This window comes from Mesorhizobium sp. M0816 (genome assembly GCF_040320005.1).
Lineage (GTDB): Bacteria > Pseudomonadota > Alphaproteobacteria > Rhizobiales > Rhizobiaceae > Mesorhizobium.
The window spans coordinates 170,170-227,557 of record NZ_JAMYOT010000006.1 but is presented as its reverse complement, the minus strand read 5'-3'; the positions used below and the strand labels follow the sequence as shown (position 1 = coordinate 227,557).

Here is a 57,388-nt window from a genome sequence, read left to right as displayed (position 1 = left end):
CTCGGCAAATGACTTCAGCCGATCCGGACGATTGCGTAGGGTGTCATCACAAGATGGTCTCGGCCCGACGTGTCTTGCGGAATCTTGCGCGACATTCGCCCATCCCAGATCTTCAGAGGACCCCGATCGGAGCCGAGCCCGGAAACATCGACCGGAAAATCGTCCGGGGTAAGGTTCGCCAGCCAGACGATGATCTTGCCTGTCTGGGAGCGGCCGGCCAGTGCCAATACCCGCGTCTCATCGGTCGTTGTCGCCGCCACATGCGCATGGCCGGCCAGATCGCAAAGTCCTTTCACCGCGTGGAAAATCGGCCGGGGTGCACCTTCTTCGACAGGTTCGCCCGACGAGGCCAGTACGCCGAATGGTCCGGTGAAGCTGCAGAGCGTCAGCATTTCGAGCCCGGCCGGCGCAACGCGCGCGGCATAGCCGATCGTCCATGCGGCCCCGAACAGCCCGGCATGGCGAGGGTCGCGGTCAGCCATTGCAATGCGCTGATTGTCGGGATTGGCCTTGGTCGCGCCGCCATAAGGGTTCTGGCGCATGGCAATGGTCGAGGGCCCGATCCGATAAGGTATTGTTCCGAAGATCGTTCGTACTGACGCCGTGATGAAAGGCAGTGCCTCCAGCGATTGCATGACGCTGAGATCGTCGGCGGCGTGCACGATCGGGCAGGTGCAATGCGTGACGAAATCGAGCGGGTCAGCCGGCACACGCTTGCGATTGAGTTCGGTGAAATAACTGAACATACCGCCGCCGAGGCGGGTGTCGGGAAAGGCGCGCCGCGCCGCGGCATAGACGTCTTCGAGCGGTGGGCATTGCGGCCATGCACTGCCCGGCGGCGTCGACTGCCGGTCGACCGAGGGCGAAACGGCAATGGCCGAGAGCTTGAGCCCGGCCTTGCGCACCCTGTCGGCGACGTCTGAAAGCTCGACGTCGAGATCGCCGTCGCCGGCAATGACACATTCGAGCGTTGTCCGGACCGGATAGGCGGCGGCGAGCTGGGCGTAAGCCCGCAAGGCGTCGAGCCCATGGCCACGCGTCGGGTCGTAATGGAACATCAATTGCTGCGGACCAAGCTCGGACAGCACCGATAGCTTGTCCAGCGCCGCCTCGACCTCATCCGGGTAGATGATCACGCCGATATCCGGCAGCGCCGGTCCGGCTTTGCCGAGCGTGACGCGAATTGGTTCGACGGTTGCCGCAGCCGCCGGCACTTTCCCGCGACCCTCTATCCGCAAGCTGATGGTCTGGCGGAAGGTCTTGCCGGCGGGCAGCACATAGGGCCATGGCAGCGCCAGCGGCCGAACATAGGTCTTGTAGGAGGCATCCGACCAGTTGCGCTGGTCCTCCATCTCGAAAGTGTCGCCTTCCATCCGGCATTCGGCGGTGACGTCGGGCCGGACTTCATGAGTGATGGCGCGCAAATCCTTGAAAGGTTGCCAGGGATCGATCAGCTCTGGAAGCCGCGTCGCGACCACGCTGCCATCGGTATGCTCGACCGTGACCGGGCTGCCGGCTAGGCCGGCAATCGGATGCAGGATGCAGAAGCCGCAGCGATTGGTTTCGAAATCGTTGTCGGGAAGAGCGCTCACGTCGAAGATCAGCTGGCCGTCAGCCGAGCCCTTGATGGTCGCACGGAAGTCGAGCCGGCTTCCCTCTGGTCCGAAACAACCTGCCGAATAGCTGACGAAGAAAGCGTCATCGCCCTGGTCGATGATTAAATCGGTGAGCGCTGGCTCGTAGGTGCCCCAGTCGCGATCCCTGACGATGAAGGCGACGGCGCGCAGAACCTCGGTGCCGCCATGCCGGATGGTGCACAGATTGCCGTTGACGAAGTCCGCCGTCAGCGCGCCGGCGCGCAGCCTGACCGGTTCGGCTTCAACTGCACGTGTACCGTAGAGGAGGAAGGCGTCGGCTGTCATTTCAGCAAGGCGTCGAGCTGCACCGGCTCCCGGCCTGCGGCGCCGGCATAGGCTGCCTCGACCAGCGCTAATGTCTTGAGGTTGTCCGCGCCCGAGGTCGCGGGCTCGGTTCCCTTGGTCAGGCAATCGACCCAGTGCTTTTGAATGGCGACGACGCTTTCCTGGATGTTGTGCCACGGCCGCGATGCCCAGGCCAGCAGCGGTGGCGAGACATCGCTGACGACTGTCCCGCTTCTTCCGGTGACGGTGAGCCGGTAGCCCTGCGCCAGCCGGATCGTGCCGTCGCTGCCGTCGATCTCGATCAGCGTCTCGGGGAACGGCTCTGTCGCGAGCTTGCTCGCGTAGCTGCAGTCGACCATGGAAGTGGCGCCGCTCGTGTGGTCCATCAGCATCGTCGCAACATCTTCGCCGGCAATGCCGGGATTGATGCGCGCCGTTCGCGCAGTGACCGTCGAGACGTCGCCCAGCAGAAAGCGGGCGATGTCGAGGATATGGATGCCGAGATCCTCGATAATGAAGCGCTTTCCGGTCGCCAGATAGGGCTGGCCGGAAAACACGTCATAGGCAGAGCGGAACGAGATCCGTCCGAAAAAGGGGGTGCCGATTTCGCCGCTGTCGAGCATGGTACGCACCGCCTGGATCGGCGACTGCCAGCGAAAATTCTCATGCACCATCAGCGGCACGCCGGCGTCAGCACAGGCCTTTACCATCGCCTTGGCGTCGGCAAGCGTCGGCGCAAACGGTTTTTGGCAGATTGCCGGAACGCCGTGCTGCGCCGCCATCTCCACGAGCATTCTGTGGCTTGGTGCGGTGGTGGCGATGTCGACGAAATCCAGCCTTTCGCCGGCAAACAGCGCCGCCGCGTCGGTATAGCGCCGCGCGACCCCGAACTGGTCGCCGACGATCCGCAGCCGGTCCGGATCACGGTCGCAGATGGCGGCGATCGAGGCGCCCTCTATGTCGCGCCAGGCATGCAACTGGTTGACGGCAAAGAAGCCGCAGCCGATCAGCGCTCCACGCAGTTCCGCCATGTCAGCCGGCCTTTGCCATCTGCATCAGCGTGACACGGCTCTGCAGCCGGCGCTGTGCCTGGTCGACGACGACGGCGACGATGATGACGAAGCCCTTGATCACCATCTGCCAGAACGAGCTCACTCCCATCATCACCAGCCCGTCCGAAAGGATGCCGATTACGAAGGCGCCGACAATGGTACCGCCGATGGTACCGCGTCCGCCCGACATCGAGGTGCCGCCGAGCACTGCCGCGGCAATGGCGTTGAGCTCGAAGCTCTCTCCGGTCGCCGGATGCGAGGCCATCAGTTCGGACGAGATGATCAGCCCGACGATCGCCGCGCAGAAGCCGGAGAACATGTAGACGAACATCTTCACCATGTTGACGCGGACGCCTGAAATCCGCGCCGCCCGCTCATTGCCGCCGACGGCGAAGATGTGGCGGCCGAGCGGGGTGTATTTGGCGAGATAGGCCGCCCCTAGCGCAACGACGAGCAGAATCCAGAGCGCGACCGGCAGGCCGAGCAGCCGGCCGGCGCCGAGGTAGCCGAACCCTGTGGTGCCGAGCTCGGGCTTGCCGACGAGATTGGGGAAAGTACGGCCGTCCGACGACAGCAGCGCCAGGCCGCGCGCGACATAGAGCACGCCGAGCGTGGCAATGAAAGGCGCAACGTTAAGCCTGGTGATCAGCAAGCCGTTGACGGCGCCGATCAATATGCCGACGGCAAGCGTGATCAGCGCGATCTCGAAGACGTTGAAATAGATGGTGTAGCCGACCTGCAGGTCGATGCCGTTGAGCACGAGGTAGCCGGCCACCATGCCGCACAGGCCGACGATCGAGCCGACCGACAGGTCGATGCCGCCGGTGATGATGACGAAGGTCATGCCCATTGCGAGGAATGCGTTCAGCGCCACGTGCTTCGACATCAGGATAAGATTGGCGGCCGATAGGAAATTGGGGGCGGCTATCGAGAAGAATAACAGCACGGCGATTAGCGCGATGAACGTCCTCGCCTTCATCAGCGTCAGCAGGACCGAGCCGCCCGACATGGAGTTGACCGCCGCCTTGGCTGGGATGTCAGTCATGCGCCTTGCTCTCCGTGCGGGACCGGTCCGTGGCCGAAGGCCGAGGCAGCGACGAGTGCGGCCTCCGTCGCCTCTGCGCGATCGAACATGCCGGTCAATTTTCCATTGCTCATCACTGCGATACGGTCGGACAACGCCATCACTTCGTCGAGATCGGAGGTGGCAAACAGTATCCCCAGGCCGTCGCGCGACAGCTTGCGCATGGTGCGGAACACGTCGGCCTTGGCGCCGACGTCGATGCCGCGGCTGGGCTCGTCCATCAACAGCACCTTCGGGCCGGTGAGCAGCGCCTTGCCGATCACCACCTTCTGCTGGTTGCCGCCTGACAGCGACGAGACTTCCTGCGCCGGATCGGCGACCTTGATCGCCAGTTCGCGCACCGTCCGGGCCACCGCCTGTCTTTCGGCGGCACCGCGAATGTGGAACAGGCGCACGAACCGCGACAGGCTGGCCAGCGTCAGATTGCTGGCGACGGAGAGGATCGACACCAGCCCTTCGCGCTGGCGGTCTTCGGGGATCAGCGCCAGGCCGCGCCGGATGCGCCGCGTCGTGTCGCGCTCGTGCACTTTTTTGCCGGCAATGAATATCGTGCCCGTCGAATGGCCGTGGCGGCCCATGATGCAGTCGAACAGCTCGCTGCGTCCTGCGCCCATCAGGCCATAGATGCCGAGAATTTCGCCGGCGCGCAGCGATAGCGAGACGTGATCGACCGCAAGCCCGCCGGTGACGCGCGGCAGGCAGATGTCCTCGGCGCGGAATATTTCCTCGCCCGGCACATGGCCGTCGGCCTTGGCGAAGTCCTTGGCGTCCGAGCCGATCATCTGCCGCACGATCCACTGGGTGTCGACGTCTTTCATCTCCGCCTGGCCGGTGATGCGGCCGTCGCGCAGCACCGTGATGGTGTCGCCGATGCGGATCAGTTCCTCGAGCCGGTGCGAGATGTAGACGATTGCCACGCCGCGTGCCTTGAGGTCGGCAATCACCTTGAACAGGATCTCGACTTCCGCCGCGCTCAGCGCCGAGGTCGGTTCATCCATGATCAGGATGCGCGCATCGAGCGAAACCGCCTTGGCGATCTCGACCAGCTGCTGCTGGCCGATGCGCAGATCCTCGACCAGCATGTCGGGCCGGATGCCGGTTTCCAGGCGTTCAAGGAACTCCGCCGCGCGGCGCTCCTGCTCCTTGCGGTCGATCTTGCGGAAGCGGTTGGTGATCTCGCGGGTGGCGAAAATATTTTCGGCGACAGTCAGATTGCCGAACAGATTCAGCTCCTGGAAAACCATGCCGATGCCGCGGCTCACGGCATCACCGGAAGACGAGAATGAAACCTCCTCGCCGTCCAGCAAGATGCGCCCGAGCGTCGGTTGCTCGACGCCGGCGATGATCTTCATCAGCGTCGATTTGCCGGCTCCGTTTTCGCCGACCAGCACGTTGACCGCGCCTTTGCGCACCTCGAAATTCGCCCGTTTGACCGCGACGGTGCCGGAATAGACTTTCGAGACGTCCTCCAGCTTCAGGATGACATCTTGATAGCCGCTCATGGCTTCGGCCCGATCTTTGCCTCCGCCGGCGTCACCAGCGGCAGGTCCTGGCCACTGCCCGGCGTATAGGCGCCAAGTACCTCGACGCTGCGGCCCTCGAGTGCCTCGCGCGGCAGCTTGGAAAGCACGGTCTTGTCGGCATAGGCGTTGAAAGCCTTGCCGAACTGGGCGAAGTCGATCTGGTTGGTGAAATCGTTGAACTGGATGAAGTCGAGGCTGTCGCGCAGCGCGGTTCCGCGCATGGCGGGTCCGATCTGCACCCGCGCGTCCGCCTTGCCGTCGCCGTCGGCATCGACGTCCATCGTCGCCGCGCGTGACTGTGTATTGGCTGCAACGACCTTGCCCTCGAGCCGAACCGCGAAGGTCCATGGCGAATTCGCCTGCTTCTTCGGGTTGCCGTATTTGGCGCCGGCAGCGGCGGGATCGGTCTTGGCCAAGGTGTGAACCTCGGCAAACGGCCCGGCCTTCTGCTGCAGATAGGGTATGACTTTCGCCGCCCAGATGTCCTCGACCATCTTGTCGGGATTGAATGCGGAGCCAGTGCCGCCGTTTTCCGCCGACGGCGTCGGCAGGATCTTGCAGCCGGTCAGGCTGACTATAGCTGCAAGGAACGACGCGACAAGGATCGGCCGGGTCAGCGTGTTGAACATGTCGGCTCGTTCGGCATGGCAGTCAGGAGCACCCAAAGAAATGGAAGCAAGGGCGAAATGGAAGCAAGGGACGAACCGGAGGCTCGTCCCTTGCTGCTTGATGTTACGCCGGCTCAGTTGGTGAGCGCGAACGTCTCCAGCTTGGCGGCATTGTCGCCATTGACCAGGACGCAGTCCATCAGCTGCTTTTCCTCGGCCGGAGACTTCTTGTTCTTGATGAAGTCGTTGGCCTGCTCGACCGCCATCTGCGCCTGCGCGAAGGCCGGCTGCAGGACTGTCGCCTTGATGCCGCCGGAGGTGATCGAGTCGCGCACGTCGTTCGACCCGTCGAAGCCGACGACGATGACGTCCTTGCGGCCGGCAGCGGCAAGTGCCGCATAAGCGCCCATCGCCATCGTGTCGTTGCCGGAGATCACGCCCTTGATATCGGGATTGGCCTGGAGGATCGATTCCATCTTTGAATAGGCCTCGGTCTGGCTCCAATTGGCCGACTGCTGCGCCACCATCTTCAGGTCCGGATAGTCGTCGATGACGTCGTGGTAACCCTTGGAGCGGATGCCGGCATTGGTGTCGGATTCCTTGCCGACGAGCTCGACGAAATTACCCTTCTCGCCCATCAGCTTGACGAATTCCTGTGCGCCGAGCTGGGCGCCCTGATAATTGTTGGAGACGATCTGCGCGACGGCAACGCCGGTGGCATTGATCTCGCGATCGATCAGGAAGGAAGGAACGCCCGCGTCCTTGGCCTTCTGCACCGCGGCGACAGTCGCGTCGGCGCCGGCATTGTCGAGGATGATCGCCTTGGCGCCGCGGCCAATCGCCGTGTCGATCAATTCGGACTGCTTGTTGGCGTCGTCGTCATGGACGAGCACCAACGCCTCGTAACCGAGTTCCTTGGCCTTGGCCTCCGCGCCGACAGCTTCCGCCTTGAAGAACGGATTGTCATGCGAGGGCGTGATGATGGCGATCAAATCCGCCGCATAGGCGGGTGCGGCGGTGCCAAGCGCCAGCATGCCGGCAAAAGCCGCAAGCGTCATTCTGCGTGTCAGTTTCATGTATTCCTCCCGTTGAAAATCCGTGCCTTATCCCAAGGCTATATGCATTCGATTTCGTTAGCCGGCCGTAGGCGGCGGGTCGCGTCAGATTCACAAGCCCTTGGCCGGCTTCACCTCGACGGATCGCTCCCCCTATCCTCCACTCATCCAGCGCCTGATCCTGCTGCGAAGCTTGACGGTCCGATCCATCGAACAGCTAAGCCAACTGGTATAATGAGTCAATGACAATTTCAGGTGACATGTTCCGGAGAACGCGTCGCTGCCCTCAAGTGATGCGCTGAATGCTCGCGGCAATCTCCTCCGGCTCGAACACCCGCTTCCAGTCGTCGCGCATCAGCACCGGCTTGCCGAACTCTATCGCCTTGTTGCAGGCGTCGGAGAACACGCCTTTGGTCTCGCCGAAGATGACGGCGCCAAGCACGTTCATATGGCCAAGCAGGAAGTCGAGCGCCGCCTGCTTGTCGACCCCGCGCGCCACCACCTCGTCAACGGCCTCCTTCATGACGACGAGCAGCGAAGCGCATACCGTTTCCGAAAGGCCGGGCTCGAGCAGCGCCATCTGATCGACCGTGACGCGATGCGAGCGCATGACCGGCGCCCAGATGATTTTTGCGATCGCCTCACCCTTGGCGAAATCCTCCTCCGGTCCCTGCATCAAGGCGCTGACCATATGCTGCTTGGCCTTGACGCCGCCGAAATAGTCCTTCTTGGCCGCCATGTCGGTCTCGTCGTTGAAGATCGGCGGATGGCAGGGGTGGGTGACGAAATAGGTCAGGTCCGGCCGCTTCGGCAGGTGGCCGGCGAAAGGTGCTGCGGCGTCGAGCACGACGACCATGGTGCCTGACGCAAGCTTGCTCTCGATACTCGCCGCGACCTTGCCGATATGCGTGTCCGGAACCGCCAGGATCACCACATCGGCGCCATCAAGCGCCTCATCGGCGCTGACGGCATCGATGCCGAGGCCCGACTTAAGCCGCTCGCGGCCGGCGTCGCTGACCTCGACATGGCGTATCGTATAGGGAGATCCGCGAAAATTGGTCGACAGACGGTAACCCATTTTGCCGCCCGCACCAAACAGCGCAATCGTTGTCATGTGTCCGTTACTCCTGAATTCCAACGACGGCCCTGCCGATCGTCATCCCATTGACTAGTGTGCACATTGCCGCCGGTTGGCGGATTAGAGAACGCAGGGGAGCCGCCGCTCAAATGACGATGCCATGGACGATGTCTCGGGCGCCCGGATGTCCAGCACAGCGCAGCTACGCGGAGCATGCTACCTTAGGTACACATTATACCAGCATACCAAATTGGCAAGCGGCCATGGCACGGCTCTGACCGCTTGCTCGGCCGTCGTTTACCTCCTGTTCAACGGCAAGGAGCGATAATCGCGCTGAACCGCCGATCGGCGGGATGATTCGCAGCCGACAAAGGCCCATGCTCGAAACGTCACTCTACAACCCGGTCAAGGCCTTCCTCGAAGGCCTGGGATTTATAGTCAAGGGCGAGATCGGCGGCTGCGATCTGCTGGCGCTGAGTGCCGACTCTCCACCGATCGTCGTCATCTGCGAGCTGAAGCTGAAGTTCAATCTCGAGCTCATCCTCCAGGGCATCGACCGTATGGCGGCGAGCGACGAGGTCTGGCTAGCGGCATGCATGTCGGCCCGTGGCAAGGGCCGTGAGAGCGATGTGAGATACCGCAATCTCTGCCGTCGGCTCGGCTTTGGCCTGCTTGGCGTGCGACCGAACGGCGAGGTTCAGGTGCTGCTCAGCCCGACGGCATTGGCTCCGCGTCGCGATCCCCGGCGCCGCTCGAAGCTAATTGACGAACACCGGCGTCGGCAGGGCGATCCTGTCGCCGGCGGCGGCTCGCGTGCGCCGATCATGACCGCCTATCGCCAGCAGGCGCTGGCATGCGCCGCAGCCCTCGCCGACGGCCCAAAGCGGCCGCGTGACTTGAAGCCCAACCTGCCGAACGCGCCTAAGATCCTGCTGCACAATGTGTATCGCTGGTTCGCGCGCACCGATCGCGGGATCTACGAACTGACCGCTCAGGGCCGTGAGGCGTTGCAGCGCTGGCCGCAGCCCGATCGCAGCCACACCGCTGCCTGAGACAGGCAACGCCGGATTTCGCGCCCTGCTTTCCGCGACAATCACGGCTTTCGGCAAGACATCACCTCGGTCACGGAACCATATTTCGACACGATAGTTTTGTCGTCACCGAATTGATCGTCCGCTGAGCAAACGGAAGGAACGGCCATGCGCCTATCGACGACAATTGCCACACTTTCGGCACTGGCCCTTGCCTCGCCGGTCTATGCGCAATCCGTGGGACCAGAGCTTGCTCCTGTCCCGCCGACGGCCCCGCAAACCCTGCCGGAGCAAGCCACGCCCGAAGGGACCACTCCCGACCAGACTACACCTGACCAAGCCTTCTCCGCCCAGAATTTCACTGCAGTGACAATCGTGGCGATGGAGGATCTGCCTCCTGACATCAAGGCACAGGCGGAGGCCGTCGTCACCCAGACCAGCGCCGAGGATTTGCGCATCCTGCAAAGTTCGATCGACGCATCGCCGCAGGCGGCATCGGCGCTGGCGGCGAACGGGCTTAATTCCACGCAGGTCGTCGCAGCCAATATCGACGGCGACGGCACGCTGACGCTGATCATCCAGACGACGACGTGAGCGGCTGAAAGCGGACAAGCCGGCTCCGGCACGGAAACGAAGGCCGCCCGATCGCGGAGGACTGTCATGGCCGAGGCTGCAGTTCGCAACTTCACCATCAATTTCGGGCCACAACATCCCTCCGCTCACGGTGTCCTGCGGCTGGTGCTCGAACTCGACGGCGAGATCGTGGAACGCGCCGATCCCCACATCGGCCTGCTGCATCGCGGCACCGAAAAGCTCATCGAGTACAAGAACTACCTGCAGGCCTTGCCCTATTTCGACCGGCTCGACTACGTCGCGCCGATGAACCAGGAGCATGCATTCTGTCTCGCCGCCGAGAAGCTCCTCGAAATATCGGTTCCGAAACGCGGACAGCTCATCCGCGTGCTTTTCTGCGAAGTAGGCCGGCTGTTATCGCACCTCCTCAACGTCACCACGCAAGCCATGGACATCGGCGCGCTGACGCCGCCGCTCTGGGGTTTCGCCGAGCGCGAGAAGCTGATGGTCTTTTATGAGCGCGCGTCCGGCGCCCGCATGCACGCGAATTATTTCAGGGTCGGCGGCGTGCATCAGGATCTGCCGCCGGAACTCCTCGACGACATCTGGAAGTTCTGCGATCCGTTCCTCAAGGTCTGCGACAATCTCGAAGAGCTGTTGACCGAGAACCGCATTTTCAAGCAGCGCAATGTCGATGTCGGCGTGATCGGCCTCGACGATGCCTGGGCCTGGGGCTTTTCCGGCGTGATGGTGCGCGGATCGGGCGCGTCCTGGGACCTGCGCAAGGCGCAGCCATACGAATGCTATTCGGAGATGGATTTCGATATCCCGGTCGGCAAGCATGGCGACTGCTACGACCGCTATCTCGTCCGCATGGAGGAAATGCGCCAGTCGGTCCGGATCATGCGGCAATGTCTGGAAAAGTTGCGCTCACCCGAAGGCCAGGGACCGGTCGCGATCCCGAACCGCAAGATCACGCCGCCGCCGCGTGCCACGATGAAGCGCTCGATGGAAGCGACGATCCACCACTTCAAACTTTATACCGAAGGCATTCGCGTGCCGAGCGGCGAAGTCTATGCCGCCGTCGAGGCGCCGAAGGGTGAATTCGGCGTCTACCTCGTGTCGGACGGGGGCAACGTTCCCTACCGATGCAAGATCCGCGCACCTTCCTTCGCCCACCTGCAAGCGATGGATTTCCTGTCCCGAGGCCATATGATCGCCGATGTTGCCGCGATCATCGGCTCGCTCGACATCGTGTTCGGAGAAATCGATCGCTAGTTTAGCCAGGTCGCAGGATCTTCCCCGATCGCAGGATCATTCGTCGTTAGTAGCCGCGCAGGCAGGCCTGGACGGCGCTCGACCGCCGGTCAGACGAAGGCCCTCACCTGCGGCGGGCCAGCTCAAATTCTCACATCAAAGACGGACGCATGGCCGCGACAAGGCGCAGCCAAGCGTCGAGGAGTTTCACAATCTGCGCGGCCCGACGGGGCACGAGCCCTTCCAAGTTCGGAAGCGCTCTCCACGGCGCGGAAAGAACGCGTGTTCCGCCGTTCCTCGTACCGCCTCAATGCACGATCAAGCCCTTCATCCAGGCAACAAATCTGTTGCCGCGAACTATCCCGCGCACCCTGGCAGCGGCCCATCTCGCTTGCATCGTAGCGCCGACATGGCAATGGCAGACGATTTGGTGCAACTGCCGGTCGCTCAGTTCGAAGAAGCGCTTTGCCTCACCATAGGTATCATCGCTGAGACCCATGGCACGCAGAACCGGATCCTCGAAGGCGACAGTGAGCGGCGTCCCAGCGCCACGCGATCTGTCACGCGCTTCCCTGTTCATATATTCGGTGCCTGGAAGCGCCCCAAGGCATCGCGTCGGGTTTTGTTCGAGAAGTTCCGCCCAACGTTCAATCCGCTGGGTTCGAGTCATCGCCGGATACGCCGCGAAGGACTCAACTTCCGCGACGGCCTGCAGTTGGTCGAGTGTTTGATGTTTCATGGTCGGCTCCTGTCGACAGGTGAATTCGCCCACGCCTACATGAGCAATTATCGCGCCATGGAGCGCTGACAAGGCCGGACCGTCGCAACATGAGGCGTACGGATCACCTGCCCGGTGAAGCGGCGCTCGAATTCCGACGCGCCCCCGCCTGTGTTCGATGTCGACCCGTTAACCGAACCCGTTTCCGGACAGGAACTTTTGCGGAAGCTTGCCGTTTGGCTTTGCGTCCGCTTCGGCGGCTGCAATATCAGTCTTGAAAGCAATTCCGTTGGACACGAAGCCTCAACGCGTCGAACAAGACGTCGAGCCTGTAAATGAAACCCGGGAGCAACCGGCCCCGGTTCGAGAATCTCGTGAGCGATCGGCAGAGCCCCGGCAGGAAAAACCCGACGGGAATGCCTCGCAACGAAAGGCCGGTCTGCTCGGCTTTCCCAGGCGCCATCCCTATGCGGCCGCAGCCATCGCGCTTGCGCTGTTGCTCGTCGCGGCAGGTATCGCGATCTGGTGGCTGAACGCTCGCCAGTACGAATCGACCGACGACGCCTTCATAGATGCGCGCACAGTGACGATCGGTGCGCAAATAGCCGGCCGCATTACCGAGCTGGCGGTTACCGACAATCAGCATGTACAGGCGGGCGATGTCCTCCTGCGTATCGACGACAGCGACTATCAGGCAAACCTGAAGCAGGCCGACGCCGGCGTCGCCGCGGCCGAGGCCGAAATCGTCAATGTCGCCGCCCAGATCGAGGCTCAAAACGCAAAGGTAAACGCTGCCCAGAGGCAGGTTGCACAGGCCAAGGCAGCGCTGGATTTCGCCAAGGCCGAGGATCAACGCAATCGCGAACTCCTGGCCAGGGGCACAGCAACGCAGCAGCAGGCGCAGCAGGCGGCATCGATGTTGCGTCAGGACCAGGCCGCGCTGGACAGCGCCGAGGCCAATGTCGCCTCCGCAAAAAGCCAGGTTTCGGTCTTGCAGGCACAGGCCAGGAGCGCCGAGGCGCAGCTCGAGCAGGCAAAGGCCAGCCAGGAGCAAGCCCGCACGACGCTGTCGCGCACGACTATCACAGCACCCGCAGCCGGGCGCGCAACGAGCATTTCCGCCGCTAAGGGCACCTACGCCCAACCCGGCCAGGTATTGATGATGTTCGTTCCCGACGAGGTCTGGGTGAAGGCCAATTTCAAGGAGACGCAGCTCGATCTGATGCGGCAGGGACAGCCGGTCGACATCGACATCGACGCCTACCCGGACAAGTCCTTCCATGGCCGCGTCGACAGCATTCAGGCCGGCAGCGGCACCGCCTTCAGCCTCCTGCCGGCCGAAAATGCCACCGGCAATTACGTCAAGGTGGTGCAGCGCGTGCCGGTCAAGATCGTCTTCGACAAGCCGCCGGATGTGCTTCTCGGGCCAGGCCTGTCGGTGGTGCCGACGGTCAAGGTGCGATGAACGGCGAAACCGCCAGAAATCAGGGCGAAAGCCGATCCGCCGCCGGGACACACAATCCGTGGCTCATCGCCGTCGTCGTCTCCATCGCCACTTTCATGCTGGTGCTGGACACCTCGATCGCCAATGTCGCCCTGCGCGACATCGCCGGCAGCCTGGCGGCCGGAATGGATGAAAGCACCTGGGTGATTACCACCTATCTCGTTGCCAACTCGGTGATCATTCCGGTCAGCGGCTGGCTGGCAAGCGTCATCGGCCGAAAGCGCTACTACATGCTCTGCGTCGCGACCTTCACCGTCGCGTCGCTGCTGTGCGGACTGGCGCCCAACCTGGAACTGCTCATCCTGTTCAGGGTCCTTCAGGGCCTCGGCGGCGGCGGCATGGCGCCAAGCGAGCAATCGATCCTTGCCGACACCTTTCCGCCTGAAAAGCGCTCGCAGGCCTTCGCGCTTTACGGCATTGCCGTCATCGTCGCACCGACGGTCGGGCCGACGATCGGCGGCTGGCTGACGGACCATTTCTCCTGGCACTGGATCTTCTTCATCAACGTGCCGTTCGGCATCCTGTCGCTGGCCTTGGTGCAATGGCTGTTGGTCGAACCGGACGTACTCGAACGCGAACGCAAGGAACGGCTGGAAGGCGGCCTGAAGATCGACGGGGTCGGGTTCGTCCTGGTGGCGATTGCCTTGGGGTGCCTGGAGATCTTTCTCGACCGGGGCCAGCGCTACGATTGGTTCGCCTCGGATTTCATCACCACTTTCGCAGTGATTTCCGCGATCGCGTTCCTGCTGCTTATTCCATGGGAACTCAGTCGCGGCGATCCGGTCGTCGACATGCGCCTGTTGTTCACGCGCCAGTTCGGCACAGCCTTCCTGGTCATGATGGCGGTCGGTGCTATCCTGTTCAGCACCACCCAGATCGTGCCGCAGCTGCAGCAGACGACATTTGCCTATACCGCGACGCTCTCGGGCCTTTCGATGATGCCGGGCGGCATCGCCATGCTGATCTTGATGCCGGTGTCCGGATTTGTAGGCACCATCGTGCAGCCCAAATACCTGATCATGATGGGCATGTCGGTGGTCGCAGTGGCCCTCTGGCATATGACCTCGCTCACCCCGGACGCCAGCTTCCGCTTCTTTGCCTTTGCACGTGTTTTCCTGATGGTCGGGCTGCCGTTCCTGTTCATTCCCATCTCGACCGCGGCCTATGTCGGCCTGCCCCCGCAGAAGACCAACCAGGCATCGGCGCTGATCAACGTTGCGCGCAATATCGGCGGCAGCATTGGCGTCTCGCTGTCCAACACCGTCATTGCGCAAAGCTCCCAGATCCATCAAGCGAATCTGGTCGGCCACACCGTGCAGTCGTCGCCCGCCTATCAGCAGGCGCTTCGGCAGGCGACCGAGCATTTCGTCGCCCAGGGTTCGCCGATGGTCGAGGCGAAGCAGCAGGCGATCGGCTGGCTCGGCCAGTTGATCGCCCGCCAAGCCACGCTGCTCGCCTATGTCGATGTCTTCCGCTACTGCGCGGTGGCAACCGCCCTGCTCGTTCCGCTTGCTCTACTGCTGCGATCAAGCAAGTCGGGCAGCAGACAGGCGAATCCGGAGATGGGCTGACCAGAAGGCGGGAACCAGCTGACCCATTGCGTTGTTCTGCGCCAAGAGGAGATGATCACGATGGCCACTATTCCCACACCCGAGCCAACCCCGACCCCGGTGCCGCCGCCTCCCATCCCCGATCCCAAGCCCGTGCGTGAGCCGGACCCCGACAGGCTCCCCGACGAGGACCCCATTCCCAATCCGGATGAAAACGATATTCCGCCGAAGCGGGCGTTCAACATCTAGCCTATTAGATTTCGAGCACAGCGTAGGGGCGGCCGGTCGGCTTGGCGACATGCATGGCAACGTTATAGACCGACGCCCCGCCCGGTGTGCGGCCCTCGTAGGCGCCGCGATGCGCATGGCCATGCACCACCGCGCTGACCTGGAACCGGTCTATTGTCTCGGCCAGGCGTGACGAACCGAGAAACGGGAAGATCTCCAGCGGCTCGCCTTCGACCGTCTCGACGACAGGCGCGTAGTGCAGAACGACAAGCGTGCGTTTGGCGCGGACCTGCCGCATTGCGTTTTCAAGCCGCATCGCTTCGTTCACGCTTTCCGCCACCATCGACTTGATGGCGGGTTCGCCGAAGGAGCCGAGCATGCGCGATCCAAAACCGCCAACGAAACCCTTGACCCCGACGAACCCGACCTCGTGAATCTCCGTCGCCTCGCCGTCGAGCAGGTGAACGCCCGCCTGGCGCAGAATGTCGGTGACCTGCTCGACGGCGCCTGACTCATAGTCGTGGTTGCCAAGTACGGCGACGACCGGGATCGTGCAGGCACGCAGTTCCTCGGCAAGGATTTCGGCCTCCCGAGGCTTGCCGAGATTGGTAAGGTCGCCGGTCAGCACGAGAACCTGGGCTGCACGCGACATCTCGCCGAAAAGATCGCGGTACGAGGCCTGGTCCTCCTTGCCGACATGCAGATCGCCAATGGCGGCGACTTTGAGTGCGCTGCCGTTTTCCGCCTTCGGCGAAGCAGTTTCGAGCTCGTCAGCCATTGCTATGTTCTCCTTCACCGCCGACGTCGGCAAAACCCCAGTCGTTGACGTCGATCTCATAGTCAGTTCGTGAAAGCATGCGCCCACGGCAGATTTTCATCCGGGAAGGTGGCAATTCGCGTTGCTTGGCCAGCCGGTCAAGCAGCTCGTCGAGCAGCCAGGCGGGCACGCGGCCCCGCTCCGTCGGATAGATCCATCGGAAGTTCAAGAGATGCATCAGCAGAACTTCCCAATGAACTTCCATGTAGGAAAGCAGCCTTTGCCAGTCGATCTGGTCGTGGGCCTTGAGGATGGTATGCGAGATGTCGGCACCATCGTGGCGACCGCGGTCCTGGATGAAACTTTTGGACCAGATAAGCTCGGTGGGCCCGATGATCCGCACCTGGCTGCCCAGCAATTCGCCCTGACGGGCGTGCTCCAGCCACTGGTCGTCGACAGGCATTGTGCCGTTCATCGAGGCGAAAATGACGTCGAAAAAATGGGTGCCCTTGAACACTTTGCCCAGCCACCGGTCGTCCTCGACCACGACGGCGTAGCCGATCTGCTTAAAATGGGCGAGGATGCGCGGGCAGTCGCCGGCCTTGCAGAAAATGTCGAGGTCCTTGGTCTGGCGGATGATCCCGGTATAGGCGCTTACGGCATAGGTGCCGGCGACAAGAAAGGGGATGCCGGTCGCGACAAGTTCGCGGATCGCTTCGATATAAAAGACCTCCGCTTCGGCATTGCGAAGCGTCGGGGCAGCTTTTGGATCGACCGACGGAACGGATGCCGGGATAGCACTTTTCGGTGGAGGATCGATGATCATAGCAATGGCTCCTGGCCCGGCAGACCAGCAGCCGCCTGTATCTAATAGCCAAGCACGCCCGATGGTTCCCGCCGCGGCGTGCCACTACCGCTCTCGCCTGCTGCATCAGGCGGACACGCCGCCGTGGCAGGCCTTCGAAGCGGTCATGGTTGTCGGCTGCTGCGCGGCCCTAAAAGGATATGTGAGCGGTCATTTTGACGTCAAGATCGCAGCGCGGTCAGCCTCAAGCATGTCGAGGCGGAGTGGGCCCGCTATCGTCCTCGGGTTCGGAAAGGATTGGCTTCAACATGGTTCCCGAGCTGTCGGAGGCGCTGCGCACTCGGCGCAACAGCCACTTGAGCGCCCGTGGCCAGACCGACTCTGTTTGCCGGAAAGCTGCAGGCGGCGTGGCGAAAAGGCCATTCTCCATTTTGTAGTCCCTCACTGTCTCAGTCCAATCAGCGTTCTTCAACGAGCAAAGCTTGTGTTGGTTCCGCGTCGCCATCGGCGGGAGCACGGGCTGGACAGGCGAAGTCATCGTTGGTGGGTTCGAGCGGGCTGGCCCTCTGCAGCGAAATCAGTGGCCTCGGCGATCAAGTCGCGGAATTCAGCCCACTAGCCGGCGGGATTCAGCTCGTATCCTAATGCGTCGGCTCTGGACACGACCCGCGAAGGCTGAAATTGTGATCGGCATTTTCCAGTTGCAAATTTGGTTGGGCTCGGCGGGGATGGCGCTGGTTTCTGAAGACATTGCCAGCCATCCGGCACTGCGTCGCCATGTCCAGGCTCAGTCGCGGACGCTTCTCCAGACGTATGAAGCGAACCCGCGGCTGGCTTCCGTATTCGCCACGCAACAGCGTTGGCTGATGGCCCATATCGGCCTTGGCTTGTATTTCAATCGAGAGCCGGACGATCATCGCAAGGGACTTACGTCCGCACGGTTCATGGACGACATCTGCCGGCATTCGGTGGCCAGCCGCAACACCGCCGATGCCTTCCTGAAGGAGATGCTGCATTACGGTTTCATCCGGCATCTGCCGATTAAATATGGGCGCATCCGCCCGTTTCAGCCGACCGCGGGCACTCTGGAGACGGTTGCCGGCTGGGTCATGGCTCATCTGAAAACGCTGGACAGCCTGGATGGTGGATGTCGACTGGCTGCATTCGTCGCACAACCGGACGTACTCGCCAAACTGCAGCCACTGGTGGCCGACGGACTGCTTTCGTCGCATGCCGTGCGGCAGCCAAAACAGACTTTTTCCTTGTTCACCTGGCTCGACAATGGCGGCATCGTCATGGATTGGCTGATGTCCGGCGTCGACCCCGATCATGCCGACCTGGACCGAATCCCGACCGGTGTCGTCTCAATCGGGGATTTCGCGAACTGGCTCAAGCTTTCCCGCACTCACCTGTCACGCAAATTGCGCGATGCCGAGGAACTCGGCAGCATCGGCTGGTTGGGCCAGCGCGGTCACTCGGTCATGTGGGTGTCGAGCGAGTTCTATCAGGAATACATGACCGCCCAGGCGGTCAAGCTCGCCATCATCGATGCAGCCTTCGACAACTGTGTTGTAACTTCGCAAGCCAGCTGAACGGCGAGCCGACCGCCGTCGTGGCAGCCTTGGCGCCGCCGCGACGAAGGTCTGGCATTTCAATCGATGTCGAACGACACGCCCTGCGCAAGCGGCAGCGCCTTGGAATAATTCACCGTGTTGGTAGCGCGCCGCATATAGGCCTTCCAGGCATCGGAGCCGCTTTCGCGGCCGCCGCCGGTTTCCTTCTCGCCACCGAAGGCACCGCCGATCTCGGCCCCTGACGTGCCTATATTGACGTTGGCGATGCCGCAGTCCGATCCATCGACGCTAAGAAAGCGCTCGGATTCCTGCAGGTCGCGGGTAAAGATCGAGGATGACAGCCCCGCTCCCACCGCATTGTGTTCTTCTAGCGCGATGTCGAAGTCCGAATATTTCATCACATAGAGGATGGGCGCGAAGGTTTCCTCCGTCACCGGCGAAACCTGCCGCGGCATTTCGACCAGCGCCGGACGCACATAGTAGGCCTCGGGGTGACCGTTCTCGACCCGCATTCCGCCGGTTATCTTACCGCCATGCGAAGCCGCCTCCTCCAGCGCCTTCTGCATATTCTCGTAGGCAGCCTTGTCGATCAGCGGGCCAACCAGAGCGCTTGTCTCCAGCGGATTGCCGACCGAGACGCTCTCATAAGCCTTCTTCAGGCGCGGAACGAGCTGGTCATAGACGCTCTCATGCACGAACAGGCGCCTGAGCGTCGTGCAGCGCTGGCCGGCCGTGCCCATGGCGCCGAAGGCTATAGCGCGGAGCGCCATGTCCAGATCGGCCGTCGGGCAGACGATGCCGGCATTGTTGCCGCCGAGCTCCAGCACCGCACGGGCAAAGCGCTTCGCCAGCCGTGGGCCGACATCCCTGCCCATGCGTGTCGAGCCGGTGGCCGAGACCAGCGGCACCCTGGGATGATCGACCAGGATCTCGCCGACGGCGCGATCACCGATCAGCACCGGCGCCAGGCCCTGCGGCGCGTCCGTGCCAAAACGCTTTACCGCGCGTGCAAAAATCGCTTCGCAGGCGAGCGCCGTCAGCGGCGTCTTCTCGGACGGTTTCCACACCACCGCGTCGCCGCAGACCAGCGCAAGTGCCGCGTTCCACGACCATACCGCCACCGGAAAGTTGAAGGCCGAAATGACGCCGACGACGCCGAGCGGATGCCAGGTTTCCATCATGCGATGGCCGGGACGCTCGGTGGCGATGGTCAGGCCGTACAATTGCCGGGAAAGACCGACGGCGAAATCGCAGATGTCGATCATCTCCTGCACTTCGCCAAGACCCTCTGACGGGATCTTGCCGACCTCGATCGATACCAACCGGCCAAGCTCGGTCTTGTGAATGCGCAATTCCTCGCCGAGCAGCCGCACCAGCTCGCCACGCTTGGGAGCTGGCACCTGCCGCCACGCCAGGAAAGCCTTGTGGGCCTTGTCGATGGTCGTTGCCGCATCGGCCGGCGAGATGGTCTTCAGCGCGGCGATCTGCTCGCCGGTCACCGGGCTGCGCACGATGAGGTCGCCGCCCGTAAGCGCGCCCTCGGCAACGCCCAGTTTCGCCAGAAGCCCGGCCGTTTCCTTCGCAATCGTCATTTCGTTTCGTCCCTTTCAGATCCCGTCGCTCATATGGCGTCGGTCCAAGCTTTTCGCCATACCGGTTCCCTGCCGGTCGGCATACCAGGCGCTGTCATGGCGTGGCATTACGCGTTTCAGGGAGAAATCGCCACCCCGGCATGGTCCAAGCCGGCGTCCGACTGTTGAACCAGCCAGATAGAGCGAACTAGCGTGCCGTCTTGGCGGCTTCCGGCACGGCGCTTTCTTTCATCAGCCGGTCAATATGCATGCGGATATGCGCTGCCTCGGCGGCCGTATTGGCAAGCGCGATGGCGCGGTCGAAAGCGACGCGCGCCTCCTCGCCGCGGCCAAGCTGCATCAGCAGTCCGCCCTTGAGGCCGAAGAAATGGAAATAGCCGGAAAGCCTTCCCTCCAGCGGCTCGATCATGGCGAGTGCGGCTTCCGGTCCACGCACCTTGGAGACCGCGACGGCGCGGTTGAGCGTCACCACCGGCGACGGCTGCATCTGCTCGAGCAGGCCGTAGAGCAGGTCGATCTCGTTCCAGTCCGTGTCCTCGGGCTTTTCCGCCCGCGCATGCAGTGCGGCGATCGCCGCTTGCACCTGGTAGGGACCGGGCTTGCGATGGCGCAACGCCTTATCGACCAGCGCCAGGCCTTCATCGATCATCTTGCAGCTCCACAGGCTGCGGTCCTGGTCTTCGAGCAGCACGATCTCGCCGTTCTCGTCGAAGCGAGCCGGCGAGCGTGCATGCTGCAGCAGCACCAGCGCCGTCAGCCCCATGATCTCCGGCTCGGTCTGGAACAGCCTGAGCAGCAACCGGGCCAGCCGGATCGCCTCTTCGCAAAGCGGCGCACGCGCCGAAGCCTCGCCGCTGTTGCTGGAATAGCCTTCGTTGAAGATCAAGTAGACCATGGCGGCGACGGCGGCGAGCCGTTCGGAGCGCTCGACCGCTCCCGGCGTCTCGAACGGCACCCCGGCGTCGGCGATACGCGCCTTGGCGCGCGTGATACGCTGCTCCATGGCGCTTTCACCGACGAGGAAGGCGCGGGCGATCTGCTTGACCGTCAGGCCGGAGACGATGCGTAACGCCACCGCGATCTGCTGTGTGGCCGGCAGGTCGGGATGGCAGCAGATGAACAGCAGCCGCAAAATATCGTCGCGATAATGCGCGCCGTCCAGCCGCTCGGCGACGTCGCTCTCGGCATCCTCCAGATCGGAGATCTGGTCCTCCTCCGGCAGCGGCGCCTGCTTGGCGCGCTTGCGCACCGCATCGATGCCGCTGTTGCGGCCGACGAAGATCAGCCAGGCTGCCGGATCGCGCGGAGGACCGTTTTTCGGCCAGTTGTTCAGTGCCCTCAGGCAGGCGTCCTGGAATGCTTCCTCCGCCGCGTCGAGGTCGCGGAAGTAGCGCAGCAATGCCCCCATCACCTGCGGGCGAGCGGTGCTGATTGCTGTGCTGATCCAGGCGAGTTCGGTCATGCGGAAACCTTGGCGGGATTGAAGAGCGAGACCGGCCGGATTTCATAGGAGCCGCCGCTCGGGTTGACCTCGGAAAGCTCGCGCGCGAAGTCGACGGCCTCATCGAGGTCGGCGCATTCGAGCGTGTAGAAGCCGAGGAACTGTTCCTTGGTTTCGGCAAACGGGCCGTCGATGACCACCGCTTCGCCCTTGATCTTCCTCAGCGTCGTCGCCGCCGTCGTCGGCAAGAGCCGCGCCACCGGGCCAAGCCGTCCCGCCTGGGCATATTTTTCCTGCACGCCGAGGAGTTTTTCCATGACCGCATCATCCTGCTCCTTGCTCCAGGAGCAGACGACGTCTTCAGAGGCATAGCAGAGGATCGCGTAGAGCATGGGTCGTCCTTTTCTCTGTCAAAGGACGAAACACTAGGACCGATCCCGACACCGCGTCGACAAAAAAATACGCTCCGTCCGGTGTCCCAGCCCCTAACTGAAATGTGGAATGCTTTCTGCTGCAAAAGTCGGTCGCATAACTTCGAATTTTTGCGACTGACTTTGCGGCAGGAACTTCCCTGAAAATTCAACGCCATCGATTTTGTCGCAAAACTTAGGAGTTTCGCGACACCGGTATCGATGCAATCGAGAAGTTGATGAACGTCGGATTCTCTCCAAAGAGCGGACGGTTCTCGCGTCGTCATCCCAGGCTGCCTATGATGCGGCATGGAAGCAAAAGTGTTCATTCGTGACGATGGCGAAACAGACGCAACGGGGGTTACGGATTCGATTCCATGGTGGAGCTTTACGAAGACGGCGCTCTCGGTTGCTCTGTTGCGCCTGTCGGAACGCGGCAAGATCAACCTCGACGAAGCTGTCGAGGGGAAATCTTTCACACCTGCCCAACTCCTACAGCACGAGGCGGGGTTACCAGACTACGGTTCCCTTCCGGCCTACCACGCCGATGTTGAAGCGGGTCGTTCGCCGTGGTCTGTTGATGACCTGTTGAATGCAGTCGAAGCAGATCGGCTGCGATACGAACCCGGTCAAGGGTGGGCCTATTCGAACATCGGCTACCAGGAGGTCGCCCGATTGATCGAGGAGGCAACGAATGTCCCTCTTTCCGAGGCTCTTTCCAACCTCGTATTCATCCCTGCCGAACTCGCCACGGCCCGGCTCGCCCTCACTCCGGCTGATTTAGCAGACGTGCAGATGGGCGACGCGATCGGCTACCATCCGGCCTGGGTCTATCACGGATTGGTTGTCGGCACGGCGATGGATGCGGCCCGACTTCTTCGCCATCTACTCGCCGGCAATTTGGTCGACGGGAACGCGCTGTCCAGAATGCTCGAACACAGGCCGCTCCCGCAATTCCGCTCTGAACTCCATCCCGATCCAGCATACGGATTGGGGCTGATGCTGCGGGCAACGAACCCGCTCGCCCATCCAATCGGTCACAGCGGAAGCGGTCCCGGAAGTCGAATTGCCGTCTATGGGCAGCAGGGGAGAACATGCGTCGTTTGGGCAACCGCCGCTTCAAGCACCATTCCCGAGGCGGAAGTTTTCCGTGCCTTGGAAAACGGCGGCTTTTGACACCCCCACCCGAAGCCGATCGGCCGTTTTCCAACCTTCCGCGATCTTGCCGTATCGCGAAATTCCCGATTGAAGCGACAAAATAACCGGCAAATGCCGATTAGGCAGATTGCAGAACGCGCATTTCAACATGCAGTCCGGCCGCGACCACCATGTTGACGAGGGTGTCGAGGGCGAACAGGTTGATCTTACCGCGCAGGAGATCGGACACGCGGGGCTGCGTCACGCCGAGATGGCGCGCGGCTTCGACCTGCGTCCAGCCCTTTGCCCGGATATGCTGTTCCAGCGCCATCATCAGTGTGGAGCGGAGCTTCATGTTCTCTGCTTCGGCGGGGGTGTCTTCGATGGCGTCCCACACGCTTGCAAAAGTCTCGTTGCTCATTGGCCTAACTCCTTCATCAGATCGCCGTAGCGTTTCGCCGCCAGGTCCAGATCCATTTTGCTGGTCTTCTGCGTTTTCTTCTGAAAGCAATGCAGCACGTAGACCGCATCGGCGACTTTGGCGATGTAGATCAGCCGGAAGGCGCCGGCTTCGTCCCGAATCCTGATCTCCTGCACACCCTTCCCGATTGTCGCCATTGGCTTCCAGTCGGTTGGAGGTTGCTCATTCTGTACCTTGTCGAGCTGGTAGCCCGCTTCGCGCCGTGCCGAGTTCGGGAAAGCGCGCAGATCATTGAGGGCGCTGCCCCGGAACTTGAGCATTTTCATGCGGCGACTATACAAAAATTTGTATAGTCGCCGCAAGCCTCTTTTCTTCGGGCTGCATCAAGGGCTACTTGTCACCTTGCCGCACCCAGATCTGGATGCAAATAGTGCAAAAGTCAGGATTTTCGCGACACGAAGACAGCGGCTTTCGACCTCGAAGCGGCCATGACGGTCGGCGCAATCCGTGGTCAGGCAGGAACGTAAGTCAACCTGATGACCTCCCCGCCGACCCGATCGCTGGCCACAAGGCGGAGCGGCGGCCGAGGACCGGTGAAGAAGGGCTTGCCGTGACCAAGCACCACTGGGTGAAGGTAAAGACGGTATTCGTCGATCAGACCTAGGTCAGTCAGGCTTTGCGCCAACTCCGGTCCGGAAGCGGAAATCTCCCCTGTAAGCTGGGTCTTTAGCCCGCGTATTGCCACCTCGACGTCATCCATGACAAGCGTTGCGTTAGGGCCGACCGACTTCAACGAGCGGGACACGACCCATTTCGGCTGGCTTCGCCACGCCATCGCGAAGTCGCGTTGCTCGGGGGTCCACTCAGGATGGTTGTCATCCCAATAGCGCATGACTTCATACATGCGTCGACCGTAAATGCTGCCTGTCAGGTCGCGGACGTGGTCGATCCAATGACGAAAGAGAGCAGGATCAGGTCCAAATTCCTGATGGTCGACATAACCGTCGAGGGAGAGGTTCATTCCAAAAACGAGCTTCGCCATGCCGTAAGTTTCCGTGCCGGTCAGGGTATGATGGCCACCCTACTGCGTCATTCCTTTGTCGCGAAAATCCCGATTAAAGCGACAGTTTTGCGATTGAATTTTGCGACGCCGCAAAATGGGACATTTTGCTACAATCGGGTGCGCAGAATGCCGCACGAGGATATTTTCGGCAAGAAGATCGCCCAGCACACCAATGCTGCAAACGGATTCGGCACCTCTATCTGCTTGGTTTCCACATTTCGGTTGAGAGGTGGGTCCCGGCGTCAGCCCTCTCTTGCCTTCAGCCATCTCAAGACCAGGGCCTCCTCGTCGTCGAGCCCGGCGATCGAGCGCTTGCCTTTGTTGGCATCCGCCATTTCGTCCAGCAGCCGTCCTTCGGACCAGGCGCGGAACACTTCCGGATGGATGTAGCATTGGCGACAAACCGCGCGTGTGTTGCCGAGCCGATCGGCAACCTTGTCGATGACACTGTTCATCACCCTCTTTTGCTGCGCCTGGCTTTCCGGACGTTCGGTTTGCGCAAACAGCGACGCCGCATGGATGGTGCCGCCCCAGGTTCTGAAGTGCTTGGAGCTGAACTCCGCTCCGGCGTTCTCCCTGATATAGCGGTTGACGTCGTCTGAGCGCACCGGATGCCTGTTTCGGTCCTCGTCGAGATACTGGAACAGTTTTTGGCCCGGCAGGTCCTGCGCTCCACGCACGACCTTGGCAATCCGGCGATCGACAAGCTTCAATCTCCATTCCTTGCCGGATTTACCGATGAAGGCAAAGCGCAGGCTCGAGCCCTTGATGTCGACATGGCGGTCACGCAGCGTGGTCAGCCCAAAACTCTTGTTGTCGCGGGCATAGGCGGCATTGCCGACACGGATCATCGTGTTGTCGAGCAGCCAGACGATAGCCGCAACGACGCGTTCCAGCGGCAGGCCGTGACGGCGCAAATCGACGTCGATCTGCCGCCGCAGTTCGGGCAGGCTTTCGGCGAAGGCGATCAGGCTCGAATATTTGACGCCGTCACGCTCCTCCGCCCAGTGCGGGTGATAGCGGTATTGTTTGCGTCCGCGCTGGTCCCGACCGGTCGCCTGGATATGACCATCGGGGTCTGGCGAGATCCACACATCCGTCCAGGCCGGTGGAATGGCGAGCGCCTTGATGCGTGCCAGCGCCTCCCCGTCGACAATCCGCCCGTCGGGTCCTTTGTACGAGAACCCTTTGCCCGAACGCAGCCGGCGAATACCGGGTTCAGTGTCGGTGACATAGTTGAGCGAGGCCCGAACGGCCGAGGCTTGCGCGCCGTTCTCCAGCGCTCCGTTCTGCGGCACCCCGTTTTTTGGTGCAGCTTTCCTCACAGCCGATTGGCCAGACGACGACCCGGATTTGTCCAGCATGTCCTCTCCACGGAATTTCCGTAGATAAGCCGCTTGCCGGCTGCGGGTTCCAACGCCTTTTGATCTCTTGGTTCCAGAACAGCCTATCGACGTCGCCGTGCAACGAAGACGTGCGTCGTCACGCCTTTTCGAGCACGACCGGAATGACGTCGACCGCCTGCTCGCCGACCTGTCCACCAGTGGTTTTCAGCACGCCGACGATCGGCGCCACATCGGAGTAATCGCGGCCGTAGCCGACCGTGATATGGTCGTTGCTTGCCCGCATGCCATTGGTCGGATCGAATTCCTGCCAGCCGGCATCGCGCCCGCACCACACCTTGACCCAGGCGTGCATGGCGTCGGCGCCTTCGAGCCGCGGCTTCCCGCGCGGCGGGATGGTGCGCAGGAACCCGCTGACATAGCCCGCGGGAATACCGAGGCCGCGCAGGCCGGCGATCATGATGTGGGAAAAATCCTGGCAGACGCCGCGCTTCAGGCCAAAGGCGTCGCTGGCCCGCGTCTGCACGGTGGTCGCCTCGCCGTCATAGGTGAAATCGCGGTGAATGCGGTTGCACAGAGCCATGGCCGTGCCGACTGTCGAACTGCCGGCACTGCCTTTCGCATAGGCAGTGATTGCCGCGTCGATGCCGGCATGATCGCTGGCGGCCAGAAAGTGATGCGGCGAAGCCGGCGCCAGCGAGTGCACTGCGCCGAGTTCTTCCCTCAGCCGGCGTATGTCCGGCGATACGTCGAGCCCGGGTTCGGGCCGCGACACTGAAACACGCGCGCTCATCCTGATGTCGAGCGCATCATGCGCGTCACGAAAGGCGATCGAGGTGACACTGTTGCCGAAAAAGTCGGAAAAGTCGGAACGTTCGCTGGGCGCCGGCACAAAAGACAGTGAAGCGGCGATGACGCGCTGCACGCCAGGGATGGTCGGCGGCAGCACGCGCACCTGATGGCGGCCGCCGCCGGCCGCCGCATCATAGTCGTAACGCAGGTGAAGCCTGATGTCGTAGAGCATGCTGTCTCTACCCGAAATAGGCTTTGGCGAGGCTGTTGTAGAGCCCGCCGATTTCATTGGCGAGATCGCCGAGGGCCTTGGCCGTCATGTCCGAGGGCTCCTTGATGGCGATCGACGTGTTGAGCTGCAGGATTTCCTTGGCCGCCGGCGACATATGGCCTTCAGCGCCGACAGCGGGCAGCAGCGCGATTTCGGCTTTCAGCCGTTCGAGCTGGAAAAGGATTGAGCGCGGGTTGAGCGGATCGAGCGCCAGAAGGTCGACCACCGTGCGCCGCCCCGCCTGCACCGGATATTGCCGACGGTGCGTCATGACGCTGTCGCCGATCTCCAGCATCATGTCGAGCGCGCCTTCCGGCGCCTGGGCTCCGGTCAGCCGGGCGAGCGTGCGGGCGATCTGGATGCCGCGTTCGAGCCTGCGGCCGATTTCCAGGAAACGCCAGCCGGCAAAGCGGTACATGTTCTCGTGCAGCAGGCCGGAAAACCCGGCCAGCTTGCGCAGGATGACCGTCATTGCCCTTGTCGCGTCGTCGCCCGGCGCCACTGTCGCGGCAAATTGATGGATGGTCTTCGACAGATCCTTCAATGCCAGCCAGCCATCGGGCGAGAAGCGGTCACGGATCTGCCCGGCGCTGTAAACGGCGCTGTCCAGCGTGCCGATGAGCCCCAATGGGATTGCCGTCTCGACGTCGATGCCGAACGGCGCGAGATAGTCGCTGATATCGGCGAGCAGCGGCATCTCGGGATCGGATGTCTCGGCCAGCCGCACATGGTAGGCGCGCAGGATGCGCACCGTGTCTTCCGACCGCTCGATATAGCGGCCGAGCCATGTCAGGTTCTCAGCCGCGCGGCTGGGCAGGCTGCCGGGCAAGGTTCGGGTGAAGCTGTCGTGCTCCTGCGGCAGCAGCGTCTCGCGCTCGACCGGCCTGTCGCTGACCACCCAGACATCCGCCGCCTGGCCGCCGCGCTGCATGGCGATGGCGGTCGGGTCGAGCGAGAAGCCGACACGGGCAAAGCCGCCCGGCATCACCGTCCAGCCTTCCGGCGTCCGCGCCAGATAGACGCGCAGGCTTGCCGGCCGCGGCTCCAGCCAGCCGCCGACATAGACAGGCGTGGTCGACAGCGTCACCGCTTCCTGGCCGACGAAGTCGCCGCCGTCCCGTTCGATCCTGGCGACGAGTTCGGCCCGTTCCTCGACCGACAGCGCTGACCCGAGCTTGGTCGAGCCGTCGTCCTCGAAGGCAAGCCGCGTCGACAGCGCCGGGCCGATCACCATGCTATCGATATTGGCGAGCACATGCTCACGCTCCGTCTCCTGCCCGCACCACCATGTCGCGACCGTCGGCAGCAGCAGTTCCTCATTGCGCAGGGCGCGCGAAATCTTCGGCAGGAAGGCGAGCAGCGCGCGCGTCTCCATCAGGCCGGAACCCAGTGCATTGACGGCCGAAACCGCCCCTTGCCGGACCGCTTCGACCAGCCCCGGCGTGCCGATCTGCGAGTCCGGCCGCAATTCAAGCGGATCGGCAAAGGCGGCGTCGAGCCGCCGCCACAAGACGCTCACCGGCATCAGCCCCGAAACCGTGCGCACCATCAGCCTGCCGCCCGAGACGGTCAGGTCCTCGCCCTCGAGCAGCATGATGCCGAGATAGCGGGCGATATAGGCATGTTCGTAATAGGTTTCGTTCAGCGGTCCCGGCGTCAGGATGGCGACACGGCCGCCGGCTTGCTTGGCCATGCCGATCAGCGCGTCGCGGAAGCGACGGAAGAAGCCGGCCAGGCGGTGCACATGCATCTCGCCGTAGATGTCGGACAGCGCCCTCGTAGTGGCGACGCGGTTCTCCAGCGCGAAGCCGGCGCCCGACGGCGCCTGTGTGCGGTCGCCAAGCACCCACCAGCGGCCGTCCGGGCCACGACCGAGCTCGAAGGCGCAGAAATGCAGGAAATGGCCACTGGCCGGCCTGGTGCCGACGACCGGCCGCAAATATTCGGGGCTGGCCGCGATCAATCCGGCCGGCAGAATGCCTTTCTCGACCAGCCGGTTCGGACCGTAAATGTCGGCGATGGTCTCCTCGAACAGATCGGCGCGCTGGACCAGGCCGGCGCTGATACCAGCCCATTCCTGCTCCTCGATCAGCAGCGGCACATGCGCCAGCGGCCATTCCCGCTCGTTGGCGCCGGCCTTGTCGTAGACGCGGTAATAGACGCCGGCGTCGCGCAGGTACTGGTCGGCGCGGGCGAAGCGCTGGGCAAGCTTTTCCGGACCCAGGTCCTCCAGCGCCTCGATGAAGTGCCGCCACGCCGGCCGCGGATTGCCCGACGCATCGACCATCTCGTCGACGACGCCGTCGATCGGCTGATAGTGCTCCAGCAGACTGTGGGTCTGCGGCTTGCTGCGCAGCCTTTTGTGATTCCCCTTCGCCATGGCTGATCAGAGTCTTTGCGGCCGCCGAAGGTCAAGGGTCATCGGGAAATCTTCAGAGGCTTCTTCGTTGCGCAGCACATAGCTGGACGGCGTATGGCCACGTGGCTCGAAGCGGGCGAGCCGCCGCGCCTCCGCTTCGTTGCCATTGACCGGGAAGGTGTCATAGCTGCGCCCGCCGGGATGTGCCACATGGTAGACGCAGCCGCCGACCGCGCGGCCCGACCAGCGGTCATAGATGTCGAAGACCAGCGGGGTGTTGACCGGTAGCGCCGGATGCAGGCCCGACGCCGGCTGCCAGGCCTTGAAGCGCACGCCGGCCACTGCGATCTCGCGGTTGTCGGTCACCTTCATCGGCACGACGCGGCCGTTGCAGACGACGGCGTGACGCTCCGGGTTGAGCCCATCGGTCTTCACCTGCAGCCTTTCGACGGAGGAATCGACAAAGCGTACGGTGCCGCCGATCGCGCCTTGCTCGCCCATCACGTGCCACGGCTCGAGCGCCTGCCTGAGCTCCAGCTTGACGCCGGCATGCTGGACCTCGCCGCAGAACGGGAAGCGGAATTCGAGCTGGGCGTCGAACCATTCCGGACGGAACGCAAAGCCGTTCAGCTTGAGGTCGTCCAGCACGTCGAGAAAATCCCCCCAGACATAATGCGGCAGCATGAAACGGTCGTGCAGCGAGGTGCCCCAGCGCACGAAGCGGGCGTCGAGCGGGTTCTTCCAGGCCCGGGCGATGATGGCGCGCACCAGCAATTGCTGCGCCAGGCTCATGCGCGCGTTGGGCGGCATCTCGAAGCCGCGGAATTCGACCAGCCCGAGCCGGCCGGTCGGCCCGTCCGGCGAAAACAATTTGTCGATGCAGATTTCCGAGCGATGCGTATTGCCCGTCACGTCGGTCAGAAGGTTGCGGAACAGCCGGTCGACCAGCCACGGCAGGGGTGCCGCGCCCTTGTCCGGATGTGGCACCTGCGCCATCGCGATTTCGAGTTCGTAGAGCGAATCGTGGCGCGCCTCGTCGAAGCGCGGCGCCTGGCTGGTCGGGCCGATGAACAGGCCGGAGAAAAGGTAGGACAGCGATGGATGCCGCTGCCATTGCAGCACCAGGCTCTTCAACAGGTCGGGGCGGCGCAGGAACGGACTGTCATTGGGCGTGGCGCCGCCGACGACGACGTGGTTGCCGCCGCCGGTGCCGGTGTGGCGGCCGTCGATCATGAACTTGTCGGCGCCAAGCCGCGTCTGCCGCGCCTCTTCGTAGATCGCCGTGGTCGTCGCCACGCAATCCTGCCAATTCGCGGCGGGGTGGATATTGACCTCGATGACGCCGGGATCGGGTGCGACACGGATGACATTGAGGCGCGGATCGTGCGGCGGGCCGTAGCCCTCTATATGCACCGGCAGGCCGATCGCCCTTGCCGCGTTCTCAGCCGCCGCCACCAGTTCGAGATAGTCCTCCAGCGCCTCGACCGGCGGCATGAACACACAAAGCCGTCCGTCGCGCGGCTCGACCGAAAGGGCCGTGCGCACGGCGCCGCCGATCTCGGTAATCTCCTGTTCGACGCGGTCTTGCTGGCCGGTAACGGCCGTGAAGGAGACCGCCTGCTGGCGTCGCGCCATCTCGTCGGCGCCCTCCAGTTCGGCCGCAGCGGGCGACGAAGCAGAACCGGGCAAGATCGCCTCACGCGCCGGCAGTGGACCGCGCGGCAGCGATGGATCGACCGGGACTATGTAGGGGAACTGCGCCGGCGGCACATAGGGCAGCGTGCCGAGCGGCAGGCGGTAGCCGACCGGCGAATCGCCGGGCACCAGGAACAGCCTGCCGCGCCGCGTCTTCCATTTCTCCGAGCGCCAGCGCGGTCCGGAAGCCTGGCTGTTCCAGCGCTGGACGGGCAGCACATAGCCCGACGGCTTGGTCAGCCCGCGTTCGAACACCCGCGCCATGCGGCTGCGCTCCTCCGGATCCTCCAGCTTCGAATTGGAAGGATCGACGTTGTCAGGCAGCTTGCCTTCCTTGAGCAGCCACTCGGCCGGATCCTCATAGGCTTCGCTGACCATCGTCTTGTCGATGCCGAGTTCGTCGGCGATCGCCGTCAGCAGGCCTTCGGCCTGCTTCGGTCCGACATCCGCCTCGCTCTTTTCATGCGCGATCAGCGACGGGTCGCTCCACACCGGCTCGCCGTCGGTGCGCCAGTAGAGCGAGAAGGTCCAGCGCGGCAGGCTTTCGCCGGGGTACCATTTGCCTTGCCCGTAATGCAGGAAGCCGCCCGGCGCGAAGCGTTCGCGCAGCCGGCGGATCAGCGCGTCGGCCTTTTCGCGTTTGGTCGGCCCGACGGCGGCGGTGTTCCACTCTGCAGCCTCGAAATCGTCGATCGAGACGAAGGTCGGCTCGCCGCCCATGGTCAGCCGCACGTCGCCGGCCTGGAGCGCAGCATCGACCTGGACCCCCAGCGCGTCCAGCGCCTGCCAGCTCTCGTCGGAGAACGGCTTGGTGATGCGCGGATGCTCGGCGATGCGGTCTACCCGCATGTCGAAGCCGAATTCGACATTGGCGAAGCTCGCCATGCCGGAGATCGGCGCGGCATTGCGGAAATGCGGCGTTGCCGCGAGCGGCACATGGCTTTCGCCGGTGAGCAGGCCGGAGGTCGGGTCGAAGCCGATCCAGCCGGCGCCCGGCAGATACACCTCGCACCAGGCATGGAGGTCGGTGAAATCGGTCGCCGTGCCGGGCGGCCCGTCGAGCGCAACGAGGTCGGGTTTGAGCTGGATCAGGTAGCCGGAGACGAAACGCGCGGCGATGCCGAGGTTCCTCAGTATCTGCACCAGGAGCCAGCTGGAATCGCGGCACGACCCCTTGCCGGCGGCCAGCGTTTCCTCGGGCGAGAAGACGCCGGTTTCCATGCGCACGATATAGGCGATCTCGCGCTGCAGCCGCGCATTGAGGTCGACGACAAAATTGACGGTGTTGGTCGGGTGGCGCGCGAGGGTTTTCAGGAATGCCTCCAACAGCGGCCCCGCCGGTTCCGGCGTTCGGTAGATGGTCAGATCGTCCCGGATCTCTTCGGGGTATTCGAACGGAAACGTCTCGGCCGACGGTTCGACGAAGAAATCGAACGGATTGTAGACCGTCATGTCGGCAACGAGATCGACCTCGATCTTCAACTCCGTCACCGGCTCGGGAAAGACGAAACGGGCAAGGAAATTGCCGTAGGGGTCCTGCTGCAAATTGACGAAGTGGTTTGCCGGCCCGACCTTCAGCGAATGGCTGAGCACTTTGGTGCGGGAATGCGGCGCAGGCTGCAACCTTATGACTTGCGGGCCCAAGACGACCGGCCGGTCGTATTTGTAGTGGGTCAGGTGATAGACGGCTGCCAGAATTGCCATGGTGCCCCTGAAGTCGGCGTTTCAAAAGGAGTTCGCTGAACCCTGACACGAATGCTGACCATTCTCCAAGCAGAGATGTTGCGCTGCACCTAAATTAAGCAGCTTTCACAGCTTCACGAAACGGAGCGCCGACCTGGGATTCCGTGGCGTGGCGGCAAGACGTTGCAACGGTGCAGAGCCGAAGGCCGGCGGGTCAGCACCGGGCGCTTCCCGCCGACATTGATGTCAGCAGCACGCGCGATGCTTGGTCGAAAAGAGCTGAAAAGAAAAACCCGCCTCGGTGAGCGGGTCGTCGGTGCGAATTAGCACCATAGCGAAATTAGTAGCATAGCTGCCGGCACAAAGCAAGAACAAAATGTGGCGCCGTTGGCGAAAATTGCCGATCTCCCGCCTTGCGAGGGGAGATGCCAAGCAGTGGCGCTGGAAGCGGAGGACACCTGCCAATGCTAAAAGAACGCCTGCAACCCGGTCTGCGCCCGCCCGAGGATCAGCGCATGCACGTCATGCGTGCCCTCATAGGTGTTGACGGTTTCCAGGTTCTGGGCGTGGCGCATGACGTGGTAGCCTATCTGGATGCCATTGCCGCCATGCATGTCGCGGGCCTGGCGGGCGATGTCGAGCGCCTTGCCGCAATTGTTGCGCTTGACGAGCGAGATCATCTCCGGCGCCATCTTGCCTTCATCCATCAGCCGCCCGACGCGCAGGCTGCCCTGCAGGCCGAGCGCGATCTCGGTCTGCATGTCGGCGAGCTTCTTCTGGAAAAGCTGCGTGCCGGCCAGCGGCTTGCCGAACTGCTTACGGTCGAGGCCATACTGGCGGGCGCGGTGCCAGCAATCCTCAGCCGCGCCCATGGCGCCCCAGGAAATTCCGTAGCGCGCCCGGTTGAGGCAGCCGAACGGTCCCTTGAGACCCGAGACGTTGGGCAGCAGCGCGTCCTCGCCGACCTCGACGCCCTCCATCACCACTTCGCCGGTGATCGAGGCTCGCAGCGACAGCTTGCCGCCGATCTTCGGCGCCGACAGCCCGTTCATGCCCTTTTCCAGGACAAAGCCGCGAATCTCGTTGTCATGCGCGGCCGATTTTGCCCAGACGACGAACACGTCGGCGATCGGCGCGTTGGAAATCCACATCTTCGAGCCGGAGATCCTGTAGCCGCTCGCGGTCTTCTCGGCCCGCGTCTTCATGCCGCCCGGGTCGGAACCGGCGTCAGGTTCGGTCAGGCCAAAGCAGCCGATCCATTCGCCCGACGCCAGCTTCGGCAGGTATTTCTTGCGCTGTTCTTCCGAGCCATAGGCGTGGATCGGATACATTACCAGCGACGACTGCACGCTCATCATCGAGCGATAGCCCGAGTCGATCCGCTCCACTTCCCGCGCGACCAGCCCGTAGGTGACGTAGTTGGCGCCGAGCCCGCCATATTCTTCCGGGATGGTGATGCCGAGCAGACCGGCCTCGCCCATTTCGCGAAAGATCCCGGCGTCGGTCTTCTCCTCGAGATAGGCTTCCTCGATCTTCGGAGCGAGCTTGTCGGCGGCAAACGCCGCGGCGCCATCGCGCACCATGCGCTCGTCCTCCGAAAGCTGGTCCTCGATCAGGAAAGGATCATCCCAGACGAATGCGTTCTTGTCGGCGGCCATGGCTCTCGGTCTCCCAAACTCATGCATGTCGCCCAAAGCTTGCCCGCGGGCCTGACCCGAGGGTGTTCGGCAGCTTGGAGATAACGACATGCATCGAAACAGAAATCTTGAAACGCGCGGCTTATCGGCTCCCGTCCTGAAAAAATCAAACGAAATAGCTTCGCCGATCCATGAGCATTGGTGATGGATGATCAATGTCGAGCGCCGCCGTCTGACCTGGCGGCGCAGCCCGGCTCGCGAAATTACTTCCGCTTCAACGCATCGGCCAAAGCGGCGCCGAACGCGCCCTGCTGCACCGGCCGCTCCGGCTGGCGTTGGGGCGCGGGCGCGCGCGGCACCGGCCTGCTGCCATTGTCGCGCGGCTTCGGTGCGCCAGCGTCGCCATCCTTGCGCATCGACAGACCGATGCGCTTGCGCTTGATATCGACGTCGACGACACGCACCTTGACCACGTCGCCGGCCTTGACCACCTCATGCGCGTCCTTGACGAAACGGTCGGCTAGTTGCGAGACGTGCACCAGTCCGTCCTGGTGCACGCCGATATCGACGAAGGCGCCGAAGGCGGCGACATTGGTGACAGTGCCTTCAAGCTGCATGCCGGGCTTCAGATCTTTGATGTCGTCGATGCCATCGGCAAAAGTCGCGGTCTTGAAGCCGGGGCGCGGGTCGCGGCCGGGCTTTTCCAGCTCCGCCAGGATGTCGCGCACCGTCGGCAGGCCGAAGCGCTCATCGACGAAGACGCGCGGATCGAGCGCCTTGAGTGCGGCGCTGTCGCCCATCAGCGAGCGGACGTCGCGCCCGCAGGCCGCAACAATCTTCTTGGCCACGCCATAGGCTTCCGGATGCACCGCTGACGCATCGAGCGGTTCGCTGCCGTTTGGAATGCGCAGGAAGCCGGCGCATTGCTCGAACGCGCGGGGTCCAAGGCGGGAGACCTTCAACAGTTCGCGACGGCTGGCGAACGGGCCGGAGGCATCGCGATGCGCAACGATCGCCTCGGCCAGCGATGCGCCGAGACCCGAAACCCGCCCCAGAAGCGGCGCTGAGGCCGTGTTGAGATCGACGCCGACGGCGTTGACCGCATCCTCGACCACCGCTTCCAGCGAGCGGCCGAGGCGGTACTGATCGACGTCGTGCTGGTACTGGCCGACGCCGATCGACTTCGGCTCGATCTTGACCAGTTCGGCGAGCGGATCCTGCAGGCGCCGCGCGATCGACACTGCCCCGCGCAGCGACACGTCAAGGCCGGGAAATTCCGCCGCCGCCGTTGCCGAGGCGGAATAGACCGAGGCGCCGGCTTCACTGACGATCACCTTGAGCGGCTTCGGCCCGGACCCGGCAGGCATGTCAGCCAGCATGTCGGCCACCAGCCTTTCGGTCTCGCGGCTGCCGGTGCCGTTGCCGATCGAAATCAGCTCGACCTTGTGCAGCCGGATGAGCTTGGCCAGTTCGGCCTGCGTGCCGCGGACATCGTTCTTCGGCGGGAACGGATAGACCGTTGTCGTCGCCAGCAGCTTGCCGGTGCCGTCCACCACCGCCACCTTGACGCCGGTGCGAATGCCCGGATCGAGCCCCATCGTCGGCCGCGAGCCGGCAGGCGCGGCAAGCAGCAAATCCTTGAGATTGCGGGCGAAGACATGGATGGCTTCTTCTTCGGCCCGCTCGCGCAGATCGCGCATCAGATCGAGCGTCAGGTGCAGCGACAGCTTTATGCGCCAGGTCCAGCCGGCGACCTCCATCAGCCAGCGGTCTCCCGGCAACTGGCGGCCGATGGCGTAGGCGTCGGCGATCATCCGCTCAACCGGTTTCACCGGAGAGGCGTCATCGGCATCGACTTCGACGTCGAGCGACAGAACCTCCTCGTTGCGGCCGCGCAGCATGGCCAGCGCGCGATGGCTCGGCACGTTGGCCCAGCGCCCGACATGGTCGAAATAGTCGGAGAATTTCGCGCCCGCCTCCTGCTTGCCGTCGACGACGCGCGACCGCAGGAAGGCGCGTTCCTTCATGTAGGTCCGCAATCTGCCGACCAGATCGGCATTCTCGGCGAACTGTTCGGACAGGATGTCGCGCGCACCCTCGAGCGCCGCCTTGGTATCGACCACGTCTTCGCTGATGTAGGCCAGCGCCAGCTCGGCGGGTACAGCCGTACGGTCGGCGAGAATAGCTTCCGCCAGAGGCCCGAGCCCGCGCTCGCGTGCGATCTCGGCCTTGGTCCGGCGCTTCGGCTTGTAAGGCAGATAGATGTCTTCGAGTTCGGCCTTGGTGCCGGCCGCAGCGATCTTTGCCTCGAGCTCGTCGGTCAGCTTGCCCTGCTCGCGGATCGAACCAAGGATGGTGTCGCGGCGCGCGTCGAGTTCGCGCAGGTAGGCCAGCCGCTCGGCAAGGTCGCGCAGCTGCGTGTCGTCGAGGCCGCCGGTGACCTCCTTGCGGTAGCGCGCCACGAACGGCACGGTCGCGCCGTCGTCGAGCAAGCCGATCGCCGCCGCAGCCTGTTCGGGCCGCGCGCCGATTTCGGCGGCTATGATGGTTGCGATGCGCTTGATGTCGGCTGCCATGTCGTACCTGTCGCTAGTCGAAACGAGCAGCGACCATAGGCGCAGAGCACTGCCGCGCCAACTGCGCCATTTTCAACCCGGCGAGAGGTCCACAGGAAAGGTCGGGCTGTCTGGATGGATCAGACCATCCGGCTCAGCGCCTCGAAGAAAGATATCATATCCAAATCGAGCGGATCGTCGACCGGTACCGGCTGCGACGACATCTTTGCGATTACCATTTCGGCCTTCGGATTGACGTAAAGCCACTGGCCGTGGATGCCGATGCCGCAGACGGCGCCGCTTGCCGCGCCCGTCTGGTACCATTTGTTGCGGTAGCGGCCACGCGGAAACAGGAACGCCATCGTGCCGCGCCGCCAGGCCTCGGCGTCACCGCCGGTTTCGGTCGTGTCGCGCACCCAGGCTTCCGGCACGACGCGGCGGCCATTGGCCGTGCCGCCTTGCCGCATCATCTCGCCGACGCGTGCGAGGTCGCGCGGTGTCACCGAAATGCCGCCGGCGGTGCGCGCCGTTCCTTCCATGTCGACTGTCACCGAGGCATCGCCGACGGCGCCGAGCGGCGCCCATAATTTTTCGCGCATCAGATCGGCGAAGCGCCGGCCCGACGCGCGTTCGAGCAGGATGCCGAGCAGGTCGGAATTGGGCGAGCGGTAGCGGAAAGTCCGGCCATGCGGCTCGGCCAGGCCCTGCAGCGTCATGAGGAAAGTGGCCAGGCTCTCGATGCCCCCGCCTGGATTCCACAGCATGGCGCGGCGGTAGCGGGCGAAGGCGCTTTCCGGATCGAGATAGGCCTCTTCGAAATCGAGGCTGACACTCATGTCGAGCACGTGCCGCACACGCGCATCGCCATAGGCCGAGCCGGCGGCTTCGGGCAGATAGAGGCTTACCGGTGCCTGCGGATCGAAAATCCCCTCGCCTTCCAATGTGCCGGCAACAATGGCGGTCAGCGACTTGCTGATCGAAAAGACGATGTGGCGCGCCCCAAACTCCATATGCGGCGCGAACCAGTCGCCGACGAATTTGCCGCGTTTCATGATCGTCAGCGCGTCGGTATCGGAGCGCGCGAGAAACGCCGCGACCGTCTCCGCGCCGCCTGCAAGAGCGACCTTTTCGCCAAGTAGCCCGCCGAAATCCTGCGCCGGCGCCTCGCTGCTGCCCGGCTGTGCCGCCACGGCAGCGCTCGGCACCAGCTCGCCGACATTCTGGAACGACCACCGGCTGAACGGGCTTTCCCGCCAGTTGCCGAGCAGAACCTCATTGCGGCGAAAGCCGTATCTGGTCTCGAACGCGGTCTTGCCGGTCATGGTGGTCCTGCGGATTTTCTTTGAGGTTCAGGCGAGCGCAGCGGCAATGGCATGCACGGCTTTCAAGGTCGCCACCGAATAGCCGATGTTGGTGAAATCCGGATAGCTCGAAAGCTTCACCACGACCATTTTCGTATCCCAGTCGATATGGATCAGCTGCCCGAACACGCCCCGGCACATCAACGCGCGCGAGCGCGGGTCCTCGATCCAGAACTGGTTGCGGTAGCTGCCTTCCGGCAGGCTGGGACTGAAATCCGGTCCATGCCTGCCATTGCGCGTCGCCTCGATCCAGTCGGCCGGCACGATGCCGCCTCCATTGTCGAGGATCAGCTGGCCGAAGCGGCCATAATCGCGCAGCGTGGCGTTGAAGCCGCCGTCGGCGACCGCATAACCGGCGCTGTCGACAGTGAAGCAGGCGCTTTCATCGGCGCCGAGCTTTTGCCAGAGCTCTTCCGAAATCAGCTGCGCCAGCCTTTTGCCGCTCACCCGCTCCATGATGAAGGCAAGCACGTCGGTCTCGATCGAGCGGTATTCGAAGGCAGCGCCGTGCGGCCGGCTCTTTTCCTTGAGCCCCAGGATCAGTTCGAACATATGCGATGGCCAGCGGAAGGCCGGATCGCTGCCCGGCGGCACCGGCTTCCAGCCGGTGGCGACATCGACCTGGCCGATGTCGGAATAGGGGTCGGTGTATTCCTCGGAAAAGCGCACCCCGCTCGTCATGTCGAGCACATGCTGCACGCTGGCGCCTGCCCAGCCGGTCGCTTCCAGCTCCGGCAGATAGGCCGTCACCGGCAAGTCCGGATCGATCACCCCGTGCCCGACCAATATGCCGAACACCGAGCCCGTGACCGACTTCGCCATTGACTGCGACAAATGCAGCGTGCGCTCGGTCATGCCGTTGAAGTAGCGCTCATAGGCGACCTTGCTGTCCTTGAGCACGAGAAACCCGTCGGTATAGGTCTCGTCGAGCAGCCCGGCGAGCGTCGTCGGCTGCCCCATGCTGTCGCTCACCGGCAGCGCGTCGAGATCGACCTCGGCGCGCTCGAAGCGATGCCGATGGCCATTGCCGCGCCAGACTTCGACGGTCGGCAGAAATTCGCGGATGTGCTGAAACGCCCAGCGGTTCCATGGCGGCCGGTCCCAGTCGAGCTTCGGCGGCACCATCCGCGGCGGCGAACCCTGCATGATCGGCGGCGCCGGTTCGCTGTTGCGATAAGATTTCATCCAATCCCCTTGTCGCAAAGAAGGGAGGCCGAAGCCTCCCTTCGATCGATCCCACGTCGAGCCTATTTGCGCAGATTGGTCCAGATCTTGTTGTAGATCTCGACCACTTCCGGTGGGCAAGGTGGCACAAATTCCGCAGTCGGCGCACCGGCCGGCGGATTGATTTCCGGCGCGCTGGCGAAGTCCGGCGGCAGGAATTTGTGGCTCCCGGTAATGCCGTTGTCGTAACCGGCGAATTCCGAAATCAGCGCGGCGTTTTCCGGGGCCATGACGAAATCCTGAAACAGCTTCGCATTTTCAAGGTTCTTCGCGCCTTTCAGCACGGCCACATTGTCCATCCAGCCTTCGATGCCTTCCTTGGGATAGGCGTATTTGATCGCCGGAATTTTCTGGCGCGCACGATAGGTTGCGCCGTTCCACGCCTCCGTGACGATCACATCGCCCGAGGTGATCTTGGTGATGGTGTCGTAGCTGAAGGTCTTCCATGACGGCTTGGCGGCCATGAGAATGTCGTTGACCTTCTTCAGATTGGCCTTGTCGGCGCCGCAACGCGGCACACCGGCATAGCGCTCGGCCGCGTGCATCACGGTGTTGACATCGTCGAGCATGTTGATCTGGCCTTTCAACTCGTCCGGCGGGTCGAACAGGATTGCCAGCGTGTCGATGTCGCCCTTGTATTTGTCGGTGTTGACTTCGAACGCGGTGGTGCCGAACTGCCACGGCACGGTGTAGTGACGGCCTTTGTCCCAGTAGATGTCGACGAAGCGCGGGTCGAGGTTCTTGCCGTTCGGCATCGCATTGGGCTCGGTCTTTTCGAGCAGGCCCTCATCGATCATGATCTTCACGGTGTAGTCGGATGGGACGACGATGTCGTAGCCGGAATTGCCGGCGCGCACCTTCGACAGCATGGTCTCGTTGGAATCGTAGTCGTCCAGCGTCACCTTGACGTTGTATTGTTTTTCGAATTTCTCGATCAGCTTGGGGTTGGTGTAATCACCCCAATTGTAGATGTGCAGCTCACCATCGGCGAGTGCAGGTACTGCCCATAAAAGTGCTGCCGTCGAAACGGCAGCCATCAGTTTCCTAGACATCACAGTCTCCTTTGCCTTCCCATTGACTCACTTGGCGCGGCGGCGCGCGATCAGGAACGATATCGAGACGAACAGGATCGACACCAGCAGCAGGATGGTGGAGATGGCATTGATCTCCGGCGTCATCGGCCGCCTGATCTGGTTCCAGATGTAGAGGGGCAGCGTCGTCTGCCCGGGGCCGGCGACCAGCTGCGTGATGGTGAAATCGTCGAAGGAGACGATGAAGGCGAGCGCCCCACCCGACAGGATGCCGGGAACCAGCAATGGCAGCGTTATGCGCCGGAAAGCATGCCAGGGCGTGGCATAGAGATCGGCCGCGGCAGCTTCGAGCGTCAGATCCATGTCCTCGAGACGCGCCCGGATCGGCATATAGGCGAAAGGAATGCAAAAGACGGTGTGGGCGAGGATCAGATTGCCGATGCCGAAATTGAGCCCGAGAGTGCCCGCGATCAGCGCAAAGAACGAGAGCGTCGCCACCGCCGTGATGATCTCCGGAACCATCAGCGGCAGGTTGATGACCATGAAGGCGGCCGACAGCCCGCGCCACGGCTTGACCCGGGTCATGCCGATCGCCGCCAGCGTCGCGGCGATCGTCGAAATGATCGTGGCGGTGACAGAGATGATCAGCGTGTTCTTGGCGGCGTTGTGGAATTCCTGGTTGAGCAGCGCACTGCCATACCAACCGAGCCCGATGCCTTCCCAACGCGTGACCAGAGACCCGGTGTTCAGCGAGAAGATCATCAGGATCAGGATCGGCGCGTAGAGCACGCAGAGGCAGATGATGGCGATCGAGCGGAAGCCCGGTTGGTCCTTGATATCGGCGCTGCGGGGGTCAGCCATGCCTCATCTTCCCCGACGTGTTACGGACATAGAAGTAGAGCGCCACCAGCACCGCTGCCATCAGGATCAGCGCCTGCGCGCAGCCGAGCGGCCAGTTGCGCCCGGAGCCGAATTGCTGGGCGATGAGATCGCCGATCATCAGGTGGATACCGCCGCCGAGGATCAGCGGCGTCACATAGGCGCCGAGGGCCGGAATGAACACAAGCAGGCAGCCGGCGATGATGCCGGGCAGCGACAGCGGGATGATCACCCGCCATAGCACCTGCCGACGTGTCGCGTAGAGGTCGTAGGCGGCCTCGACCAGCCGGAAATCCAGCTTCTCCAGGCTGGAATAGAGCGGCAGCACCATGAACGGCAGGAACGAATAGAGCAGGCCGAGCTGGATGGCGAAGTTGGTGTAGAGCATGGTGATCGGTTTCTCGATCACCCCCAGAGCCATCAGTGCGTTGTTGATGAGGCCCTCGTCGCGGATGATGAACATGATGGCAAGAGTGCGCACCAGCAGGTTCGACCAGAACGGGATGGTGATCAGCAGCACCCACCAGTTGCGCTGCGCTGGCGGTCGCGTGGCCATGAAATAGGCTGTCGGAAAGCCGAGCAGCAGGCAGATGACCGTCGTCACCACGGCGAAGACGAACGAGCGCAGATAGATGATCAGGAAATCCGGCGTGAACTGCAGCGTGTCGTCGAAGATGTCGCGCTGGAACAGGAAGTTCAGATAGGCGTCGGTCGAGAATTGCCACTGCACGCCGCCATAGGGTGCTGCGGCAAGAAATGAATAGATGACGATGATGAGAAGCGGCAGCACGCCGAAAATGCCGATGATTATCAAAGCTGGCAACGAAAGCAGGCGGTGGCGCCTGGCGCTGGCCTTCTCCGCCTCTGCTTCGAACAATGCAGCTTGGGAAAACGCGCTCGCCATCAATCCCTCAGCACTTGCGCGGCGTCGTTGCCGATCGAGACGCCGACCTTGTCGCCCCGCTCGAAACCGCAGCCTGCGCTGCGCGTGTTCTGCTGGCGCACGGTGAAGGCTTCGCCGCTGTCCAGTTGGACATGAATATGCGTGTCGGTACCGAAATAGACGATGTTTTCGATGGTTCCGGAAAGGTCGCCCTTGCCGCTGGTCAGCTTGGCGTGTTCCGGCCTGACCACCACGGTAGCATTATCCTTCGGCTGGAAGCCTTCAGCCACGGTCGCGTCGATCGTTGCGCCGGATTTGAGGGTCGCGCGAGCCTTGCCGTTGCCGATGTCGGTGATGGCTGCGGTCAGGAAATTGGTTTCGCCGATGAAGTCGGCGACGAAGCGCTCGGCCGGCTTGTCATAGATGTCCCAGGGCGTGCCGACCTGCAGGATCTTGCCGGCCGACATCACCGCGATGCGGTCCGACATGGTCAGCGCTTCCTCCTGGTCGTGGGTGACGAAGATGAAGGTGATGCCGGTCTGGTGCTGCAGCCGTTTCAGTTCGATCTGCATCTCCTTGCGCAGCTTGTAGTCGAGCGCCGACAACGGCTCGTCGAGCAACAGCACTTTTGGCTGCGGCGCCAGCGCGCGGGCCAGTGCCACGCGCTGCTGGCCGCCGGAGATCTGGCTGGTGCGGCGGCCGCTGAGCGCCTCCATTTTGACCAGCTTCAGCATCTCGGCAACGCGCGCCTTGATTTCGGCTTTCGGCTTGCCCAGCATCTCCAGCCCGAAGCCGATATTCTCGGCGACCGTCATGTGCGGGAACAGCGCATAGGACTGGAAGACGGTGTTGACCGGCCGCTTGAACGGCGGCAGCGGCGCGATGTCGTGGCCGTGCAGCAGGATTTCGCCTTCGCTGGGGAAGTCGAAGCCGGCGATCAGCCGCAGCAGCGTCGTCTTTCCGCAGCCCGACGGCCCCAGCAGCGTGAAGAACTCGTTCTCGCGGATCGACACCGAAACCGTGTCGAGAGCGGCGACTTGTGCGTCCCCGGTACCGAACACCTTGCGGACGCCGCGGACTTCGATTGCACTCTTACCCGGCTGATCCGGCACGCACTTCCCCATTTTCATGTCCGCTCTTGTTGGCGGATCCAGTTCCCATTCGATTGTCAGCATATGCCGGTCGGCTTGGCAACCATGCATCTGAATCTCGGTTCAGAACGCAAGCTCCGTGCCATCGTCAGCCCCATCATCAACCTGATGACTGATCTTGCCGCCGCAGATGGTAGTCACCGGATGCACCTTGTGTAACAAACCCGGTTCAGTTGTCTCGATATCGGCCGACAGCACCACCAGATCGGCCAGATAGCCGGTTTTCAGCCGGCCCTTGCGGTGCTCCATGAATTCGGCATAAGCGCCTTCGACTGTATAGCCCGCAAGCGCTTCCAACAGCGAGAAGCTCTGGTCGGGAACGCCGTCTGCCCAAGGTTTGCGCAGCATCGCCGCCTGAATGCCCAGGATCGGCTCGATCCGCGACACCGGCCAGTCGGAAGCGAAGACGACATGCGCACCCGCCTGCTTCAGCGTCCGCCAGGCATAGCTGAGCGGCCATCTTTCTCGGCCGATGCGCGAGAGCGTCGGCTCCAGCGGGAAGTCCATGGCGCCGGGCGGGTGCGGCGGCTGCATCGAGGCGATGACGCCGAGTTCGGCAAAGCGCGGCACGTCGGCGGCAGTGGTCACCTCGATGTGCTCGACCCGGTGACGGCTGTCGCGCCTGCCGTTCTTCCGCCGCGCCGCCTCGTAACCGTCCAGAACCGCGCGCACAGCGCCGTCGCCTATCGAATGCACGGCGATCTGCAGGCCGCGCCGGTCGGCCTCCAGCGCCACCTCGGCGAAATGCTCTGGCGTGAACAGCGGCTCACCGCGCCAGCCCGGCCGGTCGGCATAGTCGTCGACCATGACCGCGGTCCAGCCTTCCAGCACGCCGTCGTAAAACATCTTGACCATGCCGGACGACAGCCATTCCGATCGGTAGGCGGAAGCCATCCTCGACGCTTTTTCCAGCCTGTCGAGCGTCATGAAGTTCTTGAAATGAAAAGGTATCTTGGTGCGGCAGAGCAGCCGGCCTTCCTGCTCCAACCCGGCAAGCAGTTCGAGCTGGTAGAGATTGCCGTCCATGTTCTGGATTGAGGTGATGCCGTGGCGGGCGCACCATTCCAGCCCGCGATGCATCAGGGCACGGTCGGCCGCGATTTCAGCGGCGGAAGGGTACGGCTCGGGCTCGCCGCCTGTCGCAAGGCCGAGCCGCACGCGGTTCTGCCCGGAAAGCTCGAGGATCGGCCCAAAGGCCTCGCCCTCACGCAATTCGCCGGCCGCGAGGCCGTCGGCGCCCATGACGATCTCGTTGCCGGGGCCGAGTTGCTTGCCGTGCAGGATGCCAGCCAGCTCAAGCGCCTTGGTGTTGGCCCACATCGTGTGGTGATCGGAAGCCGACATGGCGAACGGCCGGTCGGCGATAATGCGGTCGAGATGATGGCGGGTGACCGGCTCTTCCTTGGAAAGGATAGTGTAGTCGACGCCGGCCCCAAGCAGCAATTTGGCGTTCGGCCGTGCCGCAGCGTAGGCGCGGATCGCGTCGCTCAGTGCATCGAAGCCATGCACGCCCTGAAGGTGCAGATTGTCGAGCTCCGCCGCGCCGCCGAAAAGGTGCATATGCGCTTCGATGAAGCCCGGCACCACCGAACCGCCTTGCGCATCGATGATCTTCGTGGCCGGCCCTTTCAGCGCCTCGATCGTCCGGCGATCGCCAACCGCCAGGATGTTGCCGTCCTTTATCGCCACCGCCTCGGCCGTCGGATTGCCTTCGTCCATGGTCAGCACACGGGCATTGGTGACGATCAGGTCGGCATTTGAACTCATGATTACCCGCGGTTCGGTTGCGTTGCCGGCAGGCTAGACGACCGGCTGCCGGGCCAGCAAGCCATAGCTGGTTGGCCCAGCGCCTTGTGAAGGGCCATGCAGGACGGCTAGGGTCGCCGCGTCTCACCACGGAACAATTTCATGAAGACTGTTTTTTCGCCTTTCCATGCCGGCCATTCCGGCAATGTCGAATTGATCGCCGGCGCCATCGTGCCGGCTTTTGAAAAGCCTTCGCGCGCCGAGTTCATCAGGGCGCGGGTGGAGAGCGAAAAACTCGGTCCGATCCTGCCGCCGGAAAGCCACGACCTTGCCGCCGCCAGGAAGGTGCATGCCAGCGACTACATCGATTTCCTGCCGACCGTGTGGCCGCTCTGGGAAGCGTCGGGCCGCAGCGGTTCGGCCATTCCCTTCACCTGGCCGACGCGCGGACTGCGCGGCGACGTGCGCCCGAAAGGCATCGATGCGCTGCTCGGCTTCTACTCCTTCGACGGTGGCGCGACGTTCGTCAAAGGCACATGGGATGCGATCAAGTCGTCCTATGACGTCGCGCTGACCGCCGCCGCGCTGGTCAAGGCCGGTGAGCCTTCCGCCTTCGCCCTCTGCCGCCCGCCAGGGCACCATGCAGGGGCGGCCTTCATGGGCGGCTATTGCTTCATCAACAACGCCGCCGTCGCCGCGCAATGGTTCCGCGACCGTGGCGCCGGGCGCGTTTCGATCCTCGACGTCGATTATCACCACGGCAACGGCACCCAGGAGATATTCTATCGCCGCGGTGACGTTCAGGTGCTGAACCTGCATGGCGATCCGATGACCGAATATCCCTTCTTCCTCGGCCATGCCGACGAACGCGGCGAGGGCGACGGCGAAGGCTTCAACGACAATTACCCGATGCCCTTCGGCACCGGCTGGGACGTGTGGAACGCCTCACTCGAGGACGCTTGCACGAGGCTTTCGGCTTATGCTCCTGACGTCGTCGTGGTTTCACTCGGCGTCGACACTTTCGAGAAGGACCCGATCAGCCAGTTCAAGCTGAAGACCCCCGACTATCCCAGGATCGGCCGCCGCATCGCCAGGCTCGGCCTGCCGACGCTGTTCGTCATGGAAGGCGGCTACGCCGTCGAGGAGATCGGCATCAACGCCGTCGGCGTGCTGACCGGCTTCGAGGACCGCTAGAAGCAATTCCAGGAAATAGGGCGGTTCGTCGTTTCCGTGAAACGATGAACCGCTAGAACCGCCGGCGCCTGCAAATCATGTGGCCGCGCTCGGCGCCGCAACCGGCGGAGCCGGCCTGCGCGAGCGGCCGAGGTAATAGACCGCCGCCGCTGCGATGACGCCCGCTGCCAGGATGCCCGCCGCCAGCACCGGCCGGTACCAGAACCAGGCGATGGCCATCGTCGTCGCCCCGACCAGGATCGCCAGGAAGAACGCGATGATGCCGGTACCCATCCGCGCCATGCTGCCGAGCAAAGGAATGACGTCGAGGATGACGCCGATCGGCCCGAGCAGCAGGGCAAAGCCGATGGCCAGGAGCAGCACGCCGGCGGCGCGCAGCAGCCAGGTGATCAGCGTGTTCGCGCTGACCGCTTCGGCGAACATCTTTTCCGCCGGAACATTGCCGGTGTCGACCATCAGCAACTGGTCGCCGGCGATTGTCTGGTATGGCTCGAAGCCGCCCCCCGTCTGGCGCGCGACGACGCTGACCACGCCGAGCGGCGCCAGTTCGTAGCCGATGCGGTAGTCGCCCAGCGCCGGCGACGTGGTGTTGAAACCGAGATAGATTTTTCCGTCGACGATGTTGACCCGCTTGGTGCCGGTATAGGCGGCGTCTATGGCGGCCGACTGATCGGCAGACAGTGAGAACGTCTTGTCGCCGCCGATCAGGTCCAGCACGGGCCGGTCGAGCGTGAAAGCACCGAGCTTGCCGTCCGGAATCTGGAATTGCTTGCTGTGGATCTCCATCGGCGGATTCTCGTGGCCGTCCGGCTTCTTGAACTCCGACGAATTGATCTGGCTGTCGTCCCACACCTTCGAATAGCTGTAGGTCGTCACCGTCTCCTCGCCGCCGCCCAGCTTCTTCGTCGTCTCGGATTTCTCCTCTTCTTTCCACTGGTACATCTCGGCGCCGCGCGACAGCCGCAACCCCTGCGCCGAAATACCGAAGTCCGGATCGGCAAGGCCGCTGCTCGCCGTCACCGCCCCGGTGACATGGACGAGCTTGCCGTCATTGGCGGCATCGACGCTGTCGGCGCCGACCGAGACCACCGCGCCCGATCCCTCGGCCAGCGAGCGCGCCGTCTGCACGGCCCGGCCCTCGTTCCAGAACAGGCCGATCACCATCAGCACGATCAGGAGCAGCCCGAAGACGACCCCGGCGAGCGCGCGTTTGATCCGCCCGAACCACGAGACGGACGTCACTTCCTGAAATGAATCGCTCATTATTTCCCCCATCCCCCGAAACCAGTCTCGCGAAATCCGCGCTCTGCCGCGCAGTGGCAAGCAACCAGCGTCACCCCAAACCGGGGCGGACGCCCATCCGTCTCGGCACCGGGAGCTTATCGCAATCGGCGAGCCGCCGATACGGCACAGTTGCGATCCGACCCGGTTTCGCGGCCGTAAAGCCCATCGCTCACCGCCAATTCATTGAATTCGTTTCCGTCAAATCGCGTTGATGTCAGATTCGTCTGCAGTTGGATTGTAGCCAAATCAGCCGTTCCTTGGGGGGCGCGGCAATCACCAAAGCTTGATGGTCCGCAACTATTCCGGAATCAGATCGGCTAGTGGGCAATGCTCCACCAGCAGGCTCTTGCAGAGTGCGTAGTCTTCGTACGCGAAAACACCTTGGTGCGCCCGTAACCCCGTTGCGTGACGTGGTGCGGCAGACGGCGAACGACAATGCGGGCAAGGCGAGGCATGCGATCAATCCGAACACAGAGCCTGTCGGTTGGGCAGCAAAAAGTGCACCATCATCGTAGTTCGATTCGGACGGATCTCAGTATAAAAAGGAGAGATATAGGAAAAATAAATAGGACAATAAATCCATATATGCTGCCGGCTATCAAAAATACGTTCTCATATGGGTAAAATGTAGTTATTAGACAAGCGATAATATACAATACTACGTTCTTTTCATACAATTTGTCACCAAGTATGTTCAACATAAGATATGTGTACAAAATAGCACATGTAAATATTTGTATTAAAGCCAGGCCGCTCATGCTCGCAAGCGGTCTAAAAAATACGTGAGGTATAGCCACTATGAGAATGGCAATCGACATCACCTTGAGAGCTCGCGCTTTCATTTCAGTCCCTCGGTAATTTCCTTCTGGCAATTTTCCTACGTACGGACCGCAGTTTGATCAAGTCCGAGCTGTGGAGCCTGAAGGGCCGAATTACCTTCATGCCAGCATCTGAATCGGCGCACGCAGTGGCGTGCGCTGACCGGCTCCGCGATCGCTATCCTGTTGTTGGACCATGATCTTTTTCCAGAATGCGTTCGCCCTTTGCAATGTGATGTTCTATTTTGAATGCATGGCTTGAGGAGCCTATCCATCGGAAGAACAAAAAGCGTTTTGAGCCCGGGAAAGCATTTATGAACGACGACACACCGGAAAGCGAAAGCGTCTCGGCGCTGGCGCCGTTCCGGCACGGCATCTTCCGGGCGGTGTGGTCCGCCAGCCTCGTCTCCAATTTCGGTGGCCTCATCCAGGGCGTTGGCGCCGCCTGGATGATGACGACGATCGCCACCTCGTCCTACCAGGTGGCATTGGTCCAGGCCTCGACCACCTTGCCGATCATGCTGTTTGCGCTGCTGGCCGGCGCTATCGCCGACAGCTTCAACCGGCGCAAAATCATGCTGATCGCGCAGATCTTCATGCTCGTCGTCTCGGCTCTTCTGACCGTCTTCACCTATCTCGACCTGATGACGCCGTGGACGCTGCTCGCCTTCACCTTCCTGATCGACAGCGGCACCGCGCTCAACAGCCCGTCCTGGCAGGCTTCGGTCGGCGACATGGTGCCTCGCACCAAAGTGCCGGCGGCGATCGCGCTCAACTCGATGGGCTTCAACCTGACGCGCAGCGTCGGCCCGGCGATCGGCGGCATCATCGTTGCCGCTGCCGGTGCCGCCGCTGCCTTTGCCGTCAACACGCTGAGCTATGTCGGCCTCATCGTCGTGCTGGCCCGCTGGAAGCCGGAACTGCCGGCATCGACCTTGCCGCGCGAGACGCTGGGCGCCGCAATGGGCGCCGGCCTGCGCTACGTCGCCATGTCGCCTAACATCGGCAAGGTGCTGGTCAGGAGCTCCGCTTTCGGCTTCAGCGCCGGCGCGGTCCTGGCATTGCTGCCGCTGGTCGCGCGTGACGTCGTCAAGGGTGATGCCTTGAGCTACGGCATCATGCTCGGCGCCTTCGGCATCGGCGCCGTCGGCGGCGCGCTGACCAGCGTCAGGCTGCGGCAGCTGCTGTCCAGCGAAACCATGGTGCGCATGGCATTCGCCGGCTTCGCCGTCTGCGCCTTCAACGCCGCCGTCAGCAATCATGCCTGGCAGACGTCGCTCGGCCTGCTGCTTGGCGGCGCCTGCTGGGTGACGGCGCTTTCGCATTTCAACGTCACCGTGCAGATGTCGACGCCGCGCTGGGTGGTCGGCCGCGTGCTTTCGGTCTACCAGACCGCGACCTTCGGCGGCATCGCGCTCGGCAGCTGGGTCTGGGGTGTCGTTGCCGACGCGCATGGCGCCGAAGTCGCCCTGATGGCGGCCAGCGTCGCCATGCTGGCGGGAGGCGCCATCGGCCTGCTGCTGCCGCTGCCGCAGCAGGCGGTGCTCAACCTCGATCCGCTCAACCGTTTTCAGGAGCCGCATCTGGCGCTTGATCTCAAGCCGCGCAGCGGTCCCATCGCCATCATGATCGAATATGTCATCCGCAACGAGGACGTACCGGAATTCCTCGCCACCATGGCCGAGCGCGGCCGCATCCGCCGCCGTGACGGCGCCCGCAACTGGGCCTTGGCGCGCGATCTCGAAAATCCGTCGATATGGATCGAGCACTACCACACGCCGACCTGGATCGAATATATCCGCCACAATCGGCGCGCCACCTACGCCGACGCGGTCATCGGCGAGCGCATAAGGGCGCTGCACAGCGGCAACGAGCCACCTCGCGTCCGTCGCATGATCGAGCGCCCGACGACAGCAGGCACCGCGCTGGTGATGCCGAAGGGACCGATCGAGCATTAGTGGCTGGCGGTGCGTCCAGTTGGACGAGCAAATGAAATTGCGGCGCCTGGCCCAATCCGCGAATGCACGAACAGGATGGCCATTGTGGAGAGACGGTTATATCAGTTGGTGTGACTATGACCACTAAGGGGAGACGATGCGTTACATACGTCCGCTTTCAATTGAAGACGCCGCCGGCCTGTTGGCCGGTTCAGCCGGCACGGCCGCCATCCTCGCCGGAGGCAGCGACCTCTTGGTGAGAATGAAAGGCGGCTTTATCGAACCCGACCTGATCGTCGACATCAAGGCGATCGACGGGCTTGGCGAGATCAGGGAAACAGCCGAGGGCTTCAGCATCGGCGCGGCGGTCCCCTGCGCATTGCTGGGCGAGAACACGGCCCTGCAGAAGGCATGGCCCGGCGTCGTCGAAGCGGCCAAGCTGATCGGCTCGAAGCAGGTGCAGGGACGCTGCACCATCGTCGGCAATCTGTGCAACGCCTCGCCGGCCGCCGACAGCGTGCCGGCGCTGGTGGCCGCTGGCGCCAAGGCGGTGGTCGTCGGCCCGGGAACCAGGCGCACGATTGCCGTGGAAGCGGTGCCGACGGGGCCGGGCAAGACATCGCTGGCCAAGGGCGAGATCATCGAGGCAATCCTGCTCGACAGCCGTCTGCCGCGTTCGGGCGATGCCTATCTGCGTTTCATTCCGCGCACAGAGATGGACATCGCGGTGGTAAGCGCCGGCGTGAACTTGACGCTCGATGAGCAAGGTCGCGTCAAATCCGCCCGTCTGGCGTTGGGCGCCGTGGCGCCGACGGTGATTCTGGTCGAGGAGGCCGCCGAGGTTCTCATCGGCTCCAAGCTGGATGAAGCCACGCTGGAGAGGCTCGCCAAGGTCTGCTCGGGCGCCTGCCGCCCGATCGACGACAAGCGCGGCACTATCGAATTCAGACGGAAAGTCGCGGGTGTGCTGGCCAAGCGGGCCGCCACGACCGCCTATGCACGCGCAGGAGGCAAATGATGGCTGGTGTGGCAGTATCAACGACAATCAACGGCGACAATGTCGAGTTCCTTTGCCAGCCGGACGAGACGCTGCTTGACGTGCTGCGCGATCGCCTGGGGCTGACGGGCGCCAAGGAAGGCTGCGGCACCGGTGACTGCGGCGCCTGCAGCATCATCCTCGACAATCGGCTGGTGTGCTCGTGCCTGGTGCTCGGCGCGGAGGCCGAGGGTCGGCACGTCGAGACCATTGAGGGCATGGCGCATGGCGACAGGCTGCATCCCCTGCAGCAGAAGTTCCTGGAACACGCCGCACTTCAATGCGGCGTCTGCACTCCGGGCTTCCTCATGGCGGCCAAGGACCTTTTGGCCAAGAACCCCGATCCGACCGAGGAGGAGATCCGCTTCGGCCTTGCCGGGAACCTCTGCCGCTGCACCGGCTATGACAAGATCGTGCGTGCCGTTCAGGACGCCGCCAGCGTGATGAAGGGAGCATGACGATGAATTTCGATCCGCGTTACTCCGGACGCAATTTCACCTCTGTCGGCACGCGTCCCATCCGTCCCGACGGCGTCGACAAGGTGACGGGCCGCGCACGCTATGGCGCCGACTTCAACATGGCCGGGCAACTGGTCGGGCGCGTTCTCAGAAGCCCTCATGCGCATGCCACGATCAGGAAGATCGACACGTCGAAGGCGGAGAAGCTCGCCGGCGTCAAGGCCGTGATCACCGCGGCCGACCTGCCCGACCTCACCGACGGCGATGCCGCCATGTACGACATCCTCGACAACTGCATGGCGCGCAAGAAAGCGCTCTATGACGGCCATGCCGTGGCCGCGGTGGCTGCGGTCGATGCCCGCACGGCGAGGCAGGCACTGAAGCTGATCGAGGTCGACTACGAGGTGCTGCCGCATGTCACCGACGTCGACGAGGCGATGAAGCACTCCGCACCTCTGGTCAACGACGCCATCTTCACCGAGGGCCTCGAGCAAAAGCCCGTCAAGCCTTCCAATGTCACCAAGCGCACCCAGTACGGCCATGGCGACATCCATGTAGGTTTCGGCCAGGCCGACTTCGTTGTCGAACGCTCCTTCAAGACCGAGCAGACGCACCAGGGTTATATCGAGCCGCATGCCTGTGTGGCCAATGTCAGCTCCGACGGCACCGCCGACCTCTGGGTCTGTACGCAAGGCCATTTTGTCTACCGCCAACACTGCGCCCAGCTGCTTGGCATGGAAGCCTCGAAGCTGCGCGTCACCTCCTCGGAGATCGGCGGCGGTTTCGGCGGCAAGACCCATGTCTGGGCCGAGCCGGTGGCACTGGCGCTGTCACGCAAGGCCGGGCGGCCGGTCAAGCTGGTGATGACGCGCGACGAGGTGTTCCGCGCCTCCGGCCCGACCAGCGCCACCTCGATCGATGTTCGGATCGGCGCCCGCAAGGACGGCACGATCACGGCGGCCGAGGCGACGCTGCGCTATTCCTGCGGCCCCTATGCCGGCATGTGGGCCGAGATCGGCGCCATGACGGCCTTTGCCTGCTACAAGCTCGAGAACGTCAGGACGGTCGGCTACGAAGTGCTTGTCAACCGGCCCAAGACCGCGGCCTATCGCGCGCCGTCGGCTCCGATGGCGGCGTTTGCGGTGGAAAGTGCGGTCGACGAGCTGGCCAAGGAGATCGGCATGGACCCCGTCGAGTTCCGGATCAGGAACGCGGCGCAGGAAGGCACCAGATCGTCCTATGGACCGGTATACGGCCCGATCGGCATCGGGCCGACGCTGGAGGCGGTGAAGAATCATCCGCACATGAAGGCGCCGCTCGGCAAGAACCAGGGCCGCGGAATGGCCTGCGGCTTCTGGTTCAATTTCGGTGGCCAGACCTGCACCGACCTCAACATCGGCATGGACGGCTCGGTCTCCCTTGCCGTCGGAACCGTGGACGTGGGTGGTTCGCGCGCGTCGCTGTCTCTGGTGGCGGCGGAGGAGCTCGGTATCCCCTATGAGCAAATCAAGGCGGTGGTCGCCGATACCTCCAGCCTCGGCTACAACGATATGACGGACGGCAGCCGCGGCACCTTCTCGTCTTCGATGGCGACGATCTCCGCCGCTCGCAACGCTATCAAGGTGTTGCGGGAACGCGCCGCACAGATGTGGGACATTCCCGTCGACGACGTGGTCTGGGAAAAAGGTCACGCGATTGCCAAGGGCGAGAAATACGGCAACCTTGCAGCATTGTCGCTGAAGGAGATCGCAGCCGCGTCAGGGAAGACGGGGGGACCGATCGCAGGCCACAGTGAGCTCGTCGCCGACGGCGCCGGCGTCTCCTTCGCCACCCATATCTGCGATATCGAGGTGGATCCCGAGACAGGCTCGACCAGGGTGCTGCGCTACACCGTCGTTCAGGACGCCGGCAAGGCGGTGCATCCGACCTATGTCGAGGGGCAATACCAGGGGGGTGCCGCACAAGGCATCGGCTGGGCGCTCAACGAGGAGTATATCTACGGCAAGGACGGGCGGCTGCAGAACCCTGGCTTCCTCGATTACCGCATCCCGGTCTGCTCGGACCTGCCGATGATAGACACACAGATCCTCGAAATCCCCAATCCCAACCATCCTTACGGGGTGCGCGGCGTCGGCGAGACCTCTATCGTGCCGCCGCTGGCGGCGATCGCCAATGCGGTGTCGAACGCCGCGGGCGTGCGCATGACGCACATCCCGATGTCGCCGCCGCGCATCCTGGCGGCGCTCGAGGCAGAACGGGAGGGCTGATGGTCGAAGTGACGCTCTGGGGATCGCTCGGCGCGATCGCCGGAGGCAAGAGCAAGGTCGAGATCGAGGCGAAGGATATTCGGGAGCTGTTCAGGAAGCTGGCTGAGCAGTATCCCGGCCTCGAGCCCTACATCGATCGCGGCATCGCCGTCGCCATCGACGGGACGATCTATCGCGATACGTGGTCGAAGGAGCTGCCGGAAGGGGCGGAGATTTTCCTGCTGCCGCGTCTTGCCGGGGGATAACTGGACAACCCTGTCCTACCCATTGACGACCAAGACATGGCCTAGGCTCGAGAAAAACCTCGGCTATCCACGAGAATTCTTGGCCAGTTCAGCCTGCGAGTTTGGCTCCTTTTCGATGACTGCTTCTGTGTCAATCACAGACATAGAGGCGAGCGAGCTACACGTCTGCTTTGAGGCGAAAGCAGCCGCCCGCAGCGTAGAAGTCAAATGGCTTGGGTCAGAACCTACCATTTACCAATGTCAGCTTCATGATTCATAGGCACAGTCTTGGGAGTCAGATGCGATGGCGGAGCGTCTCAATGATCACCGCCATCGCAGGCGAGAGCTGTCGCCTGCTCGGGTAGTAGAGGTGATAGCCCGCAAATGGCGGACTCCAGTCGTCAAGCACGAGCCTAAGGCATCCCTTGGCGATGTGGTGGCTGACGAGGTTTTCCGGGACATAGGCGATTCCGAAACCGCTTATCGCAGCCTCGATCATGGGAATGGACGAATTGAAGGTGAGTTGGCCTTCCACCCGCACACGAAGGTCGCGGCCATCCCTGGCGAATTCCCAGGCATATAATCCGCCGAACGTCGCCTGCCGCATATTAATGCAGTCATGATCGACCAGATCCTGCGGTGCGGTCGGAACAGGATGGCGGGAAAAGTACTCCGGCGAAGCCACGGCCACGAGCCTCCAATCCGGCCCGATGCGCACTGCGATCATATCCCTGTCGATGCTCTCACCAAGCCGCACGCCTGCGTCGAAGCGCTCCTCCACAATGTTCTTCATGCCGTTGTCGCTGTAGAGTTCGACGCACACGTCAGGATAGTCGCTGAGCAAGGGCTGCAGCTTCGGCCAGACGGTCGTCTGGAGCGCATGGTCGGAAAGCGTGATACGGACCGTTCCGGAGGGTTTGTCGCGAAAGGCCACCAGGCTTGCGAGGTCGGCTTCGATTTCCTCGAAGCGGGGAACAAGAGATTGGAAAAGTCGCTCGCCGGCCTCGGTCGGAGCGACGCTCCGCGTCGTACGCGTCAGCAGGCGGACGCCAAGACGAGCTTCAAGCTCCTTGATTGTCGAGCTCAGAGTCGACTGCGAGGTTCCGAGCTTGGCCGCCGCCTTGGTGAAGCTGCGCTCCCGGGTGACCGCCACGAACCAGAGCAGATCCTTCATGCCATCGCGCTGCATCGGGCACCTCCCGTCTGACATTTATATCATAAGCAGATAAGTCCATGCGAATTACTCAGTCTAATAGAATGGGTTCCTCTGCAATATCTTCCAGCATGGTGATGGGGATGGGCGGCTGATCCACCCCCGTCGCCTTGCAAGGATGCCAATTATGGAAACGACCTACGACACAAGGCTTGTCGAAGACCGCGCCGCATGGGGCGCGGTGCTGTCGATGGCGCTGTGTGTTTCCGTGCTCATCGCGTCGGAATTCATGCCGGTCAGCCTGCTGTCGCCGCTAGCGGCCGATCTCGGCATCACCGAGGGCCGCACGGGACAGGCGATCTCGATTTCGGGCGCTTTCGCCGTCGTGACCAGCCTGCTGGTCACCGGCCTCACGCGCCGGATCGACCGCCGACTGGTCGTGACCGGCTTCACCCTTCTCCTCATCGTGTCCGGGCTCGCTGTCACCTTCGCGCCGAACTACGCGTTCCTCATGGTCGGCCGGGCGCTGCTCGGCATCGCGATCGGCGGGTTCTGGTCGATGTCGACCGCGATCGTCATGCGCCTCGTGCCGCAAGACATGGTTCCGAAGGGTCTCGCCATGCTAAACGCTGGCAATGCCATTGCGGCCACCATCGCCGCGCCGCTGGGCAGTTTTCTTGGCGCCTATGTCGGCTGGCGCGGCGCTTTCTTCCTCGTCGTGCCGCTTGGGCTCCTGGCGCTGGTCTGGCAGTGGACAAGCCTGCCGGCGCTGCCCCCGCGCCGGAGGAAGCGTCCAGGCAATCCGCTGGCGCTCCTCGGCCGTCTTCCTGTCGCCACCGGCATGGCGTCGATCATGATGCTGTTCATGGGCCAGTTCGCGCTCTTCACCTATCTGCGGCCCTTCCTCGAGAGCGTCACTAGGCTCGACATCGCTGCTCTCTCGGCGATCATGCTGGCGATGGGGCTGGCGGGGGTGCTCGGCACCCTCTGCATAGGCCGGATTTTGCGCACGCGCCTGTTCAGCATCCTCATCGTCATCCCGCTGGTCATGGCCGCGCTGGCAGCTGCGCTCATCGCCCTCGGTGCCTTGCCGGTTCCCACAGCGCTGCTGCTCGTTGCCTGGGGCTTCTTCGGCACGGCCGCGCCCGTTGGCTGGGGCACGTGGCTCTGCCGCACGTTGCCGGACGACGCGGAGGCCGGCGGCGGGTTGCAGGTAGCCGTCATCCAGCTCGCCATCACCGGCGGCGCCGCCATCGGCGGCACGCTCTTCGATACGGTCGGCTGGTGGGGTGCATTCACTTTCGGCGCGGTGCTGCTCTGTGGATCGGCGCTCGCCGCCTTTGCAGCATCGCATTTGGCCCGGAGGTCGCAGCCATGACGGCAGCCATGACGATCGACCGTCCGGACCTCAGCCGCCGCGCGTTGCTCGGCGGCGCGCTCGCGGCAACGGTCCTGCCGCGGGCCGCCCGCAGCCAGCAGGGCAGCGACCCAGGCAGCCAGGAGCCCACCGACATGAAGATCAAGATGATTTTCAATGGCCGGACCATGACCGCCACGCTCTACGACAATCCGTCGGCGCGCGACTTCTTCACCATGCTGCCGCTCGATCTCACCATCGACGACTACGCGCATAACGAGAAGATTGCCTATCTGCCGCGCAAGCTGACGGAGGAGGGCAGCGGCCCGTTCGGCAACGAGCGGCCATACGACCTTTGCTACTTCATGCCCTGGGGCAATCTGGCCATGTTCTACGCCGACTACCGCCATCCCGGGCTGATCAGGCTCGGCCGCTTCGACGCGGGCGAAGAGGCCCTACACGTAAGCGGCAAGTTCCCGCTTCGCATCGAACGCATCTGACAGGAGATCACCATGGATATTCTTCGCGCAGGCACCAGGCCGTCTGGCAACGGGCCTTCCGACTGGTTCACCGGCACGGTCCGGATCGATCCGCTGTTCAACCCGTTCGACGCCGCGCGCGTGCAGGGCGCGCAGGTGACGTTCGAGCCGGGCGCCCGCACCGCCTG

48 protein-coding genes (1 of these 48 cut by a window edge) are annotated in these 57,388 nt (G+C 63.1%); 17 read left to right on the top strand and 31 right to left on the bottom strand.

What is annotated here, in order from left to right; genetic code table 11:
• Positions 1-14: 14 nt before the first annotated feature.
• From apnL to NKI17_RS11560, 7 genes are all read right to left on the bottom strand, one after another.
• Positions 15-1,922, bottom strand: coding sequence for a D-apionate lactonase (gene apnL, locus NKI17_RS11590; RefSeq protein WP_352577755.1), 1,908 nt, complete (start codon positions 1,920-1,922; stop codon positions 15-17).
• Positions 1,919-2,953 (bottom strand): Gfo/Idh/MocA family protein, encoded by a 1,035-nt coding sequence (locus NKI17_RS11585; protein ID WP_352827321.1) that lies wholly within the window; start codon positions 2,951-2,953, stop codon positions 1,919-1,921. Before NKI17_RS11585 ends, apnL begins: the two co-directional genes overlap by 4 nt.
• A gap of 1 nt (position 2,954) precedes the next feature.
• Complete coding sequence (locus NKI17_RS11580; RefSeq protein WP_352905980.1) at positions 2,955-4,019, bottom strand: ABC transporter permease; 1,065 nt, start codon at positions 4,017-4,019, stop codon at positions 2,955-2,957.
• Positions 4,016-5,560 carry a sugar ABC transporter ATP-binding protein gene (locus tag NKI17_RS11575; protein WP_352754973.1) on the bottom strand — a complete coding sequence of 515 codons (1,545 nt, stop codon included), beginning with the start codon at positions 5,558-5,560 and terminating at the stop codon, positions 4,016-4,018. Before NKI17_RS11575 ends, NKI17_RS11580 begins: the two co-directional genes overlap by 4 nt.
• Positions 5,557-6,210: a DUF2291 family protein gene (locus NKI17_RS11570; RefSeq protein WP_352754975.1), complete on the bottom strand. Its 654-nt coding sequence runs from the start codon at positions 6,208-6,210 to the stop codon at positions 5,557-5,559. The genes NKI17_RS11575 and NKI17_RS11570 overlap by 4 nt, the downstream gene beginning before the upstream one ends.
• A 113-nt stretch (positions 6,211-6,323) precedes the next feature.
• Positions 6,324-7,265: a D-ribose ABC transporter substrate-binding protein gene (locus NKI17_RS11565; RefSeq protein WP_023675475.1), complete on the bottom strand. Its 942-nt coding sequence runs from the start codon at positions 7,263-7,265 to the stop codon at positions 6,324-6,326.
• A gap of 265 nt (positions 7,266-7,530) precedes the next feature.
• A complete protein-coding gene (locus NKI17_RS11560; RefSeq protein WP_352568083.1) occupies positions 7,531-8,358 on the bottom strand; it encodes a phosphogluconate dehydrogenase C-terminal domain-containing protein in 828 nt (275 codons plus the stop codon).
• Between the two features lie 341 nt (positions 8,359-8,699).
• Here NKI17_RS11560 and NKI17_RS11555 point away from each other — a divergent pair, with 341 nt between their 5' ends.
• From NKI17_RS11555 to NKI17_RS11545, 3 genes are all read left to right on the top strand, one after another.
• A complete protein-coding gene (locus NKI17_RS11555; protein ID WP_352620454.1) occupies positions 8,700-9,374 on the top strand; it encodes a DUF2161 domain-containing phosphodiesterase in 675 nt (224 codons plus the stop codon).
• 147 nt (positions 9,375-9,521) lie between these two features.
• The gene (locus tag NKI17_RS11550; RefSeq protein WP_023675471.1) at positions 9,522-9,947 is read left to right on the top strand and encodes a hypothetical protein; all 426 of its coding nucleotides are present in this window, start codon (positions 9,522-9,524) and stop codon (positions 9,945-9,947) included.
• Positions 9,948-10,013: 66 nt separating this feature from the next.
• Positions 10,014-11,204: an NADH-quinone oxidoreductase subunit D gene (locus NKI17_RS11545; protein ID WP_352568086.1), complete on the top strand. Its 1,191-nt coding sequence runs from the start codon at positions 10,014-10,016 to the stop codon at positions 11,202-11,204.
• A 286-nt stretch (positions 11,205-11,490) separates the two neighbouring features.
• Here the strand turns inward: NKI17_RS11545 and NKI17_RS11540 are convergent, their stop codons facing one another.
• Entirely contained in the window at positions 11,491-11,922 is a 432-nt protein-coding gene (locus NKI17_RS11540; protein ID WP_023675469.1) for a hypothetical protein, read from the bottom strand.
• Between the two features lie 475 nt (positions 11,923-12,397).
• Here NKI17_RS11540 and NKI17_RS11535 point away from each other — a divergent pair, with 475 nt between their 5' ends.
• From NKI17_RS11535 to NKI17_RS11525, 3 genes are read left to right on the top strand one after another with little or no spacing between them, the layout of a single operon-like run.
• Positions 12,398-13,366 (top strand): HlyD family secretion protein, encoded by a 969-nt coding sequence (locus NKI17_RS11535; RefSeq protein WP_352568087.1) that lies wholly within the window; start codon positions 12,398-12,400, stop codon positions 13,364-13,366.
• On the top strand, positions 13,363-14,976 hold the full coding sequence (locus NKI17_RS11530) for a DHA2 family efflux MFS transporter permease subunit (protein ID WP_352568088.1): 1,614 nt from the start codon (positions 13,363-13,365) through the stop codon (positions 14,974-14,976). Before NKI17_RS11535 ends, NKI17_RS11530 begins: the two co-directional genes overlap by 4 nt.
• A 60-nt stretch (positions 14,977-15,036) precedes the next feature.
• On the top strand, positions 15,037-15,204 hold the full coding sequence (locus NKI17_RS11525; RefSeq protein ID WP_084640998.1) for a hypothetical protein: 168 nt from the start codon (positions 15,037-15,039) through the stop codon (positions 15,202-15,204).
• A 4-nt stretch (positions 15,205-15,208) separates the two neighbouring features.
• On the opposite strand, the gene NKI17_RS11520 is transcribed toward NKI17_RS11525, so the two are convergent.
• Positions 15,209-15,961, bottom strand: a complete 753-nt coding sequence (locus tag NKI17_RS11520; protein ID WP_023675466.1) for a metallophosphoesterase family protein — start codon at positions 15,959-15,961, stop codon at positions 15,209-15,211.
• Positions 15,954-16,766 carry a nucleotidyltransferase family protein gene (locus NKI17_RS11515; RefSeq protein ID WP_023675465.1) on the bottom strand — a complete coding sequence of 271 codons (813 nt, stop codon included), beginning with the start codon at positions 16,764-16,766 and terminating at the stop codon, positions 15,954-15,956. The genes NKI17_RS11520 and NKI17_RS11515 overlap by 8 nt, the downstream gene beginning before the upstream one ends.
• 707 nt (positions 16,767-17,473) lie before the next feature.
• On the opposite strand from NKI17_RS11515, the gene NKI17_RS11510 reads away from it, so the two are divergent.
• A complete protein-coding gene (locus NKI17_RS11510) occupies positions 17,474-18,337 on the top strand; it encodes a hypothetical protein (RefSeq protein ID WP_352620527.1) in 864 nt (287 codons plus the stop codon).
• 59 nt (positions 18,338-18,396) lie between these two features.
• On the opposite strand, the gene amaB is transcribed toward NKI17_RS11510, so the two are convergent.
• The 3 genes from amaB to NKI17_RS11495 form a co-directional block, all read right to left on the bottom strand.
• Positions 18,397-19,911 carry an L-piperidine-6-carboxylate dehydrogenase gene (gene amaB, locus NKI17_RS11505; RefSeq protein WP_352620447.1) on the bottom strand — a complete coding sequence of 505 codons (1,515 nt, stop codon included), beginning with the start codon at positions 19,909-19,911 and terminating at the stop codon, positions 18,397-18,399.
• A 187-nt stretch (positions 19,912-20,098) separates the two neighbouring features.
• Positions 20,099-21,373, bottom strand: a complete 1,275-nt coding sequence (locus NKI17_RS11500) for an RNA polymerase sigma factor (protein WP_352620445.1) — start codon at positions 21,371-21,373, stop codon at positions 20,099-20,101.
• Positions 21,370-21,744, bottom strand: a complete 375-nt coding sequence (locus NKI17_RS11495; RefSeq protein WP_023675462.1) for a YciI family protein — start codon at positions 21,742-21,744, stop codon at positions 21,370-21,372. The genes NKI17_RS11500 and NKI17_RS11495 overlap by 4 nt, the downstream gene beginning before the upstream one ends.
• A 327-nt stretch (positions 21,745-22,071) precedes the next feature.
• On the opposite strand from NKI17_RS11495, the gene NKI17_RS11490 reads away from it, so the two are divergent.
• Positions 22,072-22,938, top strand: coding sequence for a serine hydrolase domain-containing protein (locus NKI17_RS11490; protein WP_352644156.1), 867 nt, complete (start codon positions 22,072-22,074; stop codon positions 22,936-22,938).
• 100 nt (positions 22,939-23,038) lie between these two features.
• Here the strand turns inward: NKI17_RS11490 and NKI17_RS11485 are convergent, their stop codons facing one another.
• From NKI17_RS11485 to NKI17_RS11410, 16 genes are all read right to left on the bottom strand, one after another.
• On the bottom strand, positions 23,039-23,320 hold the full coding sequence (locus NKI17_RS11485; RefSeq protein ID WP_352586619.1) for a helix-turn-helix domain-containing protein: 282 nt from the start codon (positions 23,318-23,320) through the stop codon (positions 23,039-23,041).
• Entirely contained in the window at positions 23,317-23,646 is a 330-nt protein-coding gene (locus tag NKI17_RS11480; RefSeq protein ID WP_352586617.1) for a type II toxin-antitoxin system RelE/ParE family toxin, read from the bottom strand. Before NKI17_RS11480 ends, NKI17_RS11485 begins: the two co-directional genes overlap by 4 nt.
• Before the next feature lie 185 nt (positions 23,647-23,831).
• Positions 23,832-24,362, bottom strand: a complete 531-nt coding sequence (locus NKI17_RS11475) for a dihydrofolate reductase family protein (protein ID WP_352586615.1) — start codon at positions 24,360-24,362, stop codon at positions 23,832-23,834.
• A gap of 263 nt (positions 24,363-24,625) precedes the next feature.
• Positions 24,626-25,747: a DNA topoisomerase IB gene (locus tag NKI17_RS11470; protein WP_352644152.1), complete on the bottom strand. Its 1,122-nt coding sequence runs from the start codon at positions 25,745-25,747 to the stop codon at positions 24,626-24,628.
• A 118-nt stretch (positions 25,748-25,865) separates the two neighbouring features.
• The gene (locus tag NKI17_RS11465; RefSeq protein WP_352448166.1) at positions 25,866-26,750 is read right to left on the bottom strand and encodes a transglutaminase family protein; all 885 of its coding nucleotides are present in this window, start codon (positions 26,748-26,750) and stop codon (positions 25,866-25,868) included.
• Positions 26,751-26,757: 7 nt separating this feature from the next.
• Positions 26,758-29,169, bottom strand: a complete 2,412-nt coding sequence (locus NKI17_RS11460; protein ID WP_352905975.1) for a circularly permuted type 2 ATP-grasp protein — start codon at positions 29,167-29,169, stop codon at positions 26,758-26,760.
• Between the two features lie 6 nt (positions 29,170-29,175).
• Entirely contained in the window at positions 29,176-32,547 is a 3,372-nt protein-coding gene (locus NKI17_RS11455) for a transglutaminase family protein (protein WP_352905973.1), read from the bottom strand.
• A gap of 446 nt (positions 32,548-32,993) precedes the next feature.
• Positions 32,994-34,184, bottom strand: a complete 1,191-nt coding sequence (locus tag NKI17_RS11450; RefSeq protein WP_352454106.1) for an acyl-CoA dehydrogenase — start codon at positions 34,182-34,184, stop codon at positions 32,994-32,996.
• Between the two features lie 242 nt (positions 34,185-34,426).
• Positions 34,427-36,739: a Tex family protein gene (locus tag NKI17_RS11445; RefSeq protein ID WP_352905971.1), complete on the bottom strand. Its 2,313-nt coding sequence runs from the start codon at positions 36,737-36,739 to the stop codon at positions 34,427-34,429.
• A 119-nt stretch (positions 36,740-36,858) separates the two neighbouring features.
• Positions 36,859-38,040 (bottom strand): serine hydrolase domain-containing protein, encoded by a 1,182-nt coding sequence (locus NKI17_RS11440; RefSeq protein ID WP_352905969.1) that lies wholly within the window; start codon positions 38,038-38,040, stop codon positions 36,859-36,861.
• Positions 38,041-38,067: 27 nt separating this feature from the next.
• The gene (locus NKI17_RS11435) at positions 38,068-39,264 is read right to left on the bottom strand and encodes a serine hydrolase domain-containing protein (protein ID WP_352633613.1); all 1,197 of its coding nucleotides are present in this window, start codon (positions 39,262-39,264) and stop codon (positions 38,068-38,070) included.
• 62 nt (positions 39,265-39,326) lie between these two features.
• Positions 39,327-40,355, bottom strand: a complete 1,029-nt coding sequence (locus NKI17_RS11430) for an extracellular solute-binding protein (protein ID WP_352568095.1) — start codon at positions 40,353-40,355, stop codon at positions 39,327-39,329.
• A gap of 27 nt (positions 40,356-40,382) precedes the next feature.
• Positions 40,383-41,195 (bottom strand): ABC transporter permease, encoded by an 813-nt coding sequence (locus tag NKI17_RS11425; protein ID WP_023675453.1) that lies wholly within the window; start codon positions 41,193-41,195, stop codon positions 40,383-40,385.
• Positions 41,188-42,117, bottom strand: a complete 930-nt coding sequence (locus NKI17_RS11420; RefSeq protein WP_023675452.1) for an ABC transporter permease — start codon at positions 42,115-42,117, stop codon at positions 41,188-41,190. Before NKI17_RS11420 ends, NKI17_RS11425 begins: the two co-directional genes overlap by 8 nt.
• Positions 42,117-43,208 (bottom strand): ABC transporter ATP-binding protein, encoded by a 1,092-nt coding sequence (locus NKI17_RS11415; protein ID WP_352906003.1) that lies wholly within the window; start codon positions 43,206-43,208, stop codon positions 42,117-42,119. The genes NKI17_RS11420 and NKI17_RS11415 overlap by 1 nt, the downstream gene beginning before the upstream one ends.
• Positions 43,209-43,310: 102 nt before the next feature.
• Positions 43,311-45,014, bottom strand: coding sequence for an amidohydrolase (locus tag NKI17_RS11410; RefSeq protein WP_352905966.1), 1,704 nt, complete (start codon positions 45,012-45,014; stop codon positions 43,311-43,313).
• A 141-nt stretch (positions 45,015-45,155) separates the two neighbouring features.
• Between NKI17_RS11410 and NKI17_RS11405 the strand changes: the two genes are divergently transcribed.
• The gene (locus NKI17_RS11405; protein WP_352577773.1) at positions 45,156-46,187 is read left to right on the top strand and encodes a histone deacetylase family protein; all 1,032 of its coding nucleotides are present in this window, start codon (positions 45,156-45,158) and stop codon (positions 46,185-46,187) included.
• 75 nt (positions 46,188-46,262) lie between these two features.
• Here the strand turns inward: NKI17_RS11405 and NKI17_RS11400 are convergent, their stop codons facing one another.
• The gene (locus NKI17_RS11400; protein ID WP_352633620.1) at positions 46,263-47,450 is read right to left on the bottom strand and encodes a TMEM43 family protein; all 1,188 of its coding nucleotides are present in this window, start codon (positions 47,448-47,450) and stop codon (positions 46,263-46,265) included.
• A 1,153-nt stretch (positions 47,451-48,603) separates the two neighbouring features.
• Here NKI17_RS11400 and NKI17_RS11395 point away from each other — a divergent pair.
• The 5 genes from NKI17_RS11395 to NKI17_RS11375 all read left to right on the top strand — a co-directional run bounded on the left by NKI17_RS11395 (position 48,604) and on the right by NKI17_RS11375 (position 54,232).
• Complete coding sequence (locus NKI17_RS11395; protein ID WP_352905964.1) at positions 48,604-50,247, top strand: MFS transporter; 1,644 nt, start codon at positions 48,604-48,606, stop codon at positions 50,245-50,247.
• Positions 50,248-50,383: 136 nt separating this feature from the next.
• Positions 50,384-51,244 carry an FAD binding domain-containing protein gene (locus NKI17_RS11390; RefSeq protein ID WP_352905962.1) on the top strand — a complete coding sequence of 287 codons (861 nt, stop codon included), beginning with the start codon at positions 50,384-50,386 and terminating at the stop codon, positions 51,242-51,244.
• Positions 51,244-51,720 carry a (2Fe-2S)-binding protein gene (locus NKI17_RS11385; protein ID WP_352465814.1) on the top strand — a complete coding sequence of 159 codons (477 nt, stop codon included), beginning with the start codon at positions 51,244-51,246 and terminating at the stop codon, positions 51,718-51,720. The genes NKI17_RS11390 and NKI17_RS11385 overlap by 1 nt, the downstream gene beginning before the upstream one ends.
• 2 nt (positions 51,721-51,722) lie before the next feature.
• Positions 51,723-53,987 (top strand): xanthine dehydrogenase family protein molybdopterin-binding subunit, encoded by a 2,265-nt coding sequence (locus NKI17_RS11380; RefSeq protein WP_352906002.1) that lies wholly within the window; start codon positions 51,723-51,725, stop codon positions 53,985-53,987.
• A complete protein-coding gene (locus NKI17_RS11375) occupies positions 53,987-54,232 on the top strand; it encodes a MoaD/ThiS family protein (RefSeq protein ID WP_023675441.1) in 246 nt (81 codons plus the stop codon). Before NKI17_RS11380 ends, NKI17_RS11375 begins: the two co-directional genes overlap by 1 nt.
• Positions 54,233-54,506: 274 nt before the next feature.
• Here NKI17_RS11375 and NKI17_RS11370 read toward each other — a convergent pair whose 3' ends face one another.
• Positions 54,507-55,400, bottom strand: a complete 894-nt coding sequence (locus tag NKI17_RS11370) for a LysR family transcriptional regulator (protein ID WP_352905960.1) — start codon at positions 55,398-55,400, stop codon at positions 54,507-54,509.
• Between the two features lie 151 nt (positions 55,401-55,551).
• On the opposite strand from NKI17_RS11370, the gene NKI17_RS11365 reads away from it, so the two are divergent.
• The 3 genes in view from NKI17_RS11365 to NKI17_RS11355 are tightly spaced (at most 12 nt apart) and all read left to right on the top strand, a layout consistent with a single transcriptional unit that may run on beyond the window.
• The gene (locus NKI17_RS11365; RefSeq protein ID WP_352905958.1) at positions 55,552-56,742 is read left to right on the top strand and encodes an MFS transporter; all 1,191 of its coding nucleotides are present in this window, start codon (positions 55,552-55,554) and stop codon (positions 56,740-56,742) included.
• Positions 56,739-57,221, top strand: a complete 483-nt coding sequence (locus tag NKI17_RS11360) for a cyclophilin-like fold protein (protein ID WP_502894480.1) — start codon at positions 56,739-56,741, stop codon at positions 57,219-57,221. Before NKI17_RS11365 ends, NKI17_RS11360 begins: the two co-directional genes overlap by 4 nt.
• 12 nt (positions 57,222-57,233) lie before the next feature.
• Positions 57,234-57,388 carry the start of a (R)-mandelonitrile lyase gene (locus tag NKI17_RS11355; RefSeq protein WP_352620421.1) on the top strand. 241 nt of this gene lie beyond the right edge of the window, so the window shows 155 of its 396 coding nt (coding positions 1-155); its start codon is at positions 57,234-57,236; its stop codon lies beyond the right edge, outside the window.

Excerpts from the sequence above, each read along its gene's own strand:
- apnL (WP_352577755.1), bottom strand. The coding sequence starts at position 1,922 with ATGACAGCCGACGCCTTCCTCCTCTACGGTACACGTGCAGTTGAAGCC.
- NKI17_RS11585 (WP_352827321.1), bottom strand. The coding sequence starts at position 2,953 with ATGGCGGAACTGCGTGGAGCGCTGATCGGCTGCGGCTTCTTTGCCGTC.
- NKI17_RS11580 (WP_352905980.1), bottom strand. The coding sequence starts at position 4,019 with ATGACTGACATCCCAGCCAAGGCGGCGGTCAACTCCATGTCGGGCGGC.
- NKI17_RS11575 (WP_352754973.1), bottom strand. The coding sequence starts at position 5,560 with ATGAGCGGCTATCAAGATGTCATCCTGAAGCTGGAGGACGTCTCGAAA.
- NKI17_RS11570 (WP_352754975.1), bottom strand. The coding sequence starts at position 6,210 with ATGTTCAACACGCTGACCCGGCCGATCCTTGTCGCGTCGTTCCTTGCA.
- NKI17_RS11565 (WP_023675475.1), bottom strand. The coding sequence starts at position 7,265 with ATGAAACTGACACGCAGAATGACGCTTGCGGCTTTTGCCGGCATGCTG.
- NKI17_RS11560 (WP_352568083.1), bottom strand. The coding sequence starts at position 8,358 with ATGACAACGATTGCGCTGTTTGGTGCGGGCGGCAAAATGGGTTACCGT.
- NKI17_RS11555 (WP_352620454.1), top strand. The coding sequence starts at position 8,700 with ATGCTCGAAACGTCACTCTACAACCCGGTCAAGGCCTTCCTCGAAGGC.
- NKI17_RS11550 (WP_023675471.1), top strand. The coding sequence starts at position 9,522 with ATGCGCCTATCGACGACAATTGCCACACTTTCGGCACTGGCCCTTGCC.
- NKI17_RS11545 (WP_352568086.1), top strand. The coding sequence starts at position 10,014 with ATGGCCGAGGCTGCAGTTCGCAACTTCACCATCAATTTCGGGCCACAA.
- NKI17_RS11540 (WP_023675469.1), bottom strand. The coding sequence starts at position 11,922 with ATGAAACATCAAACACTCGACCAACTGCAGGCCGTCGCGGAAGTTGAG.
- NKI17_RS11530 (WP_352568088.1), top strand. The coding sequence starts at position 13,363 with ATGAACGGCGAAACCGCCAGAAATCAGGGCGAAAGCCGATCCGCCGCC.
- NKI17_RS11525 (WP_084640998.1), top strand. The coding sequence starts at position 15,037 with ATGGCCACTATTCCCACACCCGAGCCAACCCCGACCCCGGTGCCGCCG.
- NKI17_RS11520 (WP_023675466.1), bottom strand. The coding sequence starts at position 15,961 with ATGGCTGACGAGCTCGAAACTGCTTCGCCGAAGGCGGAAAACGGCAGC.
- NKI17_RS11515 (WP_023675465.1), bottom strand. The coding sequence starts at position 16,766 with ATGATCATCGATCCTCCACCGAAAAGTGCTATCCCGGCATCCGTTCCG.
- NKI17_RS11510 (WP_352620527.1), top strand. The coding sequence starts at position 17,474 with ATGGCGCTGGTTTCTGAAGACATTGCCAGCCATCCGGCACTGCGTCGC.
- amaB (WP_352620447.1), bottom strand. The coding sequence starts at position 19,911 with ATGACGATTGCGAAGGAAACGGCCGGGCTTCTGGCGAAACTGGGCGTT.
- NKI17_RS11500 (WP_352620445.1), bottom strand. The coding sequence starts at position 21,373 with ATGACCGAACTCGCCTGGATCAGCACAGCAATCAGCACCGCTCGCCCG.
- NKI17_RS11495 (WP_023675462.1), bottom strand. The coding sequence starts at position 21,744 with ATGCTCTACGCGATCCTCTGCTATGCCTCTGAAGACGTCGTCTGCTCC.
- NKI17_RS11490 (WP_352644156.1), top strand. The coding sequence starts at position 22,072 with ATGGAAGCAAAAGTGTTCATTCGTGACGATGGCGAAACAGACGCAACG.
- NKI17_RS11485 (WP_352586619.1), bottom strand. The coding sequence starts at position 23,320 with ATGAGCAACGAGACTTTTGCAAGCGTGTGGGACGCCATCGAAGACACC.
- NKI17_RS11480 (WP_352586617.1), bottom strand. The coding sequence starts at position 23,646 with ATGAAAATGCTCAAGTTCCGGGGCAGCGCCCTCAATGATCTGCGCGCT.
- NKI17_RS11475 (WP_352586615.1), bottom strand. The coding sequence starts at position 24,362 with ATGGCGAAGCTCGTTTTTGGAATGAACCTCTCCCTCGACGGTTATGTC.
- NKI17_RS11470 (WP_352644152.1), bottom strand. The coding sequence starts at position 25,747 with ATGCTGGACAAATCCGGGTCGTCGTCTGGCCAATCGGCTGTGAGGAAA.
- NKI17_RS11465 (WP_352448166.1), bottom strand. The coding sequence starts at position 26,750 with ATGCTCTACGACATCAGGCTTCACCTGCGTTACGACTATGATGCGGCG.
- NKI17_RS11460 (WP_352905975.1), bottom strand. The coding sequence starts at position 29,169 with ATGGCGAAGGGGAATCACAAAAGGCTGCGCAGCAAGCCGCAGACCCAC.
- NKI17_RS11455 (WP_352905973.1), bottom strand. The coding sequence starts at position 32,547 with ATGGCAATTCTGGCAGCCGTCTATCACCTGACCCACTACAAATACGAC.
- NKI17_RS11450 (WP_352454106.1), bottom strand. The coding sequence starts at position 34,184 with ATGGCCGCCGACAAGAACGCATTCGTCTGGGATGATCCTTTCCTGATC.
- NKI17_RS11445 (WP_352905971.1), bottom strand. The coding sequence starts at position 36,739 with ATGGCAGCCGACATCAAGCGCATCGCAACCATCATAGCCGCCGAAATC.
- NKI17_RS11440 (WP_352905969.1), bottom strand. The coding sequence starts at position 38,040 with ATGACCGGCAAGACCGCGTTCGAGACCAGATACGGCTTTCGCCGCAAT.
- NKI17_RS11435 (WP_352633613.1), bottom strand. The coding sequence starts at position 39,264 with ATGAAATCTTATCGCAACAGCGAACCGGCGCCGCCGATCATGCAGGGT.
- NKI17_RS11430 (WP_352568095.1), bottom strand. The coding sequence starts at position 40,355 with ATGTCTAGGAAACTGATGGCTGCCGTTTCGACGGCAGCACTTTTATGG.
- NKI17_RS11425 (WP_023675453.1), bottom strand. The coding sequence starts at position 41,195 with ATGGCTGACCCCCGCAGCGCCGATATCAAGGACCAACCGGGCTTCCGC.
- NKI17_RS11420 (WP_023675452.1), bottom strand. The coding sequence starts at position 42,117 with ATGGCGAGCGCGTTTTCCCAAGCTGCATTGTTCGAAGCAGAGGCGGAG.
- NKI17_RS11410 (WP_352905966.1), bottom strand. The coding sequence starts at position 45,014 with ATGAGTTCAAATGCCGACCTGATCGTCACCAATGCCCGTGTGCTGACC.
- NKI17_RS11405 (WP_352577773.1), top strand. The coding sequence starts at position 45,156 with ATGAAGACTGTTTTTTCGCCTTTCCATGCCGGCCATTCCGGCAATGTC.
- NKI17_RS11400 (WP_352633620.1), bottom strand. The coding sequence starts at position 47,450 with ATGAGCGATTCATTTCAGGAAGTGACGTCCGTCTCGTGGTTCGGGCGG.
- NKI17_RS11395 (WP_352905964.1), top strand. The coding sequence starts at position 48,604 with ATGAACGACGACACACCGGAAAGCGAAAGCGTCTCGGCGCTGGCGCCG.
- NKI17_RS11390 (WP_352905962.1), top strand. The coding sequence starts at position 50,384 with ATGCGTTACATACGTCCGCTTTCAATTGAAGACGCCGCCGGCCTGTTG.
- NKI17_RS11385 (WP_352465814.1), top strand. The coding sequence starts at position 51,244 with ATGGCTGGTGTGGCAGTATCAACGACAATCAACGGCGACAATGTCGAG.
- NKI17_RS11380 (WP_352906002.1), top strand. The coding sequence starts at position 51,723 with ATGAATTTCGATCCGCGTTACTCCGGACGCAATTTCACCTCTGTCGGC.
- NKI17_RS11375 (WP_023675441.1), top strand. The coding sequence starts at position 53,987 with ATGGTCGAAGTGACGCTCTGGGGATCGCTCGGCGCGATCGCCGGAGGC.
- NKI17_RS11370 (WP_352905960.1), bottom strand. The coding sequence starts at position 55,400 with ATGCAGCGCGATGGCATGAAGGATCTGCTCTGGTTCGTGGCGGTCACC.
- NKI17_RS11365 (WP_352905958.1), top strand. The coding sequence starts at position 55,552 with ATGGAAACGACCTACGACACAAGGCTTGTCGAAGACCGCGCCGCATGG.
- NKI17_RS11360 (WP_502894480.1), top strand. The coding sequence starts at position 56,739 with ATGACGGCAGCCATGACGATCGACCGTCCGGACCTCAGCCGCCGCGCG.